Source organism: Streptomyces sp. NPDC002845 (assembly GCF_053591955.1).
On the sequence record NZ_JBSFUU010000015.1, the window covers coordinates 57672 to 115139 of the forward strand.

General features: G+C 71.5%; 49 protein-coding genes (1 of these 49 cut by a window edge). 29 read left to right on the top strand and 20 right to left on the bottom strand.

Features of this window, described 5'->3' with window-relative positions:
• Positions 1-63: 63 nt before the first annotated feature.
• Positions 64-519 (bottom strand): ATP-binding protein, encoded by a 456-nt coding sequence (locus tag ACWD3C_RS13525; RefSeq protein ID WP_451143313.1) that lies wholly within the window; start codon positions 517-519, stop codon positions 64-66.
• 340 nt (positions 520-859) lie between these two features.
• Entirely contained in the window at positions 860-1876 is a 1017-nt protein-coding gene (locus ACWD3C_RS13530; RefSeq protein WP_451143315.1) for a heavy metal transporter, read from the bottom strand.
• Positions 1877-2032: 156 nt separating this feature from the next.
• On the opposite strand from ACWD3C_RS13530, the gene dapE reads away from it, so the two are divergent.
• Both dapE and ACWD3C_RS13540 read left to right on the top strand, forming a co-directional pair.
• Positions 2033-3112: a succinyl-diaminopimelate desuccinylase gene (dapE, locus tag ACWD3C_RS13535; protein WP_451143317.1), complete on the top strand. Its 1080-nt coding sequence runs from the start codon at positions 2033-2035 to the stop codon at positions 3110-3112.
• A 156-nt stretch (positions 3113-3268) separates the two neighbouring features.
• Positions 3269-4027, top strand: coding sequence for an LOG family protein (locus ACWD3C_RS13540; RefSeq protein ID WP_451143319.1), 759 nt, complete (start codon positions 3269-3271; stop codon positions 4025-4027).
• A gap of 25 nt (positions 4028-4052) precedes the next feature.
• On the opposite strand, the gene folP is transcribed toward ACWD3C_RS13540, so the two are convergent.
• The gene (gene folP, locus ACWD3C_RS13545; protein ID WP_451143321.1) at positions 4053-4913 is read right to left on the bottom strand and encodes a dihydropteroate synthase; all 861 of its coding nucleotides are present in this window, start codon (positions 4911-4913) and stop codon (positions 4053-4055) included.
• Between the two features lie 237 nt (positions 4914-5150).
• Here folP and ACWD3C_RS13550 point away from each other — a divergent pair, with 237 nt between their 5' ends.
• Positions 5151-5507 (top strand): DivIVA domain-containing protein, encoded by a 357-nt coding sequence (locus ACWD3C_RS13550; protein WP_451143323.1) that lies wholly within the window; start codon positions 5151-5153, stop codon positions 5505-5507.
• Positions 5504-6091 (top strand): DNA-3-methyladenine glycosylase I, encoded by a 588-nt coding sequence (locus tag ACWD3C_RS13555; protein ID WP_451143325.1) that lies wholly within the window; start codon positions 5504-5506, stop codon positions 6089-6091. The genes ACWD3C_RS13550 and ACWD3C_RS13555 overlap by 4 nt, the downstream gene beginning before the upstream one ends.
• Before the next feature lie 22 nt (positions 6092-6113).
• Here ACWD3C_RS13555 and chcB read toward each other — a convergent pair whose 3' ends face one another.
• Positions 6114-6917, bottom strand: coding sequence for a 2-cyclohexenylcarbonyl CoA isomerase (gene chcB, locus ACWD3C_RS13560; RefSeq protein ID WP_451143327.1), 804 nt, complete (start codon positions 6915-6917; stop codon positions 6114-6116).
• 65 nt (positions 6918-6982) lie between these two features.
• Between chcB and ACWD3C_RS13565 the strand changes: the two genes are divergently transcribed.
• Positions 6983-7147 (top strand): hypothetical protein, encoded by a 165-nt coding sequence (locus tag ACWD3C_RS13565; protein ID WP_451143329.1) that lies wholly within the window; start codon positions 6983-6985, stop codon positions 7145-7147.
• 144 nt (positions 7148-7291) lie between these two features.
• Positions 7292-7459, top strand: a complete 168-nt coding sequence (locus ACWD3C_RS13570) for a DUF3117 domain-containing protein (RefSeq protein ID WP_003966491.1) — start codon at positions 7292-7294, stop codon at positions 7457-7459.
• 330 nt (positions 7460-7789) lie between these two features.
• Here the strand turns inward: ACWD3C_RS13570 and ACWD3C_RS13575 are convergent, their stop codons facing one another.
• Positions 7790-8488 carry an O-methyltransferase gene (locus tag ACWD3C_RS13575; protein ID WP_451143480.1) on the bottom strand — a complete coding sequence of 233 codons (699 nt, stop codon included), beginning with the start codon at positions 8486-8488 and terminating at the stop codon, positions 7790-7792.
• Positions 8489-8710: 222 nt separating this feature from the next.
• Between ACWD3C_RS13575 and sigE the strand changes: the two genes are divergently transcribed.
• The 5 genes from sigE to ACWD3C_RS13600 all read left to right on the top strand — a co-directional run bounded on the left by sigE (position 8711) and on the right by ACWD3C_RS13600 (position 14873).
• Positions 8711-9412, top strand: coding sequence for an RNA polymerase sigma factor SigE (gene sigE, locus ACWD3C_RS13580; RefSeq protein WP_451143331.1), 702 nt, complete (start codon positions 8711-8713; stop codon positions 9410-9412).
• Positions 9409-10704, top strand: coding sequence for an anti-sigma factor family protein (locus ACWD3C_RS13585; protein WP_451143333.1), 1296 nt, complete (start codon positions 9409-9411; stop codon positions 10702-10704). The genes sigE and ACWD3C_RS13585 overlap by 4 nt, the downstream gene beginning before the upstream one ends.
• 462 nt (positions 10705-11166) lie before the next feature.
• The gene (locus ACWD3C_RS13590; protein ID WP_451143335.1) at positions 11167-13260 is read left to right on the top strand and encodes a trypsin-like peptidase domain-containing protein; all 2094 of its coding nucleotides are present in this window, start codon (positions 11167-11169) and stop codon (positions 13258-13260) included.
• Between the two features lie 190 nt (positions 13261-13450).
• Entirely contained in the window at positions 13451-13930 is a 480-nt protein-coding gene (locus ACWD3C_RS13595) for a sec-independent translocase (protein WP_451143337.1), read from the top strand.
• Positions 13931-14207: 277 nt separating this feature from the next.
• Entirely contained in the window at positions 14208-14873 is a 666-nt protein-coding gene (locus tag ACWD3C_RS13600) for a hypothetical protein (protein WP_451143339.1), read from the top strand.
• Between the two features lie 131 nt (positions 14874-15004).
• Here ACWD3C_RS13600 and ACWD3C_RS13605 read toward each other — a convergent pair whose 3' ends face one another.
• Genes ACWD3C_RS13605 through ACWD3C_RS13615 form a run of 3 tightly spaced genes read right to left on the bottom strand, consistent with a single transcriptional unit; the run spans position 15005 to position 18103 of the window.
• Positions 15005-16138, bottom strand: coding sequence for an Mrp/NBP35 family ATP-binding protein (locus tag ACWD3C_RS13605; protein ID WP_451143341.1), 1134 nt, complete (start codon positions 16136-16138; stop codon positions 15005-15007).
• Positions 16139-16182: 44 nt separating this feature from the next.
• On the bottom strand, positions 16183-16782 hold the full coding sequence (locus tag ACWD3C_RS13610) for a DUF1003 domain-containing protein (RefSeq protein WP_451143342.1): 600 nt from the start codon (positions 16780-16782) through the stop codon (positions 16183-16185).
• On the bottom strand, positions 16772-18103 hold the full coding sequence (locus ACWD3C_RS13615; RefSeq protein ID WP_451143344.1) for a magnesium transporter MgtE N-terminal domain-containing protein: 1332 nt from the start codon (positions 18101-18103) through the stop codon (positions 16772-16774). Before ACWD3C_RS13615 ends, ACWD3C_RS13610 begins: the two co-directional genes overlap by 11 nt.
• Before the next feature lie 250 nt (positions 18104-18353).
• Here ACWD3C_RS13615 and ACWD3C_RS13620 point away from each other — a divergent pair, with 250 nt between their 5' ends.
• The gene (locus ACWD3C_RS13620) at positions 18354-19112 is read left to right on the top strand and encodes a hypothetical protein (RefSeq protein WP_451143346.1); all 759 of its coding nucleotides are present in this window, start codon (positions 18354-18356) and stop codon (positions 19110-19112) included.
• A gap of 340 nt (positions 19113-19452) precedes the next feature.
• On the opposite strand, the gene ACWD3C_RS13625 is transcribed toward ACWD3C_RS13620, so the two are convergent.
• Both ACWD3C_RS13625 and ACWD3C_RS13630 read right to left on the bottom strand, forming a co-directional pair.
• On the bottom strand, positions 19453-19974 hold the full coding sequence (locus ACWD3C_RS13625; protein WP_451143482.1) for a hypothetical protein: 522 nt from the start codon (positions 19972-19974) through the stop codon (positions 19453-19455).
• Positions 19975-20131: 157 nt separating this feature from the next.
• Positions 20132-21271 (bottom strand): magnesium and cobalt transport protein CorA, encoded by a 1140-nt coding sequence (locus ACWD3C_RS13630; RefSeq protein WP_451143348.1) that lies wholly within the window; start codon positions 21269-21271, stop codon positions 20132-20134.
• 576 nt (positions 21272-21847) lie between these two features.
• On the opposite strand from ACWD3C_RS13630, the gene ACWD3C_RS13635 reads away from it, so the two are divergent.
• From ACWD3C_RS13635 to ACWD3C_RS13650, 4 genes are all read left to right on the top strand, one after another.
• Positions 21848-22444 (top strand): suppressor of fused domain protein, encoded by a 597-nt coding sequence (locus ACWD3C_RS13635; RefSeq protein WP_451143350.1) that lies wholly within the window; start codon positions 21848-21850, stop codon positions 22442-22444.
• A 213-nt stretch (positions 22445-22657) separates the two neighbouring features.
• Entirely contained in the window at positions 22658-23299 is a 642-nt protein-coding gene (locus ACWD3C_RS13640; RefSeq protein ID WP_451143352.1) for a DUF6758 family protein, read from the top strand.
• A 205-nt stretch (positions 23300-23504) separates the two neighbouring features.
• Positions 23505-24371: a PHP domain-containing protein gene (locus tag ACWD3C_RS13645; RefSeq protein WP_451143354.1), complete on the top strand. Its 867-nt coding sequence runs from the start codon at positions 23505-23507 to the stop codon at positions 24369-24371.
• A 199-nt stretch (positions 24372-24570) separates the two neighbouring features.
• On the top strand, positions 24571-25176 hold the full coding sequence (locus ACWD3C_RS13650; RefSeq protein ID WP_451143356.1) for a MarC family protein: 606 nt from the start codon (positions 24571-24573) through the stop codon (positions 25174-25176).
• Between the two features lie 88 nt (positions 25177-25264).
• Here ACWD3C_RS13650 and ACWD3C_RS13655 read toward each other — a convergent pair whose 3' ends face one another.
• The gene (locus tag ACWD3C_RS13655) at positions 25265-25441 is read right to left on the bottom strand and encodes a hypothetical protein (RefSeq protein ID WP_451143488.1); all 177 of its coding nucleotides are present in this window, start codon (positions 25439-25441) and stop codon (positions 25265-25267) included.
• Positions 25442-25636: 195 nt separating this feature from the next.
• Here ACWD3C_RS13655 and ACWD3C_RS13660 point away from each other — a divergent pair, with 195 nt between their 5' ends.
• Positions 25637-26533 (top strand): NYN domain-containing protein, encoded by an 897-nt coding sequence (locus ACWD3C_RS13660; protein ID WP_451143358.1) that lies wholly within the window; start codon positions 25637-25639, stop codon positions 26531-26533.
• A 43-nt stretch (positions 26534-26576) separates the two neighbouring features.
• Here the strand turns inward: ACWD3C_RS13660 and ACWD3C_RS13665 are convergent, their stop codons facing one another.
• Together ACWD3C_RS13665 and ACWD3C_RS13670 are read right to left on the bottom strand one after the other, a co-directional pair.
• Positions 26577-27446: an alpha/beta fold hydrolase gene (locus tag ACWD3C_RS13665; RefSeq protein WP_451143360.1), complete on the bottom strand. Its 870-nt coding sequence runs from the start codon at positions 27444-27446 to the stop codon at positions 26577-26579.
• Positions 27447-27894: 448 nt separating this feature from the next.
• Positions 27895-30042, bottom strand: a complete 2148-nt coding sequence (locus ACWD3C_RS13670) for a DEAD/DEAH box helicase (protein WP_451143362.1) — start codon at positions 30040-30042, stop codon at positions 27895-27897.
• 501 nt (positions 30043-30543) lie between these two features.
• Here ACWD3C_RS13670 and ACWD3C_RS13675 point away from each other — a divergent pair.
• Positions 30544-31320: a ferritin-like fold-containing protein gene (locus tag ACWD3C_RS13675; protein WP_451143364.1), complete on the top strand. Its 777-nt coding sequence runs from the start codon at positions 30544-30546 to the stop codon at positions 31318-31320.
• A 167-nt stretch (positions 31321-31487) separates the two neighbouring features.
• On the opposite strand, the gene ACWD3C_RS13680 is transcribed toward ACWD3C_RS13675, so the two are convergent.
• The 4 genes from ACWD3C_RS13680 to ACWD3C_RS13695 form a co-directional block, all read right to left on the bottom strand.
• On the bottom strand, positions 31488-31757 hold the full coding sequence (locus tag ACWD3C_RS13680) for a hypothetical protein (RefSeq protein ID WP_451143366.1): 270 nt from the start codon (positions 31755-31757) through the stop codon (positions 31488-31490).
• A gap of 245 nt (positions 31758-32002) precedes the next feature.
• Positions 32003-32230, bottom strand: a complete 228-nt coding sequence (locus ACWD3C_RS13685; RefSeq protein ID WP_451143368.1) for a DUF3107 domain-containing protein — start codon at positions 32228-32230, stop codon at positions 32003-32005.
• Between the two features lie 145 nt (positions 32231-32375).
• A complete protein-coding gene (locus tag ACWD3C_RS13690) occupies positions 32376-33020 on the bottom strand; it encodes a TetR/AcrR family transcriptional regulator (protein ID WP_451143370.1) in 645 nt (214 codons plus the stop codon).
• 187 nt (positions 33021-33207) lie between these two features.
• Complete coding sequence (locus ACWD3C_RS13695; RefSeq protein WP_451143372.1) at positions 33208-33423, bottom strand: hypothetical protein; 216 nt, start codon at positions 33421-33423, stop codon at positions 33208-33210.
• Between the two features lie 311 nt (positions 33424-33734).
• On the opposite strand from ACWD3C_RS13695, the gene ACWD3C_RS13700 reads away from it, so the two are divergent.
• From ACWD3C_RS13700 to moeZ, 7 genes are all read left to right on the top strand, one after another.
• Positions 33735-34898: an alpha/beta fold hydrolase gene (locus ACWD3C_RS13700; RefSeq protein WP_451143374.1), complete on the top strand. Its 1164-nt coding sequence runs from the start codon at positions 33735-33737 to the stop codon at positions 34896-34898.
• Between the two features lie 521 nt (positions 34899-35419).
• A complete protein-coding gene (locus ACWD3C_RS13705; protein ID WP_451143376.1) occupies positions 35420-36814 on the top strand; it encodes a DUF3152 domain-containing protein in 1395 nt (464 codons plus the stop codon).
• A gap of 203 nt (positions 36815-37017) precedes the next feature.
• Positions 37018-38844 carry a DUF3492 domain-containing protein gene (locus ACWD3C_RS13710; RefSeq protein ID WP_451143378.1) on the top strand — a complete coding sequence of 609 codons (1827 nt, stop codon included), beginning with the start codon at positions 37018-37020 and terminating at the stop codon, positions 38842-38844.
• Positions 38841-40001, top strand: a complete 1161-nt coding sequence (locus tag ACWD3C_RS13715) for a hypothetical protein (RefSeq protein ID WP_451143380.1) — start codon at positions 38841-38843, stop codon at positions 39999-40001. Before ACWD3C_RS13710 ends, ACWD3C_RS13715 begins: the two co-directional genes overlap by 4 nt.
• Positions 40002-40215: 214 nt before the next feature.
• Positions 40216-41175 (top strand): NAD-dependent epimerase/dehydratase family protein, encoded by a 960-nt coding sequence (locus ACWD3C_RS13720; protein WP_451143382.1) that lies wholly within the window; start codon positions 40216-40218, stop codon positions 41173-41175.
• On the top strand, positions 41163-41915 hold the full coding sequence (locus ACWD3C_RS13725; RefSeq protein ID WP_451143384.1) for a spherulation-specific family 4 protein: 753 nt from the start codon (positions 41163-41165) through the stop codon (positions 41913-41915). The genes ACWD3C_RS13720 and ACWD3C_RS13725 overlap by 13 nt, the downstream gene beginning before the upstream one ends.
• Before the next feature lie 63 nt (positions 41916-41978).
• Complete coding sequence (moeZ, locus tag ACWD3C_RS13730) at positions 41979-43157, top strand: adenylyltransferase/sulfurtransferase MoeZ (protein WP_451143386.1); 1179 nt, start codon at positions 41979-41981, stop codon at positions 43155-43157.
• Positions 43158-43228: 71 nt separating this feature from the next.
• Here moeZ and ACWD3C_RS13735 read toward each other — a convergent pair whose 3' ends face one another.
• From ACWD3C_RS13735 to ACWD3C_RS13745, 3 genes are all read right to left on the bottom strand, one after another.
• Positions 43229-44779, bottom strand: coding sequence for an alpha/beta hydrolase (locus ACWD3C_RS13735; RefSeq protein ID WP_451143388.1), 1551 nt, complete (start codon positions 44777-44779; stop codon positions 43229-43231).
• 116 nt (positions 44780-44895) lie between these two features.
• Positions 44896-46443 (bottom strand): alpha/beta hydrolase, encoded by a 1548-nt coding sequence (locus tag ACWD3C_RS13740; RefSeq protein ID WP_451143390.1) that lies wholly within the window; start codon positions 46441-46443, stop codon positions 44896-44898.
• Between the two features lie 119 nt (positions 46444-46562).
• Positions 46563-49352, bottom strand: a complete 2790-nt coding sequence (locus tag ACWD3C_RS13745; protein ID WP_451143392.1) for a lysylphosphatidylglycerol synthase domain-containing protein — start codon at positions 49350-49352, stop codon at positions 46563-46565.
• A gap of 183 nt (positions 49353-49535) precedes the next feature.
• On the opposite strand from ACWD3C_RS13745, the gene ACWD3C_RS13750 reads away from it, so the two are divergent.
• The 4 genes from ACWD3C_RS13750 to ACWD3C_RS13765 all read left to right on the top strand — a co-directional run.
• Positions 49536-49901, top strand: a complete 366-nt coding sequence (locus ACWD3C_RS13750) for an MGMT family protein (protein WP_451143394.1) — start codon at positions 49536-49538, stop codon at positions 49899-49901.
• A 240-nt stretch (positions 49902-50141) separates the two neighbouring features.
• Positions 50142-53537 (top strand): ATP-dependent helicase, encoded by a 3396-nt coding sequence (locus ACWD3C_RS13755; RefSeq protein WP_451143396.1) that lies wholly within the window; start codon positions 50142-50144, stop codon positions 53535-53537.
• A gap of 122 nt (positions 53538-53659) precedes the next feature.
• Positions 53660-57232 (top strand): UvrD-helicase domain-containing protein, encoded by a 3573-nt coding sequence (locus tag ACWD3C_RS13760; RefSeq protein WP_451143398.1) that lies wholly within the window; start codon positions 53660-53662, stop codon positions 57230-57232.
• A 10-nt stretch (positions 57233-57242) separates the two neighbouring features.
• Positions 57243-57468, top strand: the start of a protein-coding gene (locus tag ACWD3C_RS13765; RefSeq protein ID WP_451143400.1) for a dipeptidase. 1178 nt of this gene lie beyond the right edge of the window; the window shows 226 of its 1404 coding nt (coding positions 1-226); it begins with the start codon at positions 57243-57245; its stop codon lies off the right edge, out of view.

Consider the following 57468-nt stretch of genomic DNA (forward strand, 5'->3'; position numbering starts at 1 on the left):
AGCCGAAGGGGTCCAGGGAAGCTTCCCTGGACCCCTTCGGCGTACGGCGGCCGGTACTGACGGCTAGCCGAGCGGCAGGCCCTTCAGCGGCACCTGACCGGCCGGCAGGGTGTTGCCCTGGGAGACCGAGTCGGTCGGCAGGCTGCCGCCGGTGTCCGTGGCCGTCTTGGCGGTGTCACCGAGCAGGCCGCCCGCGGAGCCAGCCGCTTCCCCGGCCGTCTTCTGCGCGGCCGGCGTCGCGGTCTTGGCCACCTTGCCACCGGTCTTGCTCGCGGCGGGCACCGACTTCTGCACCGCCTTGCCACCGGTCTTGGCCGCGACCCCGGTGGCGTTCTGCGCCGCGTCGTCGACGGTGCTGGCGGCGTTCGCCCCGTCCAGGGCGGTCAGCCCGCCGAGGTTCGGGGTGGCCGGGAGTTCGGGTGCCGCGCTCGCGGAGCCGGTCGCACCGACCACGGAGGCCGCTCCCGCTGCGGTGAGCAGCGCGGCACGGGCGATCCGGCGGGTCAGGGGGAGGGACATAGTGCTCCTTTGACGGGAGAGAACATTGCACTGTCCGCCCGGGGTGATCCCCGCGGCCCCGTGGCTGCAGGGGAGTAGATGATCGTTCCGGGCTCGGACGCAGTGACTACCGCTCGAAGCCCGCGAAGGTTGCGGCGGGCCAACGTAAAGAGTTGGCAATGCGTCGCATTATCTGTTGTGGATAAAAACGGGCAAAGGGTGACCGGTCCGATAGGCTGCTGAATCCTTACGGCCCTTTGTTCTCAAGGGATTTCGGCGATACGGGGGTGGGCGGGCGAAAACCCGCGCACAGCGTCGACGTGACGCGCCGCGCATGCCCCGGACGGGTGAGGTCCGACCTCTACTGTCCAGTGACGATTCGGACTTCGACGACGGTCCCGTCCGCGGCCGGCCCGTCGTTCGTGTCCACGGCACGCCACTCGCCGACCCTGCCCCCGGCCGTCCACACCCGGCCCGCGTACGAGACCCGCTCGATGCGCAGCGCGGAGGAGTTGGCCACGGCCCAGTGCGCGAGCTCCCAGCCGCGCGGGCGGACGGCGGCCTCGGAGGCGTCCGGGTCGGCCGGCACGGGGATGGTGACCGTGTCGGTGGCGGCTGCGGTGACGCCGGGGGTGGGCGTGCCGGCGGACTGCTCGGAGCCGGACTCCTCGCCGCCGGACTGTCCGGCGGCGGACGCGCCCACCTCCGCCGAGGCCTCCTGGAGCACCTCCTGCCCGAAGTCCCGTACGAGCGCGGCCCGCACCGCGTCCGTACCGCCGCCCGTGGTCGTGTCCGGACGGCCCTCGCAGGTCAGCGTGGCCGCCGTACGGCCGGTCAGCGCGGCGGCGAGCAGTGCGGCGTCCGGTTCGTGTTTGGCGTACGCCTGCGGGTAGCCGCTGCGCTGCACGCGCTGTGCCGCGACGGTCAGCGGCAGCCGCTCGTAGCCGGGCACCTCGGCGAGGTGCTCGTAGAACTCGCCCGCCGCGTACGTCGGGTCCAGGATCTGCTGTTCCGTGCCCCAGCCCTGCGACGGCCGTTGCTGGAACAGGCCCAGTGAGTCCCGGTCGCCGTGTTCGATGTTGAGCAGGCCGGACTCCTGGAGCGCGGTCGCGAGCGCGATGGTCACGGCCCGCTCGGGCATCCCACGCGAGGTGCCGACCGCCGAGATCGTCGCCGCGTTGACGGCCTGCTCCGGCGTGAACTCGTACGACGCCCCGTCGTCCTCCCCCGACACCACCACGCACCGGGGCGCACCCGCGCCCCCGGTGACGTAATGCACCACGAGATAGCCCGCGAGCGCGAGCAGCACGGCGAAGGCCGCTCCACGGCGGAGGAGACGGCCACGGCGACGACGAGGAGAGGGGTACGGCTCTGGCACGGCCACAAGATACTGGAGAGTACGGCCGGTGGTTGATGGGGTTGTGGACAACGGGGGTGGACGGTGGTGTGGTTCCGGTCACGGCGGCCGCGCCGCCGGGCCGGTCCGGCGGGTGCGGGAGCGGCCCCGGTCCCGCGGCGCGTTAGGGTCGTGCGCATGGCCGACACCCCGCTTGACCTCACGCTGGACGCCGCGCGGCTGACCGCGCAGCTCGTCGACTTCCCCTCCGAGAGCGGCACCGAGAAGCCCCTCGCGGACGCGATCGAGTCCGCGCTGCGCGCCCTGCCGCACCTGACGGTCGACCGGTACGGCAACAACGTCGTCGCCCGTACGGACCTGGGCCGGCCGGAGCGCGTGATCCTCGCCGGGCACATCGACACGGTCCCGATCGCGGACAACGTGCCCTCCAGGCTCGACGAGGACGGCGTCCTGTGGGGCTGCGGAACGTGCGACATGAAGTCGGGCGTCGCGGTCCAGCTGCGCGTCGCGGCGACGGTCCCGGCACCCAACCGCGACCTCACCTTCGTCTTCTACGACAACGAGGAGGTCGCCGCCCACCTCAACGGCCTGAGGCTGATGGCCGAGGCCCACCCCGAGTGGCTGCGGGGCGACTTCGCGGTCCTCCTGGAGCCCTCCGACGGCCAGGTCGAGGGCGGCTGCCAGGGCACCCTGCGGGTCCTGCTCAGGACGAAGGGCGAGCGTGCCCACTCCGCCCGCAGCTGGATGGGCTCGAACGCGATCCACGCGGCGGCCCCGATCCTGGCCCGCCTCGCGGCGTACGAACCGCGCTACCCGGTGATCGACGGTCTGGAGTACCGCGAGGGCCTGAACGCGGTCGGTGTGTCGGGCGGAGTGGCCGGCAACGTCATCCCGGACGAATGCGTGGTGACCGTCAACTTCCGCTACGCGCCCGACCGTACGGAGGAGGAGGCGCTCGCCCACGTCCACGAGGTGTTCGCGGACTGCGAGGTGGAGGAGTTCGTGGTCGACGACCACAGCGGCGCGGCCCTGCCCGGCCTCTCCCACCCGGCGGCCGCCGCCTTCATCGAGGCCGTCGGGGGCACCCCGCAGCCCAAGTACGGCTGGACGGACGTCTCCCGCTTCAGCGCGCTCGGCATTCCGGCCGTCAACTACGGCCCCGGGAACCCGCACCTGGCCCACAAGCGTGATGAGCGGGTGGAGACGGCGAAGATTCTGGCGGGTGAGGAGCGGCTGCGGACGTGGCTGACGTCGTGAACCGGGTCGTGAACCGGGTCGTGAACCGGGGAGTGTCCCGTACGTGTCCCGGAGTGTCCCCGATGGCGGTTCATGGCGGACATGTCCGCGTCCCCCGTCCGTAACCCCCGTAGATCTACGCTGAGGTGAACGAACAGCACGGCGGAGGGAGCGGACATGGCCACGGGCAACCCCGAGGACGGCCGGAAGCCACCGGAGGAGCAGCGGCTCGGGCCGGTGCTGCGGCGGCGCGGTCAGGTGCAGGCCAGTACGACGGACCAGCGGCTGCTGGACGCGGGCGGTCCCTCCGACTGGGTCCACACGGACCCCTGGCGAGTCCTGCGCATCCAGTCGGAGTTCATCGAGGGCTTCGGCACGCTGGCCGAACTCCCGGCCGCGATCAGTGTGTTCGGCTCGGCCCGTACGCCGGTGGACTCGGCGGAGTACGACGTGGGCGTGCGCCTCGGCCGAGGCCTCGTGGAGGCCGGCTTCGCCGTGATCACCGGCGGTGGGCCCGGGGCCATGGAGGCCGCCAACAAGGGTGCCTGCGAGGCGGGCGGCACCTCCGTCGGCCTCGGCATCGAGCTGCCGTTCGAGCAGGGGCTCAACCCCTACGTCGACATCGGCCTCAACTTCCGCTACTTCTTCGTGCGCAAGATGATGTTCGTCAAGTACGCCCAGGGTTTCGTGGTCCTGCCCGGCGGCCTGGGCACGCTGGACGAACTCTTCGAGGCCCTCACCCTCGTCCAGACCCAGAAGGTCACCCGCTTCCCCATCGTCCTCTTCGGCTCCGGCTACTGGGGCGGCCTCGTCGACTGGCTCATGAACACCCTCGTGGCCCAGGGCAAGGCCTCCGAGAAGGATCTGCTCCTCTTCCACGTGACGGACGACGTGGACGAGGCGGTGGCGCTGGTGTCGAAGGAGGCGGGCCGGTAGAGAGGGGACAGGTGTCCGGCGGGGGCTACGCCAGCCCTCGCCGGGCCACCGTCGGCGGTCGATGGCCTGCGATGGCGGACACCATGTCGAGGACCTGGCGGGTCTCGGCGACCTCGTGGACGCGGTAGACCTGGGCGCCCAGCCAGGCCGAGACGGCGGTCGTCGCCAGTGTCCCCAGCACCCGTTCCTTGACGGGCTTGTCGAGGCTCTCACCCACGAAGTCCTTGTTGGACAACGACACCAGGACGGGCCACCCCGTGGCGACCATCTCGCCCAGCCGACGGGTCGCCTCCAGGCTGTGGCGGGTGTTCTTGCCGAAGTCGTGGCCGGGGTCGATCAGGACGGACTCACGGGGCACACCCAGCGACACCGCCCGCTCGGCCAGCCCCACCGTCACGCGCAGGATGTCGGCCATGACGTCGTCGTACGTGACGCGATGGGGACGGGTGCGGGGCTCGGAACCGCCCGCGTGGGTGCAGACCAGGCCGACCCCGTACCGGGCGGCGACCTCGGCGAGCCGTGGATCGACCCCGCCCCACGCGTCGTTGAGCAGATCCGCCCCCGCCTCGCACACGGCCTCGCCGACCTCGTGCCGCCAGGTGTCGACGCTGATGACGACGTCCGGGAAGCGCCGCCGTACCTCCGCGACGAAGTCCACCGTCCGCCGCGCCTCCTCCTCGGCGGTCACCTCTTCCCCCGGCCCTGCCTTGACCCCGCCGATGTCGATGATGGCGGCACCCTCGGCCACCGCCTGCTCCACGCGCGCGAGGGCGGGCTCGTCGCGGAAGGTGGCCCCCTGGTCGTAGAAGGAGTCGGGGGTCCGGTTCACGATCGCCATGATCACCGGCTCGTGCACGCCGAATTCCCGCCTGCCCAGCCTGAGCATCCCTACGACCTCTCCCAGTACCACGTCGTACTACATCCCGCTGCACAGCCCGCACAGCCCGCATGGCCGCCGAGCTGCCTCTTAGCCGCCTGTGACCTTAACTGTCAGACTCGCATGGCACGATCGGACACTGACACATTCGACATCGACACGGCCGATACGTTCGATACGTTCGACGTCGGCACTTCCGCGCCGGTGCGCACAGCGCTTCGGCCACAAAGCATGGGGACCACCGCGATGTTCACGTTCTTGTTCCTGGTCGTCGCGCTCGCCGTCGTGGTCGCCGCGGTGACGCTCGCCGTGGTGGGCGGCGGCGAGCGCGGGCCGCTGCCCGAGGCCGCGCCGGAGCGGTTGCAGGACCCCCTGCCGCCGGACCGGCCGGTGAACCGTGCGGACGTCGAGAACCTCCGCTTCCCGGTGGGCCTGCGCGGCTACCGCATGGCGGACGTGGACGACGCCCTCGGCCGCCTCGGCGCCGAGATCGCCGAGCGGGACGCCCGCATCGCCGACCTGGAGGCCGCCCTGGCCGGCGCCCGCGCGTCGACGACCGGCACGGCCTCGCCGCACCAGCCGGAGGAGGGGGACCAGCGATGAGCGGCGCCGCCCTCGCCGGTCCCGACGGCGCCCTGCGCTGCCCCTGGGCCCTGTCCACCGAGGACTACGTGGCGTACCACGACGAGGAGTGGGGCCGCCCGGTCCACGGCGACGACGCCCTCTTCGAACGCCTCTCCCTGGAGGCCTTCCAGTCCGGCCTCTCCTGGATCACGATCCTGCGCCGCCGCACCGGCTTCCGTGCCGCCTTCGACGACTTCAGGATCGCCTCGGTCGCCGCCTTCACCGACGACGACCGCACCCGCCTCCTCGCCGACACCGGCATCATCCGCAACCGCGCCAAGGTCGACGCGACGCTCGCCAACGCGCGCGTACTCGTCGAATGGGCCCCGGGGGAGCTGGATCAGCTGATCTGGTCGTACGCCCCCGACACCGCCCACCGCCCGGTCCCGAAGACCCTCGGCGACGTCCCCGCCGTCACGGACGAGTCGACGGCGCTGTCGAAGGCCCTGAAGAAGCGGGGGCTGCGCTTCGTGGGGCCCACGACGGCGTACGCCCTGATGCAGGCGTGCGGACTGGTCGACGACCATCTGGCGGACTGCGCGGCCAGGCGGCAAGACCTTTAGGGCCAGTAGGGCCCCGGGCGGTTCACCGCCCCAGATACTTCGGCTTCTCCTTGTTCACGAACGCCTGCACCGCGATTCCGTGGTCCTCGGAGGAGCCCGCCCGGGTCTGGAGCTCGTCCTCCTTGTCCAAGGTCTCCTCCAGGGAGTGGGAGAGCCCGTACGCGAGGGACTCCTTCAGCGCCGCATACGCCAGGGTCGGCCCCTCGGCCAGCGCGCGGGCGACCTTCGCGGCCTCCTCGGCCAGCTCCGCCGCCGGGACGACACGGTTCGCGATCCCCAGGTCGTACGCCTCCTGCGCGCTGACGCTCCGCGGGAAGAGCAGCAGGTCGGCGGCCCGGCCGGGGCCGATCACGCGGGGGAGGGTCCAGGAGATGCCGGAGTCGGCCGTGAGCGCGACCCCGGCGAACGACGTGTTGAAGGCGGCCGTGTCCGCGACGATCCGGTAGTCGGCCGCGAGCGCGAAGCCGAAGCCGGCACCGGCCGCGACCCCGTTCACCCCGGCGACCACGGGCTTCGCCATCCCGGTCAGCGCCCGTACGACGGGGTTGTAGTGCTCCCGGACGGTGGTCATGGTCTGCCCGGTGCCCGCCTCCCGGTCGGCGGCCAGCAGCCCGATGTGCTCCTTCAGGTCCTGCCCCACGCAGAACGCCCGGTCCCCTGCCGCCGTCAGCAGCACCGCCCGTACGGCGTTGTCCGCGGCGGCGGACTCCACGGCCTCCCGGAGGGCGACCTTGGTCTCGACGTTCAGCGCGTTCATCGCCCCGGGGCGGTTCAGAGTGATCGTCGCGAGCCCGTCGCTCACCTCGTAGAGCACGGTGTCGGCCATGGCGGTTCCCCTCCGGTGTCACGGCTGAGGCGTACCGGTCAGTACGCCCTGCGTCACAGCACAGCATGGCGGAGATCACCGGCGGTGGCGCGGGCCGTACGTGTGACCTGCATCAAAGAATCTCGATCGGTGGAACGGCGATGGATGTCCGCGAGGTGGCGCAGTATCGCAGTCACATCGCCGAATTGAGTGGTTTTGCTCGCGCGCGTTGCCCAAGCGATGCCGACTGATGTTGGTCATCGGGTCCTGAGATGCGGGATAATGGCCTGGAAGCAATGTGTTCGATGCCGGTGTCGCGTGTCTGAGTGATGACCGCGTGCCCTCCCAGGGGCCGTCGGCTTGGCGATGAGCTGGTTTCAGGAAGGGGAACGAGCATGGCGGCCATGAAGCCGCGGACGGGTGACGGCCCGCTCGAGGTGACCAAGGAGGGGCGGGGCATCGTCATGCGCGTTCCGCTCGAAGGCGGCGGTCGGCTCGTCGTCGAGCTGACCCCGGACGAGGCCGACGCGCTCGGCGACGCCCTCAAGAAGGTCGTCGGCTGACGCGCGCAGCGACCACCCACACCCTTGCAGCTGCCCCGGCACCGCGTACGTACGGTGCCGGGGCAGCTGTTTTGCGGACTCACTGCAATTGGGTCGGCGCATGAGGACCACTGCACCACCGGGTCGACGAGAGAGGGCCACCACACCACCGGGTCGGCGAGAGAGAGCCACTACACCACCGGGTCGGCGAGAGAGCCGAAGGGGCGCGCCTGTGTCGAGAGGCCGAACGCGCGCAGGCCCGACGAAGGAGGGCTGAGCACGATCGGCCTCTCGACACAGGCTCAGGCGCCCCGGAGGCGAACCGAGCCCTAAAAAAAGGGGGGCCGCTCTTCAGCGCTTGACCGCGCAAAGTAGCCCGTCGCCCACCGGAAGCAGGGACGGCACCAGCTCCTGGCTCTCGCGCACCGCACGCAGCAGCTCGCGGATGCGTATGACCTCGGTGGGCTGAGGGCCCGAGTCGACGGTGCGGCCGTTGGCGAAGACGCCCTCGAAGACGACGAGGCCGCCGGGGCGGAGCAGGCGCAACGATTCAGCGAGGTAGTCGAGGCTCTCCAGACGGTCGCCGTCGCAGAAGACGAGGTCGTAGCCGGCATCGGCGAGGCGGGGCAGGACGTCGAGGGCGCGGCCCGGGATGAAGCGGGCCCGGTTGCTGGCGAAGCCGGAGGCGCGGAAGGCCTGCCGGGCGAACTGCTGGTGCTCCGGCTCCGGGTCGACGGTGGTGAGGACCCCGTCGGGGCGCATGCCGTGCAGCAGATGGATGCCGGAGACTCCGGTTCCGGTTCCGATCTCCGCGACGGCCTTCGCGCCCACGGAGGCGGCCAGCAACCGCAGCGCGGAGCCCGTGCCGGGCGACACCGAGCGCAGCCCTGCTTCGCGGGCCCGGTCGCGGGCCCAGCGCAGCGCTTCGTCCTCGGCGACATAGGCGTCGGCGAACGCCCAGCTCGTCTGCCGGTTGCCGGTAATGACCCTCTCCTGTCCCCGTGGTTGCCTGGGCGTGACTGTATCCGTTGCCGACGGGAACCCGCAGATGGGACCGGGCGTTTAGAGAGGTGTGGATCAGGACGGGGGCAACGGATGGATCACGGCGCCGATCAAGGGCTGACGCAGCCGCCTGAGCAGTGTCAGCGCATGTCAAATTCTCGTAAAACCGCTTATCCGGAGCTAACGGGCGAGGTGGCTATGGTAGGGGCTCCACTGGACACCACCAGAGCCGATAGGGGAGGTGCGGCTGCGCCTGGGGATCGGGGAGGAGTGCTGCGGCGCTTTCTCGGATCGGCGGGCAGGCCGAAATCCGTGACTGACACCGCTGACCACATCCACGCCGCTGAGACCGCTCAGACAGCGACCTTCTCCACTGACGCGGACTCGCAGGCCTGGACTCCGCCCACCTGGGAGGAGATCGTCAGCACGCACAGCGGCCGGGTCTACCGGCTGGCGTACCGCCTGACCGGGAACCAGCACGACGCCGAGGACCTCACGCAGGAGGTCTTCGTCCGCGTCTTCCGCTCCCTGTCGACGTACACGCCCGGCACCTTCGAGGGCTGGCTGCACCGCATCACCACCAACCTCTTCCTGGACATGGTCCGCCGCAAGCAGCGCATCCGCTTCGACGCCCTCGGCGACGACGCGGCCGAGCGCCTGCCCAGCCGCGAGCCCTCCCCTCAGCAGGTCTTCAACGACGCGCACTTCGACGCGGACGTCCAGCAGGCCCTCGACACCCTCGCCCCCGAGTTCCGTGCCGCCGTGGTGCTGTGTGACATCGAGGGACTGTCGTACGAGGAGATCGCCGCGACCCTGGGCGTCAAGCTCGGCACGGTCCGTTCCCGGATCCACCGTGGCCGCTCCCAGCTCCGCAAGGCCCTCGCCCACCGGTCGCCGGAGGCCCGTGCCGAGCGCCGAGGGTTCGCGGTGCCCCGCGTGCCCGCACTGGGAGGAGGGGGCGCGACCGCGTGAGTGAATCACGGCCCAATCCCGCCGAGCGGCGCGTTGCCGAACAGCACCTCGGGGACCGACTTTCCGCCCTGGTGGACGGAGAGCTCGGTCATGAGACGCGCGAGCGCGTCCTGGCCCACCTCGCCACCTGTGCGAAGTGCAAGGCCGAGGTCGACGCCCAGCGGCAGTTGAAGAGCGTATTCGCGGAGGCGGCACCGCCGCCGCCCTCCGAGAGTTTCCTGGCCCGTCTCCAGATGCTCCCCGGCGGGGGTGACTCCGACGCCGGTGGCTCGCCCCTGGGCGGGGGAGGCTTCGCCGGCGGACTTCCGGGTACGGGCGGGGGGCTACCGGGTCCGGACAGGGAACTTCCCGGCACAGCCGGAGGATCACGGTTCTTCGGAGGCTCCGGGGCCTTCGGACCGAGAGCAAGGCCCTTCGGATACGTACCGTCGGGACCGCACGCCGACGTTCTGTCTCCGTCGGAGGACCGCACGCTGTCCGGGGGCAGTGGCCTGCCGGGTGGACGCGGACTGTTCGGGGAGAGAGGGTTCGCGTCGGGTGAGCGGGGTTTTCTGGGCGGACGGGGGTTTCTCGGGGGCCGTGGGCTGACCGGCGACGGCCCTGAGGCGACCGGAGAGCATGAGTTCCACGAGCCCACGGCTACAGCCACGGGTTCGGCTTCGGGCTCGGCTTCGGGTTCGGGTGAGCGCGGGCTCGTCGGGGGTGCCGGTCACGCGGCGGCGCGTGGCTTCCGGATCCATGACGTCAGCCGTCACGAGGCCGAGCGTTCGGCCTCGCGGGGGCTGCGGTTCGCCTTCGTGGCGGCCGGGGCGGTGTCGCTGGCCGCGATCGCGCTCGGCGGGATGTCGACCGGAGTGCCGGGTGACACCACGGACGCTCGGGGCGGTTCGGGTTCCGGGAGCAATGTGACCCCGGTGAGGACAACGGGTGCGGGCGCCTCGACGGGGCCCGAGTCGCAGCGCCGCCGGGGAGCGGTGGGACCGCTGCTCGGACAGGGGCGGTCGACGACGGCCGACGGCCCCATGGCGTCGGCCGAGGTCTCCGCACCCCTGCTGCCCGGAGTCCCCGCTCCGGCCGGCCAGGGCCGCGCGGCCACGCACCCTCACCCGCTGACCGCGCCCGTGATGGCCGGTGCCGCCGCGATGTCTCCGCTCATACGCCCGCTTGAGGCGGCCCCGCCCGTCGAGCTGGCCTCCTGGCCGACGACACCGGCGCTCCTGGCTCCGGACCTGCTGCCGGCCCTTCCCGCCGCCACCACGTCCCCGTCTCCCACCTCCCGTACCGTGCCCTGAACCCCGTCCGACCCCCGTCCTCTGCGCGGCGGCCCGTGAACCTGGTTGAATCCATGGTGGGCCGCGTCCGCCGGGGGGACCCTGGATGCGGAGTCGACAAATCTGCGGTGACCGCCGGCGAGTCCTGCGCGGGCCAGGTGTGGGGAGAACATGAACGAGGGGAAGGCCACGAAGGCGAAGTGGTGGAGCCGGCCCCGAGCGCAGGGCGCGGGGGCCGACGCCGTGGGAGCCGATACGACGCCGGATCACATGCCGGGCGCGGGCGGGACCGCGGGTGCCGCCGGGGGGAGCCCAACCGAGGGGGACAGCGTGTCCACGGCCACTGCTGCGTCTGGGGATGGTCCGGGCGGCGGTGACGGCGTGCCCACGGCCTCTGCTGTGGCTGGGGTTGGCGTGGGCGGTGGTGATGACGTGCGCAGGGCCTCTGCTGCGGCCGGGGTTGATCCGGGCGGCGGTGACGGCGTGCCCACGGCCACCGCTGCGGCCGGGGCCGGTCCGGGCGGCGGTGACTTCGAGCTGGGCAGCCCCGGGGCAGGGCCCGGCCGCGCAGGCGACGACCACGGCGACTTCGAGCTGGAGCGACCTGTCGGTGCCGCCGCGTCGGGCGCCGACGGGGACTTCGAGCTGGAGCGGCCTGCCGTTGCGTTCGCGCAGGGCGAGACCCATACGGAGGCCGACGCCAACGGTGACTTCCACCTCGGCGGTCCCGCCGTCGGCACGGCGGCCAGGGCCGCTGATGGGCCCGCGGTCGGCCTCGCGGCTGAACATGAGGGTGGACCTTCGGCCGAGCGTGAGGGCGGACCTTCGGCCGAGCGCGATCTGTCCGCCGACGTCACCGGGGCTGTGCCTGTCGATGTTCCCGGAGCTGTCCCTGCCGCCGAGCACGGAAACGCGCCCGCCGACGCACCCGGAAGCGAGCCTGCCCGTGTGCGCGGAGACGGGCCCGGCGGTGCGGGCAGCACCACGCCCGCCGCCGCTCCCACGGACCCGCCCGCAGAGCGTCCCGCCCCCCTCCATGCCCCGGACCCCTACAGCACCCCGCCCTACGGCGAGCCCGGCCCCTGGGCGCCCGCGCCGCCGGTTCAGCACCCGGCGACACCGACACCGACAACTCCGGCGCACGGTACGGCGGTTCCGGCGGTGCCCCAGGGCCATGACGGGGCCGCTCCCCCGGAGGCGACGGCGCCGCACGGGACGGCCGCCCCGGCCATGAACCAGCAGCCGTACGCCGCCCCGGGCAACACCATGCCCACCCCAGGCGCCCCCTACCCGCAACCAGCCCCGGCCCAGCACCAGCCTCAGGGCCTTCCCCAGCCTCAGGGCCTTCCCCAGCCTCAGGGCCTTCCCCAGAACCCGCCCCGAGACCCCTGGCAGAACTACGACCCATGGGCCACCGCCCCCCTCCAGCAGAACGGCGCCGCAGTACTCAGCACGGACCAGCGCCGTAAGCGGGGCAGGAAGACGCTCGTCCTGGGCGCCGTGCTGCTGGCGCTGGTCTCCGGAGGCGTCGGCGGAGCCGTGGGCGCGTACCTGGAGCGGAACGGCGGGGTCGGGACCATCGAGCTGCCGCAGGCGCAGAGCGGGGCCAAGGGACGGGCCCCCGACAGCGTCGCCGGGATCGCCGCCAGCGCACTGCCCAGCGTCGTCACGCTGCATGTGAGCGGGGCGGAAGCCCAGGGCACCGGCACCGGCTTCGTGCTCGACGGCCGGGGCCACATCCTGACGAACAACCACGTCGTCGAGCCCGCCGGCGAGGACGGCCAGATATCGGTGACGTTCAGCGGCGGGGAGACCGCCAAGGCCGAGGTCATCGGGCGGGACAGCGGCTACGACCTCGCCGTGGTCAAGGTCAGTGGCGTGCGCGGACTCAAGCCACTCCCGCTCGGCAACTCCGACGACGTCCAGGTCGGCGACCCGGTCGTCGCGATCGGCGCGCCCTTCGACCTCGCCAACACCGTCACCGCCGGCATCATCAGCGCCAAGGAGCGGCCCATCACGGCAGGCGGCGAGAACGGCGACCGGAGCGACATCTCGTACGTCGACGCGCTGCAGACCGATGCGCCCATCAACCCCGGCAACTCCGGCGGCCCCCTCGTCGACGCCAACGCCCGCGTCATCGGCATCAACAGCGCCATCCGGTCAGCAGGCAGCGGCTCGGACCTGGACGGCGGACAGGCCGGTTCCATAGGGCTCGGCTTCGCCATCCCCATCAACCAGGGCAAGCGCGTCGCCGAAGAGCTGATCAACACCGGGAAGGCGACCCACCCGGTCATCGGCGTCACCCTCGACATGGCCTACTCGGGCGACGGCGCCCGCGTCGGCACCGAGGGCAACGACGGCGGACCCGCGGTCAACGAGGGCGGCCCCAGCGACCGGGCAGGCATCCGGGAGGGCGACGTCATCACCGAGGTCAACGGCCAGCGCATCCACTCCGGGGAGGAACTCATCGTCAAGATCCGTGCCCACCGCCCCGGCGACCGGCTGGAGCTCACCCTCCAGCGCGACGGCGGCGAGCAGACGGTCACCCTGACCCTCGGCTCGTCGGACGGTGACTGACAGAAAGTTCACAGGACAGACCTCCGCACCCCTCCGGCCAGGCACGCACGGCAAAGACCGGCCGTACACATGGACTACGGGGCCGCGAGACAGTACCGGACAGACAGCTACGCCGGGTACCGTGGACCCGGCCCGGACCACGGAAGACCTGCCGAGGGCCGAGGACTGAGGACATCGCAAGGAGCATCAGGTGTTCAATGACATAGGACCGCTTGAGCTGGCGACGCTCATCGTCCTCGCTGTGCTTATTTTCGGCCCGGACAAGCTCCCCAAAGTGATCCAGGACGTCACGCGCACCATCCGCAGGATCCGCGATTTCTCGGAGAGCGCCAAGCAGGACATCCGGCAGGAACTGGGCCCGGAGTTCAAGGACTTCGAGTTCGAGGACCTCAACCCCAAGACGTTCATCCGCAAGCAGCTGGACAACGACGAACTGGGGCTCAAGGAGATCCGCAACGGCTTCGACCTGAAGAAGGAGATGGCCGAGGTCACGGACGCGGTCAACAGCCGCGAGACCGAGTCCTCGTCGTCCTCGTCGTCGGCGGCGGCCTTGGCGTCCTCGTCCGGTTCCTCCTCTTCGGGATCGTCCGCCGCCGGCGGCACGGTGGACATGACCAAGAAGCGGCTCGACACCGACGACCGCCCGCCCTTCGACGCGGACGCCACCTGAGCCGTACGCCGGTGCAGGGCGCGCGCCTTCGGGGGTGTGCACCGCTGTGCTTCAGCGCGTCGCACGTGACGCGAGTCATACCCGTACGACCCGTACATGCCTCCGTACGGCCTGAACCCTCCCATGCGCCGTCCCACGCGCCGGGCGCTTTCCCTGATGCTCGGAGCGCTGTGGCTATGCTGCCCAGTTGTTGTGCGGACCGCTTGCAGAGTGAGCGAGGACGCCCGAGGGGGGCGGGCCGCTCCGGTCCGACGAGAGCGAGGAGGCGTCCGGGCAGATGGAGACGACGAGTCGGGTAGGCGCGCAGGCGCCGGCCGCGGAGGGCGGACAGCAGGTCCCCTCCGCCCGGCGTACGGTCGACGGTTACCTGCTGGCGCCCTTCCCGTGGTACGGCCTTGACGAGGCGTTCACGGGCCCGCGCTGGCTGATGCAGGTCGGTACCGCGGCCGACGGTGCCGTGGAGCACGGATCGATCGGACACGGTGACGAGCCGTCCGTACGGAACGAAGGGACCGGTGGGCCCGAGGCCAGGGAGCGCTTCGCGATCGTGGTGACCGTCGCGGCCAACCCCGTGCGGCGCAGCGCGGACGGCACGGGGGTCCTGGAGGCCACCTCGGTGTCCTCCGCGGCCTGGCTCGCGGGTGTGGGGCTGCTGTCCTTCACCTGGCCCGGCCAGATGGACCACACCCTGCGGGACGACTGGCTGGACCAGCAGACCGAGACGGCGTGGGCCCTTGCGGACGACCTGGCCGGTCCCGCCTGGTCCACCCTCTCCCTCCCCGTGGACGGCGTCCCCACGCCCTTCCACTACCGCGAGTCCGAGTTCGGCTGGGTCCTCGCGGGGTCGACGCAGGAAGGGGTGCACGTGGGGGCGTACGGCAGAGGCATGAGCGCGTACGGTCTGGGCTTCGCCATGATCAAGGACATCGGGGCGTACGCCTAGTCGGGCAGCGCGGTAGCCGGGCAATCAGCGTTAGCCAGGCAATCAGGGGTACGACGATGGGGGCGCCGTCTCGGCAGACGGCGCCCCCATCGTCGTAAGAACTCTCAGAACTCCAAGGACACTCAGAACCCTCAGAACTTGTTCCTCGGCGTGATCCCCAGCGACATGCCCGACAGGCCCCGCTGCCGTCCTCCCAGCTTCCCGGCGATCGCCCGGAGGGCGGAGCCCGCGGCGGAGTCCGGGTCGGTCAGGACGACCGGCTTGCCCTCGTCGCTGCCCTCGCGGAGGCGGACGTCGATCGGGATACTGCCGAGGACCGGGACCGTCGTGCCCGTCGTCCTGGTGAGGCCGTCGGCGACCGACTGGCCGCCGCCCGTGCCGAAGACGTCGACCATCTCGCCGCAGTGGGGGCAGGGGAGGCCGGACATGTTCTCGACCACACCGACGATCTTCTGGTGGGTCTGAACCGCGATGGAACCCGCCCGCTCGGCGACCTCGGCCGCGGCCTGCTGGGGGGTCGTGACGACGAGGATCTCGGCGTTCGGGACCAGCTGGGCGACGGAGATCGCGATGTCGCCGGTGCCGGGCGGCAGGTCCAGCAGGAGCACGTCCAGGTCGCCCCAGAAGACGTCCGCCAGGAACTGCTGGAGGGCGCGGTGGAGCATCGGGCCGCGCCAGACGACCGGGGTGTTGCCGGGCGTGAACATGCCGATGGAGATGACCTTCACGCCGTTCGCGGACGGCGGCATGATCATGTTCTCGACCTGGGTGGGGAGGCCCTCGGCGCCCAGCATGCGCGGCACGGAGTGGCCGTAGATGTCCGCGTCCACGACGCCGACCTTCAGGCCGTCCGCCGCCATCGCCGCCGCCAGGTTGACGGTCACCGAGGACTTGCCGACGCCGCCCTTGCCGGAGGCCACCGCGTACACGCGCGTGAGCGAACCCGGCTTGGCGAACGGAACCTCCCGCTCCGCCTGGCCGCCGCGCAGCGCGGACGCCAGCTCGCGGCGCTGCTCGTCGCTCATGACGTCGAGCTCGACGTCGACGCGCGTGACGCCCTCGACGCCCGAGACCGCCTCCGTCACGCGCTGTGTGATCGTGTCACGCATCGGGCAGCCGGAAACCGTCAGGTACACGGCGACCGCGACCGCTCCGTCCGCACCGATCTCCACTGATTTGACCATCCCCAGTTCGGTGATGGGTCGCTGGATCTCGGGGTCGTTCACCGTCGCCAGTGCTTCACGCACCGCGTCTTCCGTAGCCATGGGAACGATGGTACGGCGACGGGCAGGGGCCCCGGTAAGTCCCGTCACCGGTCGTCTTTGTCACGCGCGTGAGGGCGCTCCGCCGGGAATACGGCGCGAGGGTGGCCGTCCTGCTCCGCCAGCTCCCTGACCAGGTCCTGGAGTTCGGAGCGGATCCAGTCCCGGGTCGCCACCTCGCCGAGCCCGATCCGCAGGGCGGCGATCTCCCGGGTCAGATACTCCGTGTCCGCGATCGACCGCTCGTTCTGCTTGCGGTCCTGTTCGAGATTGATCCGGTCGCGGTCGTCCTGCCGGTTCTGCGCGAGGAGGATCAGCGGGGCCGCGTACGAGGCCTGGAGCGACAGCATCAGGGTCAGGAAGATGAACGGGAACTGGTCGAAGCGCAGCTCGCGGGGCGCGGCGATGTTCCACAGCAGCCAGACGACGATGACGACCGTCATCCAGACGATGAACCGCCCGGTGCCGATGAAGCGGGCGATCCGCTCCGACATCCGGCCGAAGGCCTCCGGGTCCCACTCGGGCAGGAACCTGCGGCGGGGCGGCAGCGGCTGGTCGAGGCGGGTGCGGGGCCGGCTGGTGGCCGTGGCCCCCGCGGGCATGCGGTCCCGTTCGCGTTCCCGGAGGATCTCGCGCTCAGGAGCCACGGCTCACCTCCTCGCCCTCGTCCAGGTGGAACTCCGTCTCCCGCCAGTCCTCGGGCAGCATGTGGTCCAGTACGTCGTCCACGGTCACTACGCCCAGCAGCGAGCCGCTCTCGTCGACGACGGGCGCCGCGACCATGTCGTACGCAGCGAAGAACCCGGCGACGACGGGCAGCGCCGCCTCCGGGGCGAGCGGCTGGAGGTCGTCGTCGAGGATCGAGCTGACCAGGCTGTACGGCGGGTCGCGCAGCAGCCGCTGGAAGTGGACCGTGCCGAGGTACTTGCCGGTCGGGGTCTCGTCCGGCGGCCGGCACACATACACCTGGGCGGCGAGCGCGGGGGAGAGGTCGGGTTCGCGGACCCGGGCGAGCGCGTCGGCCACGGTCGCGTCCGGACGCAGCACGATCGGCTCGGTGGTCATCAGCCCGCCGGCGGTCTTCTCCTCGTACGCCATGAGCCGCCGTACGTCGGCCGCCTCGTCCGGCTGCATCAGCGTCAGCAGCCGCTCCTTGTCGTCCTCGGGCAGCTCGGCGAGCAGGTCGGCCGCGTCGTCGGGGTCCATGGCCTCCAGGACGTCGGCCGCGCGCTCCTCCTTGAGCTTGCCGAGGATCTCGATCTGGTCGTCCTCGGGGAGCTCCTCCAGGACGTCGGCGAGGCGGTCGTCGTCGAGGGCGGCGGCGACCTCGGCGCGGCGCTTGGCGGACAGGTGGTGCAGCACGTTGGCGAGGTCGGCGGGGCGGAGCTGCTCGAAGGTGGCCAGCAGGCTCTCGGCGCCCTGCCCGTGCTCCTCCAGCGAGAACCCGGTCACGGCCGACCACTCGACGGTCAGGGTCTCCCCTTTGCTGCGCCGGAAGGTCCCGCCCACCCGTCTCCCGCCACCACCCTTCCAAGGAAGGGCTACGCGCCTTTCTGATTCCTTCCGTACGAACACCCGGTCGATCTCCCAGTCACGGCGGGCCGGGAGGTGCTGCACCGAGACGTCCAGCACCGTCACCTCCTCGCCGGTCTCGACGAGCGTGACGCGCCGGTCGAGCAGCTCACCGAGGACGAGCCGCTCGGTGGGCCGCTGTTCGAAGCGGCGGACGTTCAGCACGCCCGTGGTGATGACCTGGCCGGACTCGATGCCGGTGACGCGGGTCATGGGCAGGAAGATCCGGCGCCGGGTGGACAGCTCGACGACGAGGCCCAGCAGACGGGGCGGCTTGCGGCCCACGCGGAGCATGGCGACGAGGTCACGGACGCGGCCGACCTGGTCGCCGTTGGGGTCGAAGACGGCGATGCCGGCCAGGTGCGAGACGAAGATCCGGGGCACGCCTGCCGCCATGAGCCGCCCCTTTCCGTTCGTGCGAGCCGCGTTCGAGTCGGGGTGAGTGGGGGTGAGTCGTACGCGTGGTCGTATTCGTACCAGTCGTACGAGGGCGTACGGGACTGTCCTTAGAGGTGGGCTTCAGGCTAGCCCGTACCGATCGGATATGCCCTGGTGAGCGGTGCGGACGGACTGCCTCCGAGGGGTGCCCGCGGCCCCGGTACGCTGCCTTTGCTCGTTGGACCGCCGCATGAGAGGTGCCCCACCTGTGACTGTCATTGCCCGTTCCCGAAGGGCCGCGATGGCGAGCGCGTTCTGCACTCTGGTCGCCACCGGAGCGGGGCTCACGGGGTGCAGTCAGGACCCCGACGCGGGCACGAACGGGGTCGGCAAGCTCCCGGTGGCGAAGATCCAGAGCAGGACCAAGGCGGCGGCTGCCGCGGCGGACACCGTACGGCTGTCCGGGGCCGTGGTGAGCAACGGCCGCACGTACAAGCTGGACATGCGGCTCGCCGAGGACGGCGGCACGGGTTCGGTGACCTCGCAGGGGGCCACCTTCCGGCTGCTGCGGGTCGGCGACCACCTCTTCCTCAAGGCCGACGCCGAGTTCTGGGGCCACGAGGACGACCACGACGACAAGAAGGACGGGAAGAAGACCGAGGCGGCCGCCGCCGACAAGCTCGACGGCATGTACGTGAAGGTCCCGATCGGTGACCCTGCCTACAAGCGCTTCAGCGGCTTCACCGACAAGGACGTCCTCCTCGACGGCCTCCTGACCCTCCATGGCGAACTCTCCACCGACGGCCACCACGAACAGTCCGGCGTCCGCACCATCCGCATCACCGGCGACAACGGCTCCGGAGGCACTCTCGACGTCTCCCTGGAGGGCACCCCGTACCCCGTCCGCCTCGTCCGCGCCGGTGACGCGGGCACCATCAGCCTGTCCGACTGGGGCAAGAGGTTCACGCTGGAGGAACCGGCGGAGAAGGAGGTCGTGGATTACGGGAAGCAGTTGCCAGCGTCGTAGGAGGGGTGAGGGCAGCCCCGTAAGGGGCGCGGGGCTGTGACATATGCGGCTCCGCCGCGTGGGCGCGACCAGCCACAACGTATCCGCAGCCGCCTGCGACGCTGAGAGCCTGTGTCATATCCCCGGCCGGGCGCCCGCCGTCTGGCACGCACTCCCCCACTGCCTTAAGGACGTGGGGGGACCCCCAGCCGCGTTGCCGGAAGGTCCTCGTAGCGGAGCTACTAGGACCTTCCGGCGCCTTGCGATCGCACGCTCCCCCACTCTCGGCTGCGCTCGAGCGGGGGGACCCCCATGACGGCGTGCGCTGATCCGGCCGGGGATATGACACAGGCTCTGACGCTCAACGGCGCTTCCGCTTCTTCTTCAAGAGCAGCTTGGGCAGGGCCGCCGGAACAGCCCGCCGAGTAGTAGCCGGAGTGGGCAACGGTGCCGCGGCCAGCGAACCCTCCGGCAGCTCCTCCGTCGTGCCCGTGGGCTCAAGCCGCAGCACCCGGCACTCCCGAGCCCACCGTCCGGGCATCCGCTCCCCGTCGGGGGCGTTCAGCCGCTTGCCCTTGAGCTCCGCGACAGCCGCCTCCCACTCGGGCGACCCGGAAGCCAGCTCCACCACCTTGGCGGCCCACGACACCAACCGCCCGCCCTTGTCCTTGCTGCGCACGGTGACAACCGCACCGGCACCGTCGACAAGCCCCGGCAGCGGCTGCTCACCGGGCCCGTCGCCGACCAGGCAGGCCGCCCCCTCGTGCCAGACATGCCACAGGGCACGGGTCGGCGTCTCCTGACCGGAGGAACCGGAGGCGGCGCTCCGTACCCAGATGAGTCCGGACTTCTTCGTGGCCTCCTCGACGAGGGCCTGGTCCATCAATTGGTGCGCCGCGGAGCGGCTCGTTGAGGGGTGGCGGTCGGGCGAGGGGCTGGCCGGGTCGGCGGTCATGGCAGCAAGCGTAACGATCCCCGCCCCCGGGCAGACGTGCCCCGTTCAAAGCGATCCGTTCAAAGCCCCGCTTGAAGCCAACTGCTCAAAGCCACCCGTTCCGCTTGAGCGTCCGGTGGATGCCGAGGCAGATCGCCACCGTGACGCCGAGCACCAGCGGGTAGCCGAACTTCCACTGGAGCTCCGGCATGTACTTGAAGTTCATGCCGTACACACCGCACACCATCGTCGGTACGGCGACGATCGCGGCCCAGGACGTGATCTTCCGCATGTCCTCGTTCTGCGCGACGGACGCCTGCGCCAGGTTGGCCTGGAGGATCGAGTTGAGGAGTTCGTCGAAGCCCAGGACCTGTTCCTGGACCCGGGCCAGGTGGTCGGCCACGTCACGGAAGTACTTCTGGATGTCCGGGTCGACCAGCCGCATCGGCCGCTCGCTCAGCAACTGCAGCGGACGGACGAGCGGCGAGACGGCGCGCTTGAACTCCAGGACCTCGCGCTTGAGCTGGTAGATACGGCCCGCGTCCGTACCCCGGGGCGTGCCCTTCCGCCCCGGCGAGAATACCTCGGTCTCCACCTCGTCGATGTCGTCCTGTACGGCGTCCGCGACGGCGATGTATCCGTCGACGACGTGGTCGGCGATGGCGTGCAGCACGGCCGAGGGGCCCTTGGCGAGCAGCTCCGGGTCGTCCTGCAGCCGGTGCCGCAGCCCGCGCAGCGAGCCCTGACCGCCGTGCCGCACAGTGATGAAGAAGTCCCGTCCGGTGAAGCACATGACCTCACCGCTCTCCACCACCTCACTGGTGGAGGTCAGTTCGTCGTGTTCGACGTAGTGGATGGTCTTGAAGACCGTGAACAGGGTGCCGTCGTACCGCTCCAGCTTCGGCCGCTGGTGCGCGTGCACGGCGTCCTCCACGGCCAGCGGGTGCAGCCCGAACTCGGCCGCGATACCCGCGAATTCGGCCTCGGACGGCTCGTGCAGCCCGATCCACACGAATCCGCCGTCCCGGCGCACCTGGTCGATCGCCTCGCTCGGCGTCAGGTTCCGCTCGCTGGCGACGCGCGCGCCGTCGCGGTAGACGGCGCAGTCCACGACGGCCGAAGTCGTCCCGGCCGTCAGGGAGTTGTCGTACACGGCGTCGTACGTGCCGCGGCCCTTGCGCAGCGAGACACGCAGCGAGGGACGGGCGGGACGGACCGCGGCACGCAGGTCACGGATCATCGACATGGCTGGCTCCTTCGCAACGAAAGGCCGCCGGGCGACGGTTGAAACTACCCGGAATGGGGACGTCCTGAGCATGGGGTCTCCCCACCCTCCTTAAAAGCAGGGGAAGGATGTTTGGCACGTCCACAAAGCGGGGAGCACCGCACCGTCGCGGTGGCAGCTTCGCTTGATTCAGATCAAAACTCAGATCAAGGCGGATCAGGCGGAACGAAGTGCTCTTCCGGCTCTTCCGTTGTGCACCGTGCGACAGACGACGTGACGCGAGTGCGGGAAGGCGGCAGCCGACGGAACGACGGCCACAGTGCTGACAGCTGGAGTGTTCAGAGGCCGGAAGAGCGGGTAGTACTGCACGGTCGACTTCGATCCATCGCAGTCCCACCTCCTCCGGCCGGTCCCCCGTGAGGGACGATCCATTCCCCAGGGTCCCTGTACGGGATCCCCTGCAGGGGAGTCTCATGCGTTGCCAGGGCTTGAGAGCAACGCTTCTGCGTGCTGCCCTGACCGGCGGCCAAGACTATCAGCCGACTGAAGTGTCAAGGCGCCGCTTTGCCCTTTGCTGACGAGTTCTATGCTCGGCCCATGGCTGATGTTCTTCCCTTGGTGGAGGCCCGTTTGCGCAGCGCGCTGGGCGAACCGGACGCGCGCGCCGCGGTCACTTTCCTCGGCACGGACCGCATCGAGGTGCTCCGTTTCACCGAGGGCGAGGCCTCCGGAGGGATCGTCCGCTACGCCACCCTCGGCATGTCCGCCCAGCCCATGGCCGACCCCACCGCGGTGCTCGCCGACCCCGTGAAGGGCCCGCGCGCCGAGCTCGTCCTGTCGGTACGGCGTGGGGCCGCCGACACCGACAAGGTGCTCCGCCCGCTCGCCGTGCTCGCCGCGTCCCCGCAGGTCGAGGGCGTGATCGTGGCCCCCGGCGCCTCCCTCGACGTGGGCGAGCCGCTGTGGCCGGGCGCCCCCTTCACCTCCGTACTCGTCGCCGAGTCCGGCGGCCTGGTGGAGGACCTGGAGCTCGACGCGCCCGCCGACCCCGTACGGTTCCTGCCCGTCCTCCCGATGACGCCGAACGAGGCCGCCTGGAAGCGCGTGCACGGCGCCCAGGCCCTCCAGGAGCGCTGGCTCACGAACGGAACGGACCTGCGCGACCCGTCCCGCGCGTCCGTCTCGCTGGAGTGAGTCCTTCCAGGGTGAGCAAGCTCACCAACCCCTGACCGGAAAGGGTTAGTTGGCCAAGGCGGCGAGGGCAGCCTCCATGGTCCAACCGAGAAGACACCTAAGTTCAATCGCCTAATTAATGCAATATGCATCTAATGTCACCGCGTGACCGAGCCCCTCCGGACGGGTGATCGTCCTTGACGCGAGGAAGGACGGGGAGGACCGTTGGGCCCTATGAGGGGCGAACCCAGTTGCCCGAAGTGTGGTGGCCGGGTCAGGGCTCCCGGCCTCTTTGCCGACTCCTGGCAGTGCGATGTGCACGGCACCGTGTATCCGCTGCAGCCCGTGATCCCGCCCAGCGTCGAGGCCCTCAGCGTGGTGGTCCACCGTGCCCAGGTCCCGGTGTGGATGCCGTGGCCGCTGCCCGTCGGCTGGCTGTTCACCGGTGCGGCCTTCGCGGGCGACGACCGCAGCGGCGGCCGTGCGACCGCCGTGGCGTGCTCCGGTCCGGGGCCGCTCGGCGGGGTGGGCGAGCTGGTGCTCATCGCCGAGGAACTCGGCGTCGGTCTCGGAGCGCGGTACGCGGGCATCGACGGGCCCGATCCGGGGCCGTACCTGAGCGTCGAGAAGCCGCCGCAGGCCAAGGTCCTGGCCGCCGGCCGGCCCACTCCGCTCTGGCATGTCGCCGGGGCCCCGATCGACCGCGCCGTCTTCGCCGGTGAGGCACGAGGGCTGTGGCTCTGGGCGATCGTCTGGCCCGAGCAGTCGGGATTGCTGATGTACGACGAGCTGGTGCTGACGGATCTGCGGGAGGCGGGGGCCGAGATGGACCTGTTGCCTTGCGGGGCGCTGTCGCCGCGGATCCTGGAGCCGTAGCGCTCCGCTGGGGCGGGTGGTTCGAGGTGGAGGCCGGCTGGGACCGGTGGGCCGGCGCGGGCTGTGCGTGGCTGCGCGCGTTGTGTATGGCTGGTCGCGCCCACTCGGCGGAGCCGCACACGTCAGCCCCCCGTGACAGGGGAGCTCTGGGCGGCCGTTATCCTTAAGCGTCCCTCAGTCCCCGTCACCGCCTGGAGTCCGTGTCGTGCGAATCGATCTGCACTGCCACTCCACGGCTTCGGACGGTACGGACACCCCGGCCGAGCTGGTGCGGAACGCTGCCGCCGCCGGGCTGGACGTCGTCGCGCTGACGGACCATGACACGACGCGCGGGTACACCGAGGCGATCGCCGCGGTGCCGGAGGGGCTGACGCTGGTCACCGGCGCCGAGCTCTCCTGCCGTATCGACGGGGTCAGCATGCACATGCTGGCGTACCTGTTCGACCCCGAGGAGCCCGATCTGCTCGCCGAGCGCGAGCTGGTGCGGGACGACCGCGTGCCGCGGGCGCGGGGCATGATCGCCAAGCTGAACGAGCTGGGCGTGCCCGTGACGTGGGAGCAGGTCAAGCGGATCGCCGGTGACGGTTCGGTCGGGCGGCCCCACGTGGCCACCGCCCTCGTCGAACTCGGTGTCGTACCGACCGTCGGCGACGCCTTCACCCAGGACTGGCTGGCCGACGGCGGCCGGGCCTTTGTCGACAAGCACGAGACCGACCCCTTCGAGGCACTCCGGCTGATCAAGGGCGCGGGCGGGGTCGCCGTCTTCGCGCACCCGGGCGCGTCGAAGCGGGGCAAGACGGTGCCGGAGTCCGCGATCGCCGAGCTGGCCGCCGCCGGGCTCGACGGCATCGAGGTCGACCACATGGACCACGACCCGGCCACCCGGGCGCAGCTGCGGGGCCTCGCCGGGGATCTGGGGCTGCTCGCCACGGGGTCCTCGGACTACCACGGCAGCCGCAAGACCTGCGTCCTCGGGGAGTACCTGACCGACCCCGAGGTGTACGGCGAGATCACGCGGCGCGCCACCGGGGCGTTCCCCGTTCCGGGAACGGGCGGGAACCAGGGCGCGTAGCCCCGGCTCACCCGGGGTCTTCTTCCAGGTCTTTCAGCCCTTCGCGCCCGTCATGCTCTTCATCGCGGCACCCGGCTGCTGTTCACGGCCGTAGAACGCGCAGAGATGCGTAGAAACGCGCAGGAATGCGTAGAACGGCATGTGGCGCGGTCGGGGGGCGCCCCTCTTCTTTCTCCTCCCTCTCCCGCAAGGCACCCCTGTGTTCGACGTCGCAGTCTTCGGCTCCCTCTTCCTCACCCTCTTCGTGATCATGGACCCTCCGGGGATCACCCCGATCTTCCTCGGGCTCACCGCCGGCCGTCCGGCCAGGACGCAGAAGCGGATGGCGTTCCAGGCCGTCTGTGTGGCGGGCGGGGTGATCACGGTGTTCGGGCTGCTCGGGCACCAGATCCTGAACTACCTGCATGTGTCCGTGCCCGCGCTGATGATCGCGGGCGGGCTGCTCCTGCTGCTCATCGCGCTCGATCTGCTGACCGGCAAGACGGACGAGCCGAAGCAGACCAAGGACGTGAACGTCGCCCTCGTACCCCTGGGCATGCCGCTGCTCGCGGGCCCGGGTGCGATCGTGTCGGTGATCCTCGCGGTCCAGAAGGCGGACGGCGTGGCGACCCAGGTGGCCGTGTGGGCCGCGATCCTGGCGATCCATGTCGTGCTGTGGCTGACGATGCGGTACTCGTTGCTGATCATCCGCGTCATCAAGGACGGTGGCGTGGTGCTGGTGACGCGGCTCGCGGGCATGATGCTCTCCGCGATCGCCGTGCAGCAGATCATCAACGGCGTCACGCAGGTGATCCAGGGCGGCTGATGCCCGGCGGGACGCGGGAAACAGCGGAGCCCCGCTGCGGCGTCAATGCCGTACCGGGGCTCCGAAGTCGGTGGGGGAAGTCGGCGCGTTACGAGGCGGACGTGTCGGCCGGGCGGATCCAGAGGCGCTGTCCGATGTCGGCGGCCTGCTGAACGATCCGGTTGACGGAGGCGGCGTCCACAACAGTGCTGTCCACGGGCGTACCGTCGACATCGTCGAGTCGCATGATTTCGAAGCGCACAGGCTTCTCCCTTCGTCTGGTCATCCTCCTGACTTCTCAGAAGGACTACTGACCGAGTCAACGGGATGCTTGTTACAAACATTCCCTACGCTAAGGAAAATTTTCGAGAAGCTAATTACTCTCCGGTGAGTGATGGCTTGGGCGTGCCGGGGAGGAGACTCAGGAGACTGATTGGGACCGGTTGTGTTCGCAGCGTGACCGCCGGGACAATGGATGCATATGAACGACGACCTCGCGGTGCTCAGTGCCCGCATCGACCGTACGAACGAGCTGCTTCAGCGCATGCTCGCCGAGGTGGCGAAGACGCCCTCGACGCATGCGATCTTCGTCGACGCCGGATATCTGTACGCGGCCGTGGGGCGGCTCGCCGCCGGGACGGAGGACCGGCGGTCCTTCGACCTCGACGCGGAGGGGCTGATCGACGCGCTGATCGACAAGGCGCGCACGATCTTCGCGGACAGCAGGTTGCTGCGGGTCTACTGGTACGACGGGGCGCGGCGCCGCATCCACACGGCCGAGCAGCAGTCGATCGCGGAACTGCCGGACGTGAAGGTACGGCTGGGCAACCTGAACGCCAACAATCAGCAGAAGGGCGTCGATTCACTGATCCGGACAGATCTGGAGTCGCTGGCCCGGCATCGCGCGATCAGCGACGCGGCGCTCATCGGCGGTGACGAGGACCTGGTCTCGGCCGTCGAGGCGGCCCAGGGGTACGGCGCCCGGGTCCACCTCTGGGGCATCGAGGCGCCCGAGGGCCGCAACCAGGCCGAGCCGCTGCTCTGGGAGGTCGACAGCCAGCGGACCTTCGACCTCGACTTCTTCAAGCCGTACGTGTCACGGCGTACCTCCCCTGTCTACGACGCGACCGCCGCCGGCCGGCCCACCCGCGAGGACGTCCGCTTCGTGGGTGCCCAGATCGCGGCGAAGTGGCTGGCGTCGCGAGGCCGGGATGCGCTGGGCGAGCTGCTGCCCGGCCATCCCTACCTCCCCGGGTCCGTGGACCAGGATCTGCTCGTGGAGGCGGAGGGGCTGCTCCAGTACTCCCTGCGGGGGCAGGCGGAGCTGAGACGGGCGCTGCGGGACGGTTTTTGGGAGCACTTGCAGGCGCAGTACTGACGTACTGAAGTACTGAGCTGAGCCCGGATTCTCGGCTCGGTGCTCAGGCTTGGGTGTGCTGGTCCCAGAACTCGATGATGGCGCGGGCCGTTGCCTCCGGGTGGTCCGTGTTGGGGGAGTGTTCGGCTGCCGGGACGATCGTCCGGTGCGCGTTCAGGCGTGTGGCCATCTCGTCGAGGAGGGGGATCGGCCAGGTGTCGTCGCGTTCGCCCGACAGTACGTGGACGGGGAGCGGGACGGCGGCCAGTTCGGTGACCCGGTCGGGCTCCACGCAGAGCTGACGGCCCGTCGCGAGCAGTTGGGCCGGGCTGTTGCTGAGCCAGCGGCGGCGCAGGTCGGGGAGGTCGTCGAGGCCCTCGTCGAGTCGGCCCGCGTCTGTCTCCTCCGGGGGTTCCATGGCCTGCATCGCCTCCCACACCTGCGCCAGGTCCATCACGGCGAGGGCGTCGTGCAGCAGCTTCACGCGCTGCTGCTGGGAGGCGGAGATCTGGGCCGGCCCCGAGGAGATCAGCGTCAGCGAGGCGAAGGGGGCCGGGTCCAGCAGGATCGAGGCCCGGGCGATCTGGCCGCCCAGGGAGTGGCCGACGAGGTGCACGGGGGTGTCCCCGACGGCCTGAGTCTGGGCCAGCACGTCCCGGGCCAACTCGGCCTGGGCGTACGGAGCCTGGTCGTCCTTGGGGCCCGGGCTCTCGAACTGGCCCCTCCCGTCCACGGCGACCGTCCGGTACCCGGCCTCCGCGAACGGTTCCTGCAGCGCGATGTAGTCCTCCTTGCTTCCCGTGAACCCGGGCAGCAGCAGCGCGGTGCCCTTCACGGCGGTGCCCGCCTCGATGACGGCGAACTCCCCACGGGGGGTGCGCAGTCGGTGAGCGCGGGCGCCGGGGGGCGGGGTGAAGGTAGGAGGACGGCTCATGCTGGGAGGGTAATCCAACAGTGAGGCAATTTCCTTCGGGGCGCTGAGAGATGCTGGATCCGGCCTGGCCGTAACCCTATGGACCGCCTGTCGTTTTACCTGATAGCCGACGCGTGCTTGAAATGCGCGCAGTCCCCGCCACTGGCACTGCGGTTTTCCTGCGGTGACCGGTTCAGCGTCCGGCGGGGCGGCGATCCCAGGGTGCATCCGCTCGAAAGAGTCGGGGGTAGTCCAGACGTCGGCATCGCGTCACCGCCAGTGACGCCGCATACGGGCTCTGCCCAAGGATCGGCCCGGACTCGTCCGTGCTCGTTACCGCTTCCACCCCTCGGGACCACGCGATAACCCAGGATCCTTAAGGGTTCCAGAGACGCTACCGGGTACCGAGTTTCTCCGCCCCTGCCGCCCCGGCCCCGTCTTTCGAGGGGCCGGGCCGACGGGCCGGGGCTCAGGCGTCCGGCGCCTCGACAGCAGCCGTAGCCTTGCGGACACGCCGACGCGGCTTGGCGTCCGGCGCTTCTTCGGTCGCCTGGGCCGGGATGTCCACAGCGGTGGCCGCGGCCTTGCGGGTACGTCGGCGGGGCTTGGCCTCCGTCGCCTCGGCCGTGTCGACCGCGGCCTCGGCGACCTTGGCCGCCCGGGTCCGGCGCGGCTTGGCGGCCGGTGCCTCGCCCGCAGGCTCGGTGGCGGCCGCCTCGGTCACGGCCTCAACGGCAGCGGCGGCCTTGCGAGTACGCCGACGCGGCTTGGCCTCCGCCCCCTCGGCCGTGTCCACCGCGGCCTCGGCAGCCTTGGCCGCCCGGCTCCGGCGGGGCTTGGCCGGGGCTTCCTCGGCCACGGCGGCCACGGCGGGCTCCACGGCTTCCACGGCCTTGCGGGTACGTCGGCGCGGCTTGGTCTCCGCGCCCTCGGCCGTGTCCACTGCGGCCTCGGCGGCAGTCGCGGTCGCGGCCTTGGCCCGCGTGCGACGGCGCGGCTTCGGCTCCGCGGCCTCGGCAGCGGCAGCGGCATCGGCATCGGCGGCGGGGGTCTTCACTGCCTCGGCCTCGGTCGCGGCCTCCGCAGTCTTACGGGTGCGTCGGCGCGGCTTGGCCGCCTCCTCAGCGATCGAACCGGTGTCCTCGGCCACGGCTACGGCCTCCGACACGGTCGCCGTCGCCTCCGTTGCCGCCCCGGCACGCGTCCGGCGCCGACGCCGCGGCGTACGCCGCTCGTCGGACTCGGCCGCCTCTGCGGTGTCGACCGCCTCAGCGGCCCCCGACCCCGTCGAAGCCTCCCCCTCCACCGGCGCCCCACTCCGCGTACGCCGACGACGCCGAGGCGTACGGGCCGGACGCTCGCGTTCGGCGGACGGACCGGAGGATCCGGAGGAACGGCCGCCGCGGCCACGCGAACCGCGTCCGCCCGGCTCGCCCAGGTCCTCCAGCTCCTCGGCCTCCAGCCCGGCGCGCGTGCGCTCGGTACGCGGGAGGACACCCTTCGTGCCCTCGGGGATGCCGAGGTCGGCGAAGAAGTGCGGGGAGGTGGAGTACGTCTCCGGCGGGTCGTTGAAGGACAGCTCCAGCGCCTTGTTGATCAGCTGCCAGCGCGGGATGTCGTCCCAGTCGACGAGCGTGATCGCCGTACCGGAGGCGCCGGCGCGGCCCGTACGGCCGATGCGGTGCAGGTACGTCTTCTCGTCTTCCGGGGACTGGTAGTTGATGACGTGCGTGACGCCCTCGACGTCGATACCCCGGGCGGCGACGTCGGTACAGACGAGCACATCCACCTTGCCGTTGCGGAAGGCGCGCAGCGCCTGCTCGCGGGCGCCCTGCCCGAGGTCGCCATGGACAGCGCCGGAAGCGAAGCCCCGGCGCTGCAACTGCTCGGCGATGTCGGCGGCCGTCCGCTTCGTACGGCAGAAGACCATCACCAGACCCCGGCCCTCGGCCTGGAGGATACGGGCGACCATCTCCGGCTTGTCCATGGAGTGCGCGCGGTAGACGTGCTGCGTGGTGTTCGCGACCGTCGCGCCCTGGTCGTCCGGCGCGGTGGCGCGGATGTGCGTGGGCTGCGACATGTAGCGGCGGGCGAGGCCGATGACCGCGCCCGGCATGGTCGCCGAGAACAGCATGGTCTGCCGCTTCGCCGGAAGCATATTGATGATCTTCTCGACGTCGGGCAGGAAGCCCAGGTCGAGCATCTCGTCGGCCTCGTCCAGGACGAGGCAGCGCACGTGCTTGAGGTTCAGCTTCTTCTGGCCGGCCAGGTCGAGCAGGCGGCCCGGGGTGCCGACGACCACGTCGACGCCCTTCTTCAGTGCCTCGACCTGAGGCTCGTACGCACGACCGCCGTAGATCGCCGTCACGCGCACATTGCGGACCTTGCCCGCCGTCAGCAGGTCGTTGGTGACCTGCGTGCACAGCTCACGCGTCGGGACGACGACGAGGGCCTGCGGGGCGTCGGTGAGTTCTTCGGGCTTGGCGCGGCCGGCCTCGACGTCGGCGGGGACGGTGACGCGCTCAAGGAGCGGAAGGCCGAAGCCGAGCGTCTTGCCGGTGCCGGTCTTGGCCTGGCCGATGACGTCGGTGCCGGAGAGGGCGACCGGGAGCGTCATCTCCTGGATGGGGAAGGGGGTGATGATGCCGACGGCTTCCAGGGCCTCGGCCGTCTCGGGAAGGATTCCGAGTTCGCGAAAAGTCGTAGTCAGGGTGCTGCCTCTTCTGTGTACGCGGTGTGAGGCGAGCGCGGGGGTCGTGTCGCCTGACCGTGCCGGGGACGTCGGCCGCCCTCACGGGCCGGCCGTGTGGCACGGGACCACCTGCCGACGCTCTAGCGTCATACCGCTGAGGGTCCCTCCGGACGCCGTACGCGTAGTGCCGTACGAACGGGAGGGCTGTCGGGTCGGAGCCGATCGGGCCACCGACCGGGCATCCTCATGCGTGCGGCCCGTCGAGATACGTCAAAAAACGTTGAGACGCGTCGACGTACTCAGCAGGCGCATTACCACCATACCCCGGAATCGCGCACATGCGATGGCCGATTTGGTCACGTAGTCGTCGTCACACTGATTGACCAGGGACTTCCGTCATGCGACGAGCGGGCTATTGTGCGCTTCATGACGACCTCTGACAAGCCTGAGAACGCCGCAGACACACCCGCCGAGGCCTCGGAAGCTTCCCCCGGCGGCACCGGGGCCACCGGGGTCGCCGCCCAGGACTGGGCGCAGGCCTCCGGGGACCCGCAGTACCGGGCCGCGGTCGTCGACCTGCTCGGAGCGCTCGCGTACGGGGAACTGGCGGCGTTCGAACGGCTCGCGGAGGACGCCAAGCTGGCGCCCAGCCTTGCCGACAAGGCGGAGCTGGCGAAGATGGCGGCGGCCGAGTTCCACCACTTCGAGCAGCTCAGGGACCGGCTCACCGAGATCGGAGCGGAACCGACCGAGGCCATGGAGCCGTTCGTCGCCGCCCTCGACGGCTTCCACAAGCAGACGGCGCCCTCCGACTGGCTGGAAGGGCTCGTCAAGGCGTACGTCGGCGACTCGATCGCCAGTGACTTCTATCGCGAGGTCGCGGCCCGCCTCGACTCCGACACCCGCTCTCTCGTGCTCGCCGTCCTCGACGACACCGGGCACGCCAGCTTCGCCGTGGAGAAGGTGCGCGCCGCGATCGACGCCGACCCGCGTGTGGGCGGGCGGCTCGCGCTGTGGGCGCGGCGGCTGATGGGCGAGGCGTTGTCGCAGTCCCAGCGGGTGGTCGCCGACCGGGACGCCCTGTCGACCATGCTCGTGGGCGGGGTGGCCGATGGGTTCGACCTCGCCGAGGTCGGCAGGATGTTCTCGCGGATCACTGAGGCGCACACGAAGCGGATGGCTGCGCTGGGCTTGGCGGCGTAAGCGCTCCGCTTGGGGGCAGGTGGGTGACTGCGGCTTGCGGTTTGTTTGCGGGTGCCGGTCGTGTGTGGCTGGTCGCGCCCACGCGGCGGAGCCGCATAGTGTCACAGCCCCGCGCCCCTCGGAAGGGGGCTGCGCCCCCATTTACGGGATGCGGCTCGCGTTTTTTCTTACGCCGTCGCTGAGCGGCCGCGGAATCTCTCTGCCGGGCGGAGCAGGAGTGAGAGTGAGGCGGCGGAGACGATCAGTGCGCCGCTGAGGATCACCAGGAAGTTCACGGCACCGAGTGCGGTGTGGGTGAGGAAGGCGCCGAAGAGGGCCCCGGCGACGCCGGTCGGCAGGACCAGGGTGCGGGGCGGGAGGCGGCGCGGGAACCGGTACGTGGCTGCCCACGCCAGGGCGAGGCCGAGGAGGGCGGAGCCGAGCGCTTCCAAGAACATGATGGGGTTCCCTCCCGCACGGCGACAGCGACGGCGACGACAACGGCTATGGCGACGTTCACGACCACGGCCTGGCAAATCGGTCGTAGCGCGTCCTACCCCTGTGGTGCGGGACACAATCCTTCCCTGTGGGTGCGTTGTGCTCCGTCTGTGCAGTTCAGGCCAGCCGTTCAGCTCGGTGGTGTACGGGAGAAGGGGCCCGGTGGTGACTCACCACCGGGCCCCTTCTCCCGTATCCGTATGACCTACAGTGCGCTGAAGCCCACCTTGCGCACGGCCGGCTCGCCGATCTCCACGTATGCGAGGCGGTCGGCCGGGACCAGGACCTTGCGGCCGTGTTCGTCCACGAGGGTCAGAAGCGCCGACTTGCCGGCCAGCGCCTCGGTCACGGCACGCTCGACCTCCTCGGCACTCTGGCCGCTCTCCAGAACGATCTCGCGGGGTGCGTGCTGCACGCCGATCTTGACCTCCACGGCTATGTCCCTCCGACGGTCAGTGAAGTGCGCGGCCGTCCGCGCCGTACCCAGCACACATTAGCCCGGTGAGGGGACCTACACGTTCCGTCCGAGAACGCCACGAGCGAACAACGGACGGGAACAAATCCCCGGGCGGGCGCCGTCAGTGGTGCTGCTCGCTGCCGTGCAGCGGGAAGCCCGCGATGCCGCGCCAGGCGAGCGAGGCCAGCAGATGGACCGCCTGGTCGCGCGGGACACTGCGGTCGCTGTGCAGCCAGCTCCGGGCCACGACCTGGGCGAGGCCGCCCAGACCCGAGGCGAGAAGCATCGACTCGGCCCGCGAGAGGCCGGTGTCCTCGGCGATGATGTCGCAGATCGCTTCCGCGCACTCGTTGGTGACCTTGTCGACGCGCTCGCGCACGGCGGGCTCGTTCGTCAGGTCGGACTCGAACACCAGGCGGAAGGCGCCGCCGTCGTCCTCCACATACGCGAAGTACGCGTCCATCGTGGCCAGTACGCGCTGCTTGTTGTCGGTCGTCGACGCGAGCGCGTTCCGTACGGCCTCGATCAGTGACTCGCAGTGCTGGTCCAGCAGGGCCAGATAGAGGTCGAGCTTGCCCGGGAAGTGCTGGTAGAGCACCGGCTTGCTGACGCCGGCGCGTTCGGCGATGTCGTCCATCGCGGCCGCGTGGTAGCCCTGCGCGACGAAGACCTCCTGGGCGGCGCCCAGCAACTGGTTCCGTCGCGCTCTGCGCGGCAGGCGTGTGCCACGCGGGCGTGCCGCCTCAGTTTGCTCGATGGCTGTCACGCCGCCTCCCAAAATCGTCCACATGCGGTGTGCGCCGCGCCGCCATCGTACTTTTCGGTAATCGTGGTGTGCGCGGTGCGAGCGCAGAATTTCATGGACCGGACGCCGGGGGAAATGGCGCGGAACGCGTCAAACGGGGGCGGGGCGGGCGGATCGTCCGCCTGTCACCGGCTCCTCGGCCGGCCCGTCATCGGTAGTCGTCCTCGTCCAGCTCCACGACCCGTGCTTGTTCGGCCCGGTCGGCCTCGTTGGCGTTGTCCGGGTCGCCGCCGGTCGGCGACTCGTCCTGGTGAGGGGTGAGGTCCGCGTGCTGCTCGGCGGCGTCGGCCTCCGGGGCCTCGACGTCGTACTCGGTGGTGTCGGGCTCGTCGAGGGTTTCGGGATCGGTGGGGTCGACGGTCATGCTGGGCTCCCTTCCCGGAACATCCCAGAACATCCTGAGTGTCCGAACAGCATCCGAGCATTCGTAAACATTCACGAAATTCGAACATGAGTTGAAGGGGCGGGGGCTGTTCCGGGTGCCCTGGTACGAGCCTAGGAGACACCCGATCGCGGCGCTATGCGATCGGTACGCGATTCCCGCGGAACAACCGGTGTCGGCGAACGCAGGCCACCTGTGACCGCGAACCGTAGGCAACCCGTGACGGCAAACCGTAGGCAACCTGTGATGGCGAACACATGAACCACTGCGTGATCGTCTCGTAACATTGCTCCATGTCTTCGACCGAGCTGCCGTCCGTGCTGGCCTCCACCGTCGCTCCCCGGCCGGGCGCCGTGCGGGTCGCGGCCGGGGAACGACTGCACTCGGTCAGACTGCCCGGGGTCATGCTGAACGTACGGTCGAGGGTGCAGGGCCGCGAGGGGCTGCCGCCCGCCCTGTACGTGCACGGCCTGGGCGGTTCCTCGCAGAACTGGTCGGCGATGATGCCGATGCTCGACGAGTCCGTGGCCGGTGAGGCCATCGATCTGCCCGGCTTCGGGGACTCGCCACCACCGGACGACGGCGACTACTCCGTCACGGGGCACGCGCGCGCGGTGATCCGGTATCTCGACGCCGCCGAACGCGGACCCGTCCACCTCTTCGGGAACTCGCTGGGCGGCGCCGTCAGTACCCGGGTCGCGGCCCTGCGCCCCGATCTCGTCCGTACGCTCACCCTCGTCTCGCCCGCCCTCCCCGAGATCCGGGTGCAGCGGACCGCCGTGCCGACCGCGCTGCTGGCCCTGCCGGGCGTGGCCGGGCTGTTCACGCGGGTCACCCGGGACTGGAGCGCCGAGCAACGCGTACGCGGGGTCATGGCGCTCTGCTACGGCGACCCCGGGCGCGTCACGCCGGAAGGTTTCCGCAACGCCGTGGACGAGATGGAGCGCCGCCTCCGGCTCCCGTACGTCTGGGACGCGCTGGCCCGCTCCGCGCGCGGGCTCGTGAACGCGTACACCCTGGGCGGTCAGCACGGGCTCTGGCGCCAGGCCGAGCGCGTCCTCGCGCCCACGCTTCTGATCTACGGCGGCCGCGACCAGCTCGTCTCCTATCGCATGGCCCAGCGCGCCGCCCGCTGTTTCCGCGACTCCCGGCTGGTGTCCCTGCCGGACGCGGGGCACGTGGCGATGATGGAGTACCCGGACCTGGTCGCCGCGGCCTTCCATGAACTGCTGGCGGAGACGGCGAAGGCGCGCGATTCGGCCGGGCTTGGCCGTGGGGGTGGTGGTCCGGCTGCCGGTGCGGGTGGCCCGGCCGGTGCGGGTGGTCTGTCGGCCGCTGGTGAGTCGTCGTCCGGTGCGGGTGGTCTGTCGGTCGTCGGTGAGTCGTCGTCCGGTGCCGGTGAGGCGTCCGGTGCGGGTGCGTCCGAGGTCTCCAGCGACTCCGGTGTGGGGAGCTGAGGCGCGGCGTGGGACGTCACAGCCGCAAGGGGCGGGCTTCCAAGAAAGACACGAGCGAAGTACCAGGTGTCCCGGCGCCGGGAGGTCCGGCCGGTCCGGGCAACCGGGGGCCCGGAAACGGCCGGGGTGCTCCACCGCCTCCGGGCGGGCCGGCGCAGCAGCCGAGGGGCGGGACTCCGCCTCGGGGCGAGCAGCGTCCGCCGTACGGCACGCCCGCGCAGGGCATGCCGAGGGTGCCGCACGGGTACGACGGGACGCCTGCGCGGGGGGTGCCGCGTTTTCCCGACGGCACGCCTGCCAGTGGCGTCCCCCGCTTTCCCGACGGGACTCCTGTGCAGGGGGTGCCTCGGTTCGTTGACGGGGCTCCCGGTCGTGGGGTTCCGCGGTTCGCTGACGGCACGCCGGCTCATGGGGTGCCCCGTTTCCCCGACGGCACTCCCGCCCACGGAGTCCCGCATCTTCCTGACGGGACGCCCGGTCGTGGGGTTCCGCGGTTCGCTGACGGCACCCCCGCTCATGGGGTGCCGCGCTTTCCTGACGGGACTCCTGCGCAGGGGGTGCCGCGCTTCCCCGACGGGACGCCCGCTCATGGGGTCCCGAGGTTCCCTGATGGCACCCCGGCCCACGGTGTCCCTCGTTACCCGGACGGCACCCCGGCCCACGGCGTCCCCCGTTACCCTGACGGCACGCCCGCGCACGGCACCCCCCGGGTGCGCAGCGGGCACCCCGAGCAGCGTGAGCCGGGCGGTGGCTGGGGGCAGGCCGGCGGTGAGGGCCGGCCGATGGGGGCCGGACCCGGCGTAGCACCCGGGGCCGCCGCCCCCGGTATTCCCCAAGGCGGCCCGGCGGGGATGCCTGCCGGAGGCAATCCCGGCCCTCGTGCCCGCATCCCCGGGCAGCGGCAGCAGCCCGCCGACATGCCGCCCGGCTCGGCCTCCGCCTCCGGCCCCCGTCAGGCCTACCTCGAAGCCTTCACCGAGGTCGACGACGTCTTCGCGCCCGGTCAGAAGCACCGTGTCGCACGCGGCCCCGAGGCCGAGGAGGCGGTCGGGGCGTCGCCGACGGAGGCCCCGGACGTCCCCGAGGCCGAGGCCGAGGAGACCCGGAAGGGGAGCAAGGGGCGGACGTTCACCGGGATCGCCGCGGCCGCGGTCACCACCGTGCTGGCCGTCGTCGTGGCCGGGCAGGTCACCGACGACCGGAACGACACCGTCGCGCAGTCGCAGGCCGAAGACAGCGAGGGCCGCGACATCCGCGACGACTCCGCCTCGCGGACCGACAGCCGCCCCGCCCCCTCGGAGTCGCCGAGCGCGACCCCGCTGACGTACGACGAGAAGATGGACCAGAAGAACACGCTCGCTGCCGACCTGGCGGGGAGCGGGAAGTTCGCGGCGGTCGGGGGCCTCGACCAGGCGCCGGGGACCGGGCAGAAGTTCCGGTACCGCGTGGACGTCGAGGAAGGGATCGGGCTGGACGCGGAGCTGTTCGCCGAGGCCGTGCAGAAGACCCTGAACGACGACCGGGGCTGGGCCCACAACGGCGGCCGTACCTTCGAACGGATCTCCTCCGGCACCCCCGACTTCGTCATCACACTCGCGAGCCCGGGGACCACCGCCGAGTGGTGCGCCAAGTCGGGCCTCGACACGACCGTGGACAACGTGTCCTGCGACTCCGCCGCCACCGAGCGCGTGATGATCAACGCCTATCGCTGGGCTCAGGGTGCGGAGACCTACGGCGACAAGATCCACGCGTACCGGCAGATGCTGATCAACCACGAGATCGGTCACCGCCTCGGCTACGGCCATGTGACCTGCGACAAGGACGGCGACCTGGCTCCCGTCATGCAGCAGCAGACGAAGTTCCTCAACCACGACGGGATCCGGTGCAGGGCCAATCCCTGGCCGTACCCCGGGTAGGCCCCTGGCTTAACAAAACGTAACTACTTGATCCCTTAGCGCGACGAAACGCGACCCGCACGCGAAAGTTACGACCGTTCACCCCTTTTGGTGGCGCGATGGACAACCGTCCGTCGCGCCACCGCCTTGTCCGCATACGTTCGTCCCGCTGCGAGCCGCCGGATCAACGGCGGCTCCCCAAACGGGAGATCGGGGGTGCACACGTGCGCATCGGACTGCTGACAGAAGGCGGCTATCCGTACGTGAGCGGTGACGCCAGGCTCTGGTGCGACCGGCTCGTGCGCGGACTCGGGCAGCACGAGTTCGACATCTACGCGCTCAGCCGCAGCGAGAGCCAGGAGGACGAGGGCTGGATCCAGCTCCCGCCGCAGGTCAGCCGCGTACGGACCGCGCCGCTGTGGATGGCCGTGGACGACGGGGTCGTTCACGGGCGCCGGGCGCGACGGCGCTTCACGGAGGCGTACGGGGAGCTGGCGGCGGCGGTCTGCGCGGCGGGGGAGCCGGGGCGGCCGGGAGAGTCGGGGAGGCCGGGAGAGCCGAGGGTGCCCGGTGCTTCCGGGAGTGCCTCCGAGGCCAAGGCCTCCGGGAGCGCTTCCGAAGGCCCCGCGGGCGGTCCCGACTCCGTGGCGGACCGTTTCGGCAGTGCGCTGTACGGGCTTGCCGAACTCGCCCGCGACGAGGGCGGGCTGGTCGGCGCGCTGCGCTCGGAGACCGCCGTACGCATGCTGGAGCGCGCCTGTCGCGCGCCCGGCGCACTGCGGGCGGCGCGCGAGGCCCGCGTCCCCGATCTGCTCGCCGTCGCCGCGCATCTCGAACGCGCCCTGCGCCCCCTCTCGCTCGACTGGTACGAGGACGACGGGCTCGGCTCCGTCGACCTGTGCCATGCCGCGGCGGGCGGATCGGCCGCGCTGCCCGGGCTGCTGGCCCGCCACTTCTCCGGGATACCGCTGCTGGTCACGGAGTACGGCGTGCCGTTGCGGGCGCACTACCTGGGGGCCTCCGGGGACGCACCGGTGCGCGCGCTGCTCGCGGCCTTCCACGGGCGGCTGGCCGCCGAGGTGTACCGGCAGGCCGCCTGCGTCACCCCCGGCAACACTCACGCCCGCCGCTGGCAGGAGCGGTGCGGAGCCGACCGTGCCCGCATCCGCACGGTCTACCCGGGCATGGAGGCATCCCGCTTCGCGGAGGTGGGCGAGTCCGCGGAGTGCGCCGACCCCCGCACGCTGGTCTGGATCGGCCGCGTCGAACCCACCAAGGACCTGATCTCCCTCCTCCACGCCTTCGCGGAGATCCGCAAGGGCGAACCGAAGGCGCGGCTGCGCATCGTGGGCACCGCCTCGGGTGCCGAGGGGATCGCCTACCTCGGTCACTGCCGGGGGCTGGCCGCGCAGCTCTTTCCCGACGAGGCGGAGGGCGTGCACGAGGTCGGCGACAACCCGGTGTCGTTCGAGGAGATCGGCGGCCCGGAGGTGCCGGACCTCGCGGAGGCGTACGCGTCCGGGGCCGTGGTCGTGCTGTCGAGCGTGGTCGAGGGCTTTCCGATCAGCTTGGTCGAGGCGATGTTCTGCGGACGGGCGACGGTGTCGACCGACGTGGGCGCGGTCGTGGAGGTCATCGGAGGTACGGGGCTCGTCGTGCCGCCACGCAATCCGCGGGCGCTCGCGGAGGCGTGCGTGTCGCTGCTGCGCGACCCGGAGCGTCGTGCGCGCCTCGGGGCGGCCGCCCGCGCGCGGGCCCTCGAACTGTTCACCGTCGAGCAGAACATCGCGGCATTTCGTGGCATCTACCTGGAGATCGTCTCCCACTCGCCGGTCCGGCGCGTGGTCGTCGACGACATGGGCGAACCGCTGCCCTTCGGCGCACCGGCCGAGGCCCACGTGCCGGGCCGCTGGACCGAGGCCCGCCTCGCCGCCGGGGGCGGTCCCCGGTGGGCGCTGGGGGTGCCGGTGCAGGCCACGGCTCCCGTGCGGGCGACGGTACCCGCCGTCGCCGTCGAAGAGCCGGTTCCGGCGGGGGAGGGGGCGCGATGAGCGAGCTGGGCGAACTCGACCGGTCGGGTCCGTGGTCGGCGGCCGACGGGGGCGCCGACAAGTCGGCCACGGCGATTTCCGGGGCTTCCCTCCGGCGCGGTGGCGTGGACCCCGTGAAGGCGCTGATGCACCGTCACCGTGGACTGTGCGAGCGGGCCGTCGACCCACTGGAGATCGCGGCCGGACTTGAGGCCCACGGTGTCACCGACCGCACCGCCGCCCGCTTCCGGCACCGGGACGTGTTCTCGCTCGCCGAGGAGATGTACGCGCGCGCGCCCCGCGACGGGGAGGCACGCCAGAAGGAACCCCAGGTCGAGGAACCCGGCACGCGCAGCGCCGCTTGGGCACTCCTCGCCCTGCTGCCGGGCGCCCTGTGCGCGGCAGCCGTGGTCGGCGTACGGCTCACCGACGGCCGGCCGCGCCTCGCGGTCGTCGCCGTCGGCGCCCTCGCCGTCGCGCTGCCCCTGCGCACGGTCCTCCGCCGGGGCCCGCTGCACGTCCCGTCCGGCACGAGGAGCGGCACGCGCGCGTGGACGTACTGGCTGCTCGCGTACGCCCTCCTCGGCGACGGTCTCCTGACCGCCGGCCTCGACGGCGGCCCGCACGGCCCCTGGCCCCTGGCCACGGCCCCCGTGCTGGCTCTCACCCTGGCCTGCGCCCCCGCGATCTGGTGCGCCCACCTCTTCCGGGCGCGCGCCCGCCGCAAACTGGGCGCCAGCCGCGGTCTCGCCGAGTTCGCCGACTCCGTACAACCTCTGCTCCTCGGTACATTCGCCCTCTTCCTGTGCACCCTGGCCGCCCTGCTCACCCTGTGCGGCGCCGTCCTCGACGAGCCCGCCGCGTACGCCGGAGCCGGTGCCCTGGGGGCACTTCTCCTGCTCGCACGTCTGCTGGCCGCGCACGGCTTCACGCACGCGCCGGCCGTTGTCCTCGGCGCGGCGGGCGCGGCCGAGGCCACGACACTGGCCGCCGCGTTCGCCGGCCGCCTGCCGGGCTGCTCGTTCCTCGCCGCCCCTGTGCGGACCGTCGTCGACACCTGGGGGCCGGGTGCGGTCCCGGGCGTCGTGTGCGGCGGGGCCGCGCTCGTCCTCCTGCTCCACTCGACCCGAACCCTGACCCGGGCCTCGGCCCATGCCCTGCCCTCCGGGGCGCCCTGAACTCCGGCTCACCGCCGCGGTGATCCGCCCGCACGGCCCACCACGGACCCCGAGCCGAGACCGACGCCCGGGACGGAACTCACAACCCGTCCCGAGCACACCCCTCCCGCGGGGCCGACACCGCGGGCCTTCCCTCGACCCACGGCACCACCCCGTAAGGAGAACGCCAGATGATCAACTCCCGAACCGGAGAATCCGCCCCGGGAGCCGCCCGATGAGGGTCCTGCTGATCGGAGCCAACGGATACCTCGGCCGTTTCGTGGCCGACCGCCTGCTCGCCGACCCGGCTGTCCAGCTCACCGCGCTGGGGCGCGGCGACGACGCCGACGTGCGGTTCGACCTCGCCAGCGGCAGCCCCGGCGCGCTCACCCGCTTCCTGGACGCGGTGCATCCCGGAGTCGTCGTCAACTGCGCCGGAGCCACCCGCGGCGGCGCCCGCGAACTCACCCGGCACAACACTGTCGCCGTCGCCACCGTCTGCGAGGCCCTGCGCCGCAGCGGCTGCGGGGCGCGCCTGGTCCAGATCGGCTGCGGTGCCGAGTACGGACCCAGCCAGCCCGGCTCCTCCACCGCCGAGGACGCCGTGCCGCGCCCCGGTGGCCCGTACGGCGTGAGCAAGCTCGCCGCCACCGAACTCGTCCTCGGCTCCGGCCTGGACGCCGTCGTGCTGCGCGTGTTCTCGCCCGCGGGGCCCGGCACCCCGGCCGGCTCCCCGCTCGGCCGCCTCGCCGAGGCCATGCGCCGCGCCATGCAGTCCGGCGACGGCGAACTCAAACTCGGCGGCCTCGGCGTCCAGCGCGACTTCGTCGACGTACGCGATGTCGCCCGCGCCGTCCACGCCGCCTCGCTCTCCGCTGCCCAGGGCGTGATCAACATCGGCTCGGGCCGTGCCGTGCGCCTCCGCGACGCCGCGGCCGTCCTCGCCCGGGTGGCCGGCTACGGCGGTGCCCTGCACGAACTCGACGGCCCGCCAGGTCCCGTCAGGCCGTCCATCGGTCACCCCCGCCCCGAACCGGACCACGCGGCTCCGGTCGCGTACCCCTACCCGGACGGCTGCGGCAGCTGGCAGCAGGCCGATGTGCGTACGGCCCGCGACCGGCTCGGCTGGCGGCCCCGGATCAACCTCGAAGAGTCCCTCGCCGACATCTGGATGGAGGCGGCATGCCGCATCTGACCAGCACCGCCACCGGCACCACCAGCACCGGCTTAAGCCTCGGCTTCGGCATCCCCGGCTTTGCACACCCCCTTGTCGCTCCGCTGGAATGGGGCGAACTCACCCGCCCCGGCACCCCCTTGCACTGGGTCGTCCTGAACGTCGCCGACGGCCCCGGCACTCGCCCCGACCCGCACTGTCTGGCGGCGGCCGGCCGACTGCGCAACGCGGGTGTCCGCCTCCTCGGACGCCTGGACGTGACGTATGGCGCACGCACCTTCGGCGAGCTGGTCTCCGACGCGCACCGGTATCTCGACTGGTACCGGGTCGACGGCTTCCTCCTCGATCGCTGCCCCAGCGAGCGCACCGCCCTGCCGGAGATTCGTCGCACGGCCACCACGCTCCGCGCGCTGGTCGACGACGGCGGCCACATCGTGTTCGGGCACGGGACCCACCCGTATGCCGGATATGCAGAGAGTGCCGACCAGTTGGTGACCTTCTCGGGCCCCTGGAGCGACTACCGCTGGTCGCAGGTGGCCGAGTGGACCGCCGACCATCCGCCCGAGCGGTTCTGCCACTTCGTGCACGGCGTCCCACGCGGTCACCTCGACGAGGCCCTGCGCATCGCCCGCTGGCAGGGCGCCTCGACGATCTACTTCACCGACCGCTCGGACCGGCGCGGCCGCATCGACCCGTGGGAGACCCTGCCCGGCTACTGGGACGACATCGTCTCGCTTCTTGGACCAGGTGTCTCGGAATGAAAAAGGGCGTGGCAGTGTTACGGGGAGAACAACTGTAGTGATTGACCGATCAACGGAGTCCCCGTGTCGCTGCCACCCCTGGTCGAGCCAGCTCCTGAGCTCACCGTAGACGAGGTCCGCAGGTACTCCCGCCACCTGATCATCCCCGACGTGGGCATGGACGGGCAGAAGCGGCTGAAGAACGCCAAGGTGCTGTGTGTGGGCGCCGGCGGCCTGGGCTCGCCGGCCCTCATGTACCTGGCCGCGGCGGGTGTCGGCACTCTCGGCATCGTGGAGTTCGACGAGGTCGACGAGTCGAACCTGCAGCGCCAGATCATCCACAGCCAGGCGGACATCGGCCGCTCCAAGGCCGAGTCTGCGCGCGACTCCGTCCTCGGCATCAACCCGTACGTGAACGTGATCCTTCACGAGGAGCGGCTCGAAGCCGACAACGTGATGGACATCTTCAGCCAGTACGACCTGATCGTCGACGGCACGGACAACTTCGCCACCCGCTACCTGGTCAACGACGCGTGCGTGCTGCTCAACAAGCCGTACGTGTGGGGTTCGATCTACCGCTTCGACGGCCAGGCCTCCGTCTTCTGGTCCGAGTACGGTCCCTGCTACCGCTGCCTCTACCCGGAGCCCCCGCCCCCCGGTATGGTCCCCTCCTGCGCCGAGGGCGGCGTCCTGGGTGTGCTGTGCGCGTCCATCGGCTCCATCCAGGTCACCGAGGCGATCAAGGTTCTCACCGGCACCGGCGAGCCCCTCGTCGGCCGCCTGATGATCTACGACGCCCTGGAGATGCAGTACCGCCAGGTCAAGGTCCGCAAGGACCCGAACTGCGCGGTCTGCGGCGAGAACCCGAGCGTCACCGAGCTCATCGACTACGAGGCCTTCTGCGGCGTCGTGTCCGAGGAGGCCCAGGCGGCGGCCGCCGACTCGACGATCACTCCCAAGCAGCTCAAGGAGTGGATCGACGACGGCGAGAGCATCGAGATCATCGACGTCCGCGAGATCAACGAGTACGAGATCGTCTCCATCCCGGGCGCCCGGCTGATCCCGAAGAACGAGTTCCTCATGGGCACCGCCCTGGAGACCCTCCCGCAGGACAAGAAGATCGTCTTGCATTGCAAGACGGGTGTCCGCAGTGCGGAAGTCCTCGCCGTCCTCAAGTCGGCGGGCTTCTCCGACGCGGTCCACGTCGGCGGCGGCGTGATCGGCTGGGTCAACCAGATCGAGCCGCACAAGCCCGTTTACTGAGCCGCGGTCCGTCCCGCTCTTCTGTTCCCGGGGGTTGCCCACACCGAGCGTGTGGGCAACCCCCGGCGGCGTCATGAACAGACCTTGCCGTCCTCCGGTACGGACCCCTCCAGCAGGTACGCGTTGATCGTGGAGTCGACACAGCCGCTGCCGCTCCCGTACGCCCCATGGCCCTCGCCCTCCCAGGTGAGCACCACACCGACGCCCTTGCCCAACTCGTCCGCCATCTTCTGCGCGCCCTCGTACGGTGTCGCCGGGTCCCCGGTGTTGCCCACCACCAGCACCGGCTCGGCTCCCGGGGCGCTCACCTCCGGGGTGTCGAACTGGCCCGGAACCGGCCAGTCGTGGCACCAGCCCGCCGTGTCCCAGCCCAGGAACTCGCCGAAGACGGGAGAGATCTCCTGGAACTCGGGCAGCAGCCTCTCCGCCTCCTGGGACGTCGGCCGCTGCATGCTGTCCAAGCACGATATGACCCGTTGCGAGTGGGTCGTCGTGCCGTAGCGACCCGAGGGGTCCCGCTCGTTGTAGCCGTCGGCCAGTGCGAGCAGCTCCGAGCCGTCCCCGTTCTCGGCCGCGTCGAGCGCGCTGGTCAGCGTCGGCCAGCTCAGCTCGCTGTAGAGCGGCTGGACGATGCCGGTGAGCGCCAGCGTCTCGGTGAGCTCGCGGCCGGACCCTGTCGGCAGCGGCTCGGCGTCGATCCGCGCCAGCAGGTCCACGATCTCCTGCGTGCCCTGCTCCGGGTCCTGGCCCGTGGACTTCAGGTAGTTGTCCAGGGCGCGCTGGAAGCCCTGGGTCTGGTTCTTGGCGTGGCCCACCGTGTCGGCGCTCGGGTCGACGACCGCGTCCAGCACCAGGCGCCCCACGTTCTCGGGGAACAAGTGGGCGTAGACGCCGCCGAGTTCGGTGCCGTAGGAGATGCCGAAGTAGTGCATCTTCCGGTCGCCGAGGACCTGGCGCATGAGGTCCATGTCGCGGGCCGTGTCGGTCGTCGAGACGTGCGCCAGCAATTCGCCCGCCGCCTTCTCGCAGCCCGCCCCGAAGTCGGCCGCGTCCTTGAAGTACGTCGTCTCCTCGGCCGGGTCGTCCGGTGTTGCGTCCACCGACTCGGCGGCCTGGATCTCCTGGTCGCTGCGGCAGCGCACCCCCTCGCTGGCGGCGACTCCGCGCGGGTCCCAGCTCACCAGGTCGTACCGCTCGTGCAGTTCGCCCGCGTTGCCGGCGTACCACGGCATCGTGGACACGCCCGAGCCGCCCGGACCGCCGAAGTTGAACAGGAGCGAGCCGATACGGTCGCCGCTGCCTCCGGTCGCCTCGGACCTGATCAGCGCGAGCCCTATCGTCTTCCCGTCCGGCTTCGCGTAGTCCAGCGGCACCTTCAGCGTCGCGCACTCCCAGCCGCTGCCGGGCGCGGGACCGTCCGCCGTCGCCTCGCAACGGTCCCAGTCGAGCTGCTGGGAGGTGAGCGATGACGGCAGCCCCGATGACGACGCACCGGACGAGTCCGTGGCCGACGGGCCCGTGTCGCCCTTCCCGTCGTCCGTACTGTCCCCGGACGAGCCGCTGCAGCCGGCCACCAGCAGCGCCGCCGCGGCCAGCGCCGCTCCTCGCATGAATCGCGCCATGAGCACTTCCCCCTCGCGATGTCGTCCGCCGGATGCCGCGGATGACAGTCATGCCATGGTAGGCGGATTGCAGCGATCACCGCGGCTGGCTGTGGATAACCCTCTGACCTGCACGTTCATGAGCAGACGGTCCCGCTCTGAGGCACCTTCCCCGCCAGCAGGTAACCGTTCACCGCACCCTGCACGCACTCGTTCCCGCTGTCGTACGCGCCGTGCCCCTGCCCCTTGTACGTGAGCTCGACCCCGACTCCCTCACCCAGCGCCTCCACCATCCTCCGCGCGCCCTCGTACGGTGTGGCCGGGTCGCCGGTGTTGCCGATCACGAGGATGGGCGCGGCACCCGGCGCGCTCACGTCGGGGTGGGCGGCGGCGCCCGGAACGGGCCAGTCGGTGCAGCTGAGCATCCCCCAGGCCAGATAGTCGCCGAAGAGCGGAGAGGCGGCCCGGAACTCGGGCAGTCGGTCCTCCACGTCCTCGGCGGTGTAGCGGGGCTTGTCGTCCGCACAGTTGATGGAGACGTTCGCCGCGGCGATGTTGCTGTACTCGCCGTCCTCGTTCCGCCCGTTCATCGCGTCGGACAGCACCATCAGCATCCTGCCGTCACCGTCGTACGCCTCTTCCAGGCCCGCCGTCAGGTACTCCCAGAAGTCCTGGGAGTACAGGGCCTGCGCGATGCCGTTGGTCGCGGCGGTCTGCGTCAGCTCACGCGGGAAGATCCCGGGGATCGGCTTGCTGTCGAGGTCCTTCAGCAGCCGCGCGATCCGGCCCTTGACGTCCTGCGCGGTGTCGCCGACCGGGCAGGGGTCCTCCTGCGAGACGCAGTCCCGTGCGTAGTTGTCCAGCGCGAGCTGGAAGCCCTTGGCCTGCCCGAGCGAGCCCTGCTCCGGTGTCTGTGTCGGGTCGACGACCGCGTCGAACACGGCCCGCCCGACTTTCTCGGGGAACAAGTGGGCGTAGACGCCGCCGAGTTCGGTGCCGTAGGAGATGCCGAAGTAGTGGAGCTTGTCGTCGCCGAGGACCTGGCGCATGAGGTCCATGTCGCGAGCGGCGTTCGTGGTGCGGACATGCGGGAGGGTCGTGCCGGAGTTCTTCTCACAGGCGGAGTTGAACGCTTTCGTGTTGTCGAGGAGCTGCTGCCGCTCGGCCGCGTCGTCCGGGGTCGCGTCCTGCTGGAAGTACTCGTCGAGGTCCTCGTCGTCCTCGCACTCGATGCCCGCGCTGCGGCCGACCCCGCGCGGGTCGAAGCTCACCAGGTCGTAGCGGGTGCGCAGTCGCGCGTAGCCCTCGCCGAAGGCGGGCAGCGTGGCGACCCCCGAGCCGCCGGGGCCGCCGAAGTTGAAGACGAGCGAGCCGATGCGCTCGCTCTTGTCGCCGCCGGCCTCGGCCCGGATCAGCGCGATGCCGATCGTGTCGCCGTCGGGTTCGTCCCAGTCGAGCGGCACCTTCATGGTGGCGCACTGCCATACGTCGCCGTTCGGCAGCGGTGAGGGAGCCTCGCCGCCGCCCTGGGACGCGGAGGGCGCCGGGCAGTCCTTCCAGCTGAGCTTCTGGGCTGTCAGGTCCACGTCGTCCTCGGCATCGTCACCGCAGCCCGCCACCAGGGAGGACAGCAGGACGGCGGCGGTGGTCAGGGCGGCGGCACGCAGCCGGGGCGGGTTGGGCATGATCCCATCCTGGGGTGGCCCCGGGCGCTCGGCTCGGGGCGCGGGCCGTGCGGGTGAGCACCGTTTCCGGCGGTCACGCGCGCGTGCGCCGTCTGTCACGTACGGCCGCGTGCGCGTGCCTAGAGCGCGCCCTTGCGCGTCAGGTGGTTGAAGGCCAGCCAGCCCGGCAGCACGGGCAGCCACAGGGTGAGCAGCCGGTACAGGAGCACCGCGGGCGCGGCGACCTCACTGGGGAGGCCGACGGCGATCAGACCGACGGTCAGGGTGGCCTCGACCGCGCCCACGCCACCCGGGGTCGGTGCGGCGGAGCCGAGCGCGTTGCCGGCGAGGAAGACGACCGCGACGCTGGCGATGCTCAGCGTGGGCGTGCTCTCCGTGCCGAACGCCCGGATCGACGCGTCCAGGCACATCACGAAGGAGGCCGTGAGCAGCAGCATGCCGCCGATGCCCGTGAGCAGCTTCTGCGGGCGCTGCAGCACGTCGAGCATGCGCGGCACGACACCGGCGAAAAGCGACCGCACGCGCGTGACGATGAACTTGCGCAGGAACGGCACCGAGGTCACCACGAGCACGAGTACCGCGACCGTCAGCAGACCCGCGATGACCGTGCGCGACGGCGACAGGGACGGCGTCTTCTCGATGCCGGTCAGGTAGCCGAAGGCCAGCAGCATCACGATGTGAGCGCCCAGCCCGAACAGCTGCGACGCGCCGACGCTCGCCACCGCGAGCCCCGGCCGCACCCCCGCGCGCTGCAGGAAGCGCGTGTTGAGGGCGACCCCGCCCACCGCGGCGGGCGCCACGATCTTCACGAACGACCCGGCGACCTGTGCCGCCACGGTCCGCGGGAACGGCACCCGCTCGGGGACGAAGCCCAGCAGGGCCATCGCCGCCGCGAAGTAGCTCAGGGCGGAGAAGAGCACGGCCGCGGCGACCCAGCCCCACTCGGCGTTCGCGATGAGCGGCCCGAACTCGATGTGGGCGAGCTGCGTCAGCAGGAAGTACGCGCCGATGGCTCCGGCGATGAAACTGATCAGCGTGCGCGGTCGCACCCGCTCCAGGCGGGCCGGTTCGACCGGCGCCTGCGGCCTGATCAGCAGCACCTGGTGGCGGATCTGGGTGAGCAGGTCCTCCTCGCGCGCCTCCTCCAGGGCCTCGTCGATCGCCCGCTTCTCGGCCCGCTGCTCGGCGCGCACGGTCTTCTTGTCGGCCCTGCCCGCCTTCTCCGGCACGGCCGGCGCGGTCTCGTCGTGATCCTCCGCGTGCGCCTGCCGGGCCTGCTGGGACGCCTCCAGGACCGCCTCGCGCTCGCGCTGCGCCCGCTCCCGGGCCAGCTTCCGCAGCGTCGCGCGGTGCGAGCGCGTCAGGGCGATGGGCTGCAGCATCGGCAGACAGTCGGCGACCGCGTCCGGGCCGAGCACGGCCACCGCCGATGCCACCGCCCGCTCCGCGCCCACGCGCAGGCCGAGCGTCGTCAGCAGCTGGGCGATGTCGATGCGGAGCAGCAGGTCGCCGGCCGCGATCTCCCCGTTGCGCAGATCGGTCAGGGCGACCGTGCCGGAACGATCCACCAGAACCGCGTCACCCGCGAGCCTGCGGTGCGCGATGCGCCGCGACTGCAGGGCTTTGACCTGGTCCCAGGTGTCGTGCAGCAGGTCGTCGGTGATCTCCTCGTCCGCCAGAGTGTCCAGCATGCGGCCGCCGGTGTGCTCGTAGATGAGCATCACGGCGTCCGGGCCGAGCTCCGAGGTCGCGATCAGCTTGGGCGCGTTGGCCCCGGCCGCGATGGCCGCGTATGCGAGGAGAGCCTCCTGCTCCAGGGCCTGGCGCAGCGACTGCAGGCTGCGGCGCGTGGTGATACTGCGCAGGGTCAGCCGCCGCCAGGCCCTGTAGAAGAAGCCCTGCGCCTGCTGTTCCCGGTCGACCACCGTGACGTCCAGAGGCGGGCCGTCCTCCAGCGCCACGAAGTACCGGCGGCCCCGGTCGCCGCTCTCCGGGGCGTCCGGCACCTCCTCGCGGGACGCGCTCACCGCCCGGAACCCGACGCGCCGCAGACCCGCCATCAGCGTCCGCCCCGTGGGACGCACGTTCGGCGAGCCGACCGCGTACAGCGTCCCGTAGGCGACGGTCCAGCCGATCAGCACGGTCAGGATGATCGAGAACGGCGTCGTGTAGCCGGTGACGAGCATGGAGAACGCGTCGAGCAGCAGTACGATCCACAGCACCGCGCGCCAGCGCGGCCGACGTGACATGCCGACGGCCGTCATGTACGCGATCACCGGCGCCAGATAGCCGTGCACCGGATCGGTGAGCGCGGTGATGTCACCGGGCGAGGGCTGGGTGAGCGCCTCCTGGATCGACTTCGGGGCCGCCCTGGCGACCCACAGGTCGGTCGCGAGCGTCACCCCGTGCGCGAGGACCGCCGCGAGCACGCCGTCGGCGATGCGCAGCCCGTCCCGCTTGATCAGCCGTTCGATCGCGAAGGCGACCGGTACCAGGAGGATCGCGATGCTCGACCCCAGGCCCGCGATCTTGGTCAGCAGATCGGGTGCCTGACCGGTGCCCTTGTTGATGTCCTGTTCGAGCCCGGACGTGGTGCCGTGCGCGAAGGCGGCGATCGCCAGCAGGACGACGACCCCGAGCACGCCCACCAGGAAGCGCATCAGGTCGGAGGGACGGTGCACGCGCGCGGGGAGCAGCGGTTCGTCGCCCTCGACCTCGTCGGCGTGGGCCTCGTCCGGATCGTCCGTGCCCCGCCCGGCCTGCGGCTTGTCGTTTTCGTGCGCCTTGGGGGAGGAAGTCGGGTCGTCCGTGTTCTTCCTGTCGTCCTGGTCGTCGTCGGAGGTGTCCGGGCGCGACGAAGCGTCAGAGGTGCCCGCCGCGTCCTCGGGGCGCACGCTCTGCTGCTTCATCGTCTCTTCTTGATCACGTATCACCAGTCACCGCCCGCACGATGGTGGCATGCCCGGCCGACACACGGGGGCATCAGGGTGCAATACGGGGGCGCACAGTCTGCCCGAAGCGGCGCGTGGGGGCGAGGGATCCGCGGGCGCCACCACGTCCCATTGTCGGTGGGCTCGGGCAGGATGGGGCGGATGAGCGAGGAGAGCCTTCCGGCGGACGCCCTGCCGGAGTACGCGGAGCGGGTCCTTGAGGTCGCGGAACGGATCCCGCCCGGGCGCGTCATGACCTACGGCGACATCGCCGAGTGGCTGGAGGAGGGAGGACCGCGCCAGGTGGGCCGGGTGATGGCCCTCTACGGAGGAGCCGTGCCCTGGTGGCGGGTGATACGCGCGGACGGCGTACTGCTCCCGGGCCACGAACTGCGGGCCCTGGACCACTACCGCGCCGAGGGCACACCCCTCAAGGAGGCGAGCCGTGCCGCCGAGGGCCACCTTCCGCGCGTCGACATGAAGCGGGCGCGATGGGACGGCGACGAACGCGCGGAAGGTCACACCTGACAGCATCCGGCATCGACCGGGCGAAGGGGCGGCCTGTGGTCCGTACGGGGCAAGGTGGGCACGTCCGAGGCATGGCGTACGTTCGTGAGGCGAGGGACGCACGTGTCGTGCGCGCCGGGAGGGAACAGCAGGAAGCCCTGCTTCCGTACGACCCGTCGGCGTAGCGTCGGCTGCGCGCGCCCCCATCACCCCGCGGCCACCGCCCTCCGCATCGCACACCCACCAGGACCGGCGAACCACGTGAGTTCCTCTTTCTCCACCAGACGCCCGCAGCACCCCCCGGTGCGGCAGGGGAGCCGTGGCGTTTACCGACTGGTGCGTACCCCGCCGGCCAGGGTGGATCCCCCTCGTCTGGACGCAGGTCAGCGTTCCGTGGTTGACCACGGGACCGGTCCGCTGCTTGTTCTCGCAGGTCCGGGCACCGGAAAGACGACCACGCTCGTCGAGTCCGTCGCGGCCCGCGTCGCGCGCGGGGCGGCCCCCGAGCGGGTCCTCGTGCTGACGTTCAGCCGCAAGGCCGCGGTGGAGCTGCGCGACCGCATGGCGCTGCGCATGGGGGCCGCCCGAGCCCCCCGGGCGACCACGTTCCACTCGTTCTGCTACGCCCTGGTCCGCGCCCACCAGGACAGCGATCTGTTCGTCGAACCCCTGCGACTGCTGTCCGGCCCCGAACAGGACGTGACCGTCCGCGAACTGCTCGCCGGCCAGCCCGACCTGGAGCGGCTCGGCCTCGCGCATGTCCGCTGGCCGGACGAGCTGCGCGCCTGCCTGACCACACGCGGCTTCGCCGACGAGGTCCGCGCGGTGCTGGCCCGCAGCCGCGAACTGGGCCTCGGTCCGGGTGCCCTGGACGCCTTCGCCCGGCGCATCGGCCGCCCCGACTGGCGCGCGGCCGCCACCTTCCTCGCCGAGTACCTCGACGTCCTCGACCTCCAAGGAGTCCTCGACTACGCCGAACTGGTCCACCGCGCGGTCCTCCTCGCCGGGCGGCCCGGCGTCGCCGAGCAGCTCGCCGCCCAGTTCGACGCGGTTTACGTGGACGAGTACCAGGACACCGATCCGGCACAGGTGCGGCTGCTGAGGGCCCTCGCGGGCGGCGGCCGCACGCTGGTCGCCTTCGGCGACCCCGACCAGTCGATCTACACGTTCCGGGGCGCCGACGTGAACGGCATCCTGGACTTCCCCGTCGCCTTCCCGCGCGCGGACGGCCGTCCGGCCCCCGTGGAGGTCCTCACGACGTCCCGCCGCTCCGGCGCCGCCCTGCTCGCCGCCACCCGCCTCGTGACCCAGCGCATGCCGCTGACCCGCCTTCCGGTCGAGAAGGTACGCGCGCACCGCGAGCTGAAGCCGGTACGGGACGGAGGGCGTGTCGAGGTCTACACGTACCCGACGCCGGGCACCGAACTCGACAACATCGCGGACATCCTGCGCCGGGCCCACCTGGAGGACGGCGTTCCGTGGCGCGACATGGCTGTCCTGGTACGGGCGGGCTCCCGAACGATCCCGTCCGTCCGACGCGCTCTCACCGCGGCGGGCGTCCCCCTGGAGATCGACGGCGACGACCTCCCGCTGCGCCACGAACCGGCGGTGCAGCCGCTGCTCACGGCGCTGCGGGCGGTGGCCCGGGCGGAGCTGGAGGCGGCCCCCGGGACGCAGCCGCCCGACGAGGCGACCCTTGAGGAGACTTACGGAGAGACCCCCGAGGCGGTGTCAGGGGAGATCCCCGAGGAGGCGCCCGCGGACGAGCCCGAACCCCGGGCTCCCTGGCTCGACACCGAGACCGCGCTCACCCTCCTCACCTCCCCCCTCGCCGGCATGGACACCGCCGACCTGCGGCGCCTGGGCCGCGCCCTGCGCGAGGAGGAGCGGGCCGCCGGCAACCCCGTACCGCCGCCTTCGGACGAGCTGATGGCGCGGGCCCTGGCCGAGCCCGAGAGGCTGGTCGCGCACGACCCCACGTACGCGCGGGGCGCCCAGCGGCTGGGCGACCTGCTCAGGAGGGCCCGCAAGCGCCTCGCGGGCGGCGGCACAGCCGAGGAGGCCCTCTGGGAGCTGTGGGACGGCACACCGTGGCCGCGGCGCCTTGAGGGGGCCGCCCGGCGCGGCGGCGCGGCCGGCCGCAACGCGGACCGCGACCTCGACGCCGTGTGCGCCCTGTTCGCGACCGCGGCCCGCGCGGAGGAGCGCACCGGCGGGCGCGGCACCCTGAACTTCCTGGAGGAGATCGAAGCCGAGGACATCGCCGCCGACACGCTCACCGGACGGGCCGTGCGCGCCGATGCCGTACGCCTGATGACCGCGCACCGCTCCAAGGGGCTGGAATGGCGTCTCGTCGTCGTCGCGGGCGTCCAGGAAGGCCTGTGGCCGGACCTGCGCCGCCGCGGCTCCCTCCTGGAGGCCGACCGCATCGGACGCGACGGCCTCGCCGAACCGCTCACTCCGGGAGCGCTGTTGGCGGAGGAGCGGCGCCTGTTCTACGTGGCCGCCACGCGCGCGCGTGAACGCCTCGTCGTCACCGCCGTGAAGGCCCCCGCCGACGACGGTGACCAGCCCTCCCGCTTCCTCACCGAACTCGGCGTGGAACCCAAGGACGTCACCGGCCGCCCCCGCCGCCCCCTGTCCGTCGCCGCGCTCGTCGCCGAACTGCGCGCCACGACCGTCGACCCGCGCGTGTCGGACGCCCTCAGAGAAGCCGCGGCCCGCCGGCTGGCCCGGCTCGCCGCGCTCGGCGACGAGGACGGCCGCCCCCTGGTGCCCTCGGCGCACCCGTACCGCTGGTGGGGCATGTTCGAGCCCACGGAGAGCAAGGTCCCCCTGCGGAACCGCGACCAGCCCGTCGTGCTCTCCGGCAGCGCCCTCGACCAACTCGCCAACACCTGTGCCCTGCAGTGGTTCCTGGGCCGCGAGGTGCGTGCCGACGAGCCCGCGACCGCCGCCCAGGGCTTCGGCAACGTCATCCACGTCCTCGCCGACGAGGTCGCCTCCGGCCGCACCCCCGCCGACCTCGACGTCCTCATGGAACGCCTCGACTCCGTGTGGAACGCGCTCGCCTTCGACGCGCCCTGGAAGTCGGAGCAGGAGAAGCAGCACGCACGCGTGGCGCTCGAACGGTTCCTGCAGTGGCACGTCATGGACCGCACCGGGCGCACTCCCGTGGCCAGCGAGCACGACTTCGACGTGACCCTCGAAGCGGGCGACTACGAGGTCCGCATCCGCGGCTCCATGGACCGCGTCGAGACCGATGCCGAGGGCCGCGCCTACGTCGTCGACTTCAAGACCGGCAAGCAGGCACCGAGCGCCGCCGACGTGTCCCGCCACCCGCAGCTCGCCGTCTACCAGCTCGCCGTCCACGAGGGAGCCGTCGACGAGCCCTTCGGAGGGGTACGCCCGGAGCCGGGCGGCGCCGAACTCGTCCAGCTGCGCCAGGGCGCCGCGAAGAAGAACGGCGGCGAGAGCCTCCCCAAGGTGCAGGCCCAGGAGCCCCTGGAGGGCGAGTGGGTCGGCGACCTCCTCGCCACGGCAGCGGGCAAGGTCCTCGACGAACGCTTCTCGCCGACCACCGGACAGCACTGTGCGCACTGCGCGTTCCAGGCGTCGTGCAGCGCGCGGCCGGAGGGACGCCACGTCGTCGAGTGACGCCCGGCCACCTGTGACGCGACGCGAGTGATGTACGGCACCACACGTGCTGACCTGTACTTCTTCCGGCCCGGCCGCCGATATGGCCTCGACTGTCAGTGGCCACCGCTAGCCTCTCTGAGGTGCCCGCTCGTATCACCGATCCCGATCAGCTCAAGGAGCTCCTCGGCATCCCGTTCACCCCGGAGCAGACGGCCTGCATCGTCGCACCGCCCGCCCCACAGGTGATCGTGGCCGGGGCCGGGTCGGGCAAGACCACGGTGATGGCCGCGCGCGTGGTGTGGCTGGTCGGCACCGGGCAGGTCGCCCCCGAGCAGGTGCTGGGCCTGACGTTCACCAACAAGGCGGCGGGCGAACTCGCCGAGCGCGTACGGAAGGCGCTCATCAAGGCGGGGGTCACCGACCCGGACGTGATCGACCCCGACAACCCGCCGGGCGAGCCCGTCATCTCCACGTACCACGCCTTCGCGGGCCGTCTGCTCACCGACCACGGCCTGCGCATCGGACTCGAACCCACCTCCCGGCTGCTCGCCGACGCCACCCGCTACCAGCTCGCCGCACGTGTGCTCCGTGAGGCCCCCGGCCCGTACCCGGCGCTGACCCGCTCCTTCCCCGATCTCGTCAGCGACCTCCTCGCCCTCGACTCCGAACTCGCCGAACACCTCGTACGCCCCGAGGAACTGCGCGCGTACGACGCCGAGCTGCTGCGTTCCCTGGAGGGGGCCAAGCTCACCAACGCCGACCTCCGCAAGGCCCCCGAGGCGGCCGCCGCCCGGCGTGAACTCGCCGGACTGGTGGGGCGCTACCGGACGGCCAAGCGGGAACGCGACCTCCTCGACTTCGGTGATCAGATCGCCCTCTCCGCGACCCTCGCCCAGCTCCCCGAGGTGGGCCGAATCCTGCGGGACGAGTTCCGGGTGGTGCTGCTCGACGAGTACCAGGACACCTCGGTGGCCCAACGCGTACTCCTGGCAGGCCTGTTCGGCGGGGGAACCGGACACCCGGTGACCGCGGTCGGCGACCCCTGCCAGGCGATCTACGGCTGGCGCGGCGCGTCCGTCGCCAACCTCGACGACTTCCCGGAGCACTTCGCGCACGCCGACGGCCACCCCGCGACCCGCCAGTCGCTCAGCGAGAACCGCCGCAGCGGCGGCCGCCTCCTCGACCTCGCCAACGGCCTCGCGGAGCCGCTGCGCGCCCTGCACGCGGGCGTGGAGGCCCTCCGCCCGGCCCCCGGCGCCGAACGCGACGGCACGGTCCGCTGCGCCCTGCTGCGCACCCACGCCGAGGAGCTCGACTGGATCGGCGACTCCATCGCCCACCTCGTGCGCACCGGCAAGGAACCCGGCGAGATCGCGGTCCTGTGCCGTACGGCGACCGACTTCGCCCAGATCCAGGGCGCGCTCGTCGCCCGCGACATCCCGGTGGAGGTCGTGGGCCTCTCCGGGCTGCTGCACCTCCCCGAGGTCGCCGACCTCGTCGCCGTCTGCGAGGTCCTCCAGGACCCCGGGGCCAACGCCTCCCTCGTCCGCCTGCTCACCGGCCCCCGCTGGCGCATCGGCCCGCGCGACCTCGCCCTCCTGGGGCGGCGCGCCCGGCTTCTCGTGTCCCACGCGCGCGTGTGGGCCGACGACGACCCGGACCGGCGGCTCGCCGCGGCCGTCGAGGGGGTCGATCCGGCCGAGGTGATATCGCTCGCGGACGCGCTCGACGCATTCCTGGAGATGCCGTTCGAGACCGAGCAGGAGGACGACGGGCTGCCCTTCTCGCCGGACGCGCGCGTACGGTTCGCACGGCTCGCCACCGAGCTGCGCGACCTGCGACGCTCGCTCGCCGACCCGCTCATGGACGTGCTCCACCGGGTGCTCGCCGTCACCGGTCTGGAGGTGGAGCTCTCCGCGTCCCCGCACGCGCTGGCCGCCCGCCGCCGCGAGACCCTGTCCAACTTCCTCGACATCGCCGCGTCCTTCGCCGCCAACGACGGCGAGGCCAGCCTCCTCGCCTTCCTCGGCTTCCTGCGCACGGCGGCCCAGTACGAAAAGGGCCTCGACAACGCCCTCCCCGGCGGTGAGAACACCGTCAAGGTGCTCACCGCCCACAAGTCCAAGGGCCTGGAGTGGGACGTCGTGGCGGTGCCCGGCCTGGTCACCGGGACCTTCCCGAGCGCCCAGGGCCGGGAGAAGTGGACCGCTCAGGCCAAGGTCCTGCCCCACGAGCTGCGCGGCGACGCCGACACACTGCCCGGCATCGAGGCGTGGGACTCCCGCGGCATGAAGGCCTTCCACGAGGCCATGAAGGACCACCAGCACACCGAGGAACTCCGCCTCGGCTACGTCACCTTCACCCGCCCCCGCTCCCTGCTCCTCGGCTCCGGCCACTGGTGGGGCCCCTCCCAGAAGCGCCCGCGCGGGCCCTCCGACTTCCTGCTGGCCCTGCACGAGCACTGCGCCGCCGGGTACGGCGAGATCGAGGCATGGGCCGACGCACCCGAGGAGGACGAGGAGAACCCCGCCCTTCAAGAGGCGGCCGCCGACCACACCTGGCCGCTCCCACTGGACGACGCCGCCCTGGCCCGCCGCCGCACGGCCGCGGAGACCGTACTCGCCCACCTGGAGCGCCTCGCCTCGCACGAGGACACCCACCCCGGGGTCACACACGACCCGGACTGCTACGACGACCCGGAGTGGCCCCCTCCGCCGGACGACGAGGACGAGCTCTACGGGGACCCCGAATTCCCCGGCGAAGCCCCCTACGAGGAGGGCGACCTCCCCGAGAACCTCCCTGAAGAGCACGCCCCCGACTGGGACCCCTGGACCACGGACCGGCCCGCCCGCCCCGCGCAGACACCACCCCACGCGCGCGTGCCGCACCCGGAACAGAACCAGCGCAACACCGGACAGGACCAGCACACCCCAACCATCCCGCACGCCCGCCGGCACCCCGACGAGACCGCTCTCACCCCCGAGGAGGCCCGCACCATCACCTCCTGGGACCGCGACCTGGACGCCCTCACCGGAGAGCTCCTGCGCGCCCGCGCGAGTGTCACCGACGTACCGCTGCCGACGTCGCTGACCGCGTCACAGCTGCTGAGCCTGGCAGCCGACCCGGACGGCTTCGCACAGGAGCTCGCGCGCCCGATGCCGCGCCCCCCGCAGCCCGCCGCACGCCGCGGCACCCGTTTCCACGCCTGGGTCGAGGCACGCTTCGAAGAGCTGCGGCTGCCCCTGCTGGAGCCCGAGGAACTGCCCGGCAGCCAGGCCGAGATCGCCGACGAACGAGACCTGGAAGCTCTCAAGGAGGCCTTCGAACGCACCCCGTACGCGCACCGGACGCCATACCGCGTCGAGGCCCCCTTCCAGCTCTCCATCGCCGGACGGGTCGTGCGCGGCCGTATCGACGCCGTCTACAAGGAGGACGACGGCGACTTTGCCACGTACGAGATCGTCGACTGGAAGACCAGCCGCACCCGCACCGCCGACCCCCTCCAGCTCGCCCTCTACCGGCTCGCCTGGGCCGAGCAGCAGGGCGTGCCGCCGGAGTCCGTCACGGCCTCCTTCCTGTACGTCCGCACCGGCGACGTCGTAACCCCCGAGGAGCTGCCGGACCGGGCCGCACTGGAGCGGCTGCTCCTGGAGGAGCCGTCCGCCGGCGAGGAGCGGGAACCGCCGGACGAGCATGTCGGTGCGGGCCGATAGGCTCGTGACCATGAGCCAGACACCGGACAGCGCCGTCCGCGCGTACATCGAGCACCACCGCGCCGCCTTCCTCGACGCCCTCGCCGAGTGGCTGCGCATCCCGTCGGTGTCGGCCCAGCCCGAGCACGCGGCGGACGTACGGCGCAGCGCCGACTGGCTCGCCGCCCGGCTCAAGGAGACCGGCTTCCCGACCGCCGAGGTGTGGCAGACGCCGGGCGCCCCGGCCGTCTTCGCCG

What these genes read in the sequence shown, in the direction of transcription:
- ACWD3C_RS13750 (WP_451143394.1), top strand. Translation starts at nt 49,536, where the DNA reads ATGAGCGAGGAGAGCCTTCCGGCGGACGCCCTGCCGGAGTACGCGGAG.
- ACWD3C_RS13725 (WP_451143384.1), top strand. Translation starts at nt 41,163, where the DNA reads ATGCCGCATCTGACCAGCACCGCCACCGGCACCACCAGCACCGGCTTA.
- ACWD3C_RS13630 (WP_451143348.1), bottom strand. Translation starts at nt 21,271, where the DNA reads ATGTCGATGATCCGTGACCTGCGTGCCGCGGTCCGTCCCGCCCGTCCC.
- folP (WP_451143321.1), bottom strand. Translation starts at nt 4,913, where the DNA reads ATGCTCAGGCTGGGCAGGCGGGAATTCGGCGTGCACGAGCCGGTGATC.
- ACWD3C_RS13740 (WP_451143390.1), bottom strand. Translation starts at nt 46,443, where the DNA reads ATGCCCAACCCGCCCCGGCTGCGTGCCGCCGCCCTGACCACCGCCGCC.
- ACWD3C_RS13600 (WP_451143339.1), top strand. Translation starts at nt 14,208, where the DNA reads ATGGAGACGACGAGTCGGGTAGGCGCGCAGGCGCCGGCCGCGGAGGGC.
- ACWD3C_RS13670 (WP_451143362.1), bottom strand. Translation starts at nt 30,042, where the DNA reads ATGACGCTCCCGGTCGCCCTCTCCGGCACCGACGTCATCGGCCAGGCC.
- ACWD3C_RS13640 (WP_451143352.1), top strand. Translation starts at nt 22,658, where the DNA reads ATGAGGGGCGAACCCAGTTGCCCGAAGTGTGGTGGCCGGGTCAGGGCT.
- chcB (WP_451143327.1), bottom strand. Translation starts at nt 6,917, where the DNA reads ATGGCCGACACCGTGCTCTACGAGGTGAGCGACGGGCTCGCGACGATC.
- ACWD3C_RS13660 (WP_451143358.1), top strand. Translation starts at nt 25,637, where the DNA reads ATGAACGACGACCTCGCGGTGCTCAGTGCCCGCATCGACCGTACGAAC.
- ACWD3C_RS13680 (WP_451143366.1), bottom strand. Translation starts at nt 31,757, where the DNA reads ATGTTCTTGGAAGCGCTCGGCTCCGCCCTCCTCGGCCTCGCCCTGGCG.
- ACWD3C_RS13570 (WP_003966491.1), top strand. Translation starts at nt 7,292, where the DNA reads ATGGCGGCCATGAAGCCGCGGACGGGTGACGGCCCGCTCGAGGTGACC.
- ACWD3C_RS13735 (WP_451143388.1), bottom strand. Translation starts at nt 44,779, where the DNA reads ATGGCGCGATTCATGCGAGGAGCGGCGCTGGCCGCGGCGGCGCTGCTG.
- ACWD3C_RS13550 (WP_451143323.1), top strand. Translation starts at nt 5,151, where the DNA reads ATGTTCACGTTCTTGTTCCTGGTCGTCGCGCTCGCCGTCGTGGTCGCC.
- ACWD3C_RS13745 (WP_451143392.1), bottom strand. Translation starts at nt 49,352, where the DNA reads ATGAAGCAGCAGAGCGTGCGCCCCGAGGACGCGGCGGGCACCTCTGAC.
- ACWD3C_RS13565 (WP_451143329.1), top strand. Translation starts at nt 6,983, where the DNA reads ATGGCGGAGATCACCGGCGGTGGCGCGGGCCGTACGTGTGACCTGCAT.
- ACWD3C_RS13605 (WP_451143341.1), bottom strand. Translation starts at nt 16,138, where the DNA reads ATGGCTACGGAAGACGCGGTGCGTGAAGCACTGGCGACGGTGAACGAC.
- ACWD3C_RS13625 (WP_451143482.1), bottom strand. Translation starts at nt 19,974, where the DNA reads ATGGACCAGGCCCTCGTCGAGGAGGCCACGAAGAAGTCCGGACTCATC.
- ACWD3C_RS13635 (WP_451143350.1), top strand. Translation starts at nt 21,848, where the DNA reads ATGGCTGATGTTCTTCCCTTGGTGGAGGCCCGTTTGCGCAGCGCGCTG.
- dapE (WP_451143317.1), top strand. Translation starts at nt 2,033, where the DNA reads ATGGCCGACACCCCGCTTGACCTCACGCTGGACGCCGCGCGGCTGACC.
- ACWD3C_RS13655 (WP_451143488.1), bottom strand. Translation starts at nt 25,441, where the DNA reads ATGACCAGACGAAGGGAGAAGCCTGTGCGCTTCGAAATCATGCGACTC.
- ACWD3C_RS13720 (WP_451143382.1), top strand. Translation starts at nt 40,216, where the DNA reads ATGAGGGTCCTGCTGATCGGAGCCAACGGATACCTCGGCCGTTTCGTG.
- ACWD3C_RS13615 (WP_451143344.1), bottom strand. Translation starts at nt 18,103, where the DNA reads ATGGCGGCAGGCGTGCCCCGGATCTTCGTCTCGCACCTGGCCGGCATC.
- ACWD3C_RS13540 (WP_451143319.1), top strand. Translation starts at nt 3,269, where the DNA reads ATGGCCACGGGCAACCCCGAGGACGGCCGGAAGCCACCGGAGGAGCAG.
- ACWD3C_RS13675 (WP_451143364.1), top strand. Translation starts at nt 30,544, where the DNA reads ATGACGACCTCTGACAAGCCTGAGAACGCCGCAGACACACCCGCCGAG.
- ACWD3C_RS13695 (WP_451143372.1), bottom strand. Translation starts at nt 33,423, where the DNA reads ATGACCGTCGACCCCACCGATCCCGAAACCCTCGACGAGCCCGACACC.
- ACWD3C_RS13555 (WP_451143325.1), top strand. Translation starts at nt 5,504, where the DNA reads ATGAGCGGCGCCGCCCTCGCCGGTCCCGACGGCGCCCTGCGCTGCCCC.
- ACWD3C_RS13665 (WP_451143360.1), bottom strand. Translation starts at nt 27,446, where the DNA reads ATGAGCCGTCCTCCTACCTTCACCCCGCCCCCCGGCGCCCGCGCTCAC.
- ACWD3C_RS13525 (WP_451143313.1), bottom strand. Translation starts at nt 519, where the DNA reads ATGTCCCTCCCCCTGACCCGCCGGATCGCCCGTGCCGCGCTGCTCACC.
- ACWD3C_RS13715 (WP_451143380.1), top strand. Translation starts at nt 38,841, where the DNA reads ATGAGCGAGCTGGGCGAACTCGACCGGTCGGGTCCGTGGTCGGCGGCC.
- ACWD3C_RS13700 (WP_451143374.1), top strand. Translation starts at nt 33,735, where the DNA reads ATGTCTTCGACCGAGCTGCCGTCCGTGCTGGCCTCCACCGTCGCTCCC.